This window comes from Paenibacillus mellifer (genome assembly GCF_023195895.1).
GTDB classification, from domain to species: domain Bacteria; phylum Bacillota; class Bacilli; order Paenibacillales; family Paenibacillaceae; genus Fontibacillus; species Fontibacillus mellifer.
Window position 1 is genome coordinate 1 of sequence record NZ_JALPRK010000030.1, and the last position, 53,915, is coordinate 53,915.

Annotated in this window: 51 protein-coding genes; 22 read left to right on the forward strand and 29 right to left on the reverse strand. The window is 53.5% G+C overall.

What is annotated here, in order from left to right; translation table 11 throughout:
- Positions 1 to 50: 50 nt before the first annotated feature.
- A complete protein-coding gene (gene cshA / locus M0651_RS21790) occupies positions 51 to 1,628 on the reverse strand; it encodes a degradosome RNA helicase CshA (protein WP_248553792.1) in 1,578 nt (525 codons plus the stop codon).
- A gap of 270 nt (positions 1,629 to 1,898) precedes the next feature.
- Between cshA and M0651_RS21795 the strand changes: the two genes are divergently transcribed.
- The 4 genes from M0651_RS21795 (at position 1,899) to M0651_RS21810 (ending at position 5,941) form a co-directional block, all read left to right on the forward strand.
- Complete coding sequence (locus M0651_RS21795; protein ID WP_248553793.1) at positions 1,899 to 2,726, forward strand: YitT family protein; 828 nt, start codon at positions 1,899 to 1,901, stop codon at positions 2,724 to 2,726.
- Between the two features lie 183 nt (positions 2,727 to 2,909).
- Positions 2,910 to 3,104, forward strand: coding sequence for a hypothetical protein (locus M0651_RS21800; protein WP_155605250.1), 195 nt, complete (start codon positions 2,910 to 2,912; stop codon positions 3,102 to 3,104).
- Between the two features lie 180 nt (positions 3,105 to 3,284).
- Positions 3,285 to 4,472: a putative glycoside hydrolase gene (locus M0651_RS21805; RefSeq protein WP_248553794.1), complete on the forward strand. Its 1,188-nt coding sequence runs from the start codon at positions 3,285 to 3,287 to the stop codon at positions 4,470 to 4,472.
- 95 nt (positions 4,473 to 4,567) lie between these two features.
- Positions 4,568 to 5,941, forward strand: coding sequence for an MATE family efflux transporter (locus tag M0651_RS21810; RefSeq protein WP_248553795.1), 1,374 nt, complete (start codon positions 4,568 to 4,570; stop codon positions 5,939 to 5,941).
- A 59-nt stretch (positions 5,942 to 6,000) separates the two neighbouring features.
- Here the strand turns inward: M0651_RS21810 and M0651_RS21815 are convergent, their stop codons facing one another.
- The 4 genes from M0651_RS21815 to M0651_RS21830 form a co-directional block, all read right to left on the reverse strand.
- Positions 6,001 to 6,216: a DUF3906 family protein gene (locus M0651_RS21815; RefSeq protein ID WP_248553796.1), complete on the reverse strand. Its 216-nt coding sequence runs from the start codon at positions 6,214 to 6,216 to the stop codon at positions 6,001 to 6,003.
- 368 nt (positions 6,217 to 6,584) lie between these two features.
- Positions 6,585 to 7,556 (reverse strand): 6-phosphofructokinase, encoded by a 972-nt coding sequence (gene pfkA / locus M0651_RS21820; RefSeq protein ID WP_248553797.1) that lies wholly within the window; start codon positions 7,554 to 7,556, stop codon positions 6,585 to 6,587.
- 50 nt (positions 7,557 to 7,606) lie between these two features.
- Positions 7,607 to 8,686 carry a tetraprenyl-beta-curcumene synthase family protein gene (locus M0651_RS21825; RefSeq protein WP_248553798.1) on the reverse strand — a complete coding sequence of 360 codons (1,080 nt, stop codon included), beginning with the start codon at positions 8,684 to 8,686 and terminating at the stop codon, positions 7,607 to 7,609.
- 91 nt (positions 8,687 to 8,777) lie between these two features.
- Positions 8,778 to 9,095 carry a hypothetical protein gene (locus M0651_RS21830; RefSeq protein WP_248553799.1) on the reverse strand — a complete coding sequence of 106 codons (318 nt, stop codon included), beginning with the start codon at positions 9,093 to 9,095 and terminating at the stop codon, positions 8,778 to 8,780.
- Between the two features lie 137 nt (positions 9,096 to 9,232).
- Here M0651_RS21830 and M0651_RS21835 point away from each other — a divergent pair, with 137 nt between their 5' ends.
- Positions 9,233 to 10,426 (forward strand): MFS transporter, encoded by a 1,194-nt coding sequence (locus M0651_RS21835; RefSeq protein ID WP_248553800.1) that lies wholly within the window; start codon positions 9,233 to 9,235, stop codon positions 10,424 to 10,426.
- A 250-nt stretch (positions 10,427 to 10,676) separates the two neighbouring features.
- On the forward strand, positions 10,677 to 11,324 hold the full coding sequence (locus M0651_RS21840; RefSeq protein ID WP_248553801.1) for a nitroreductase family protein: 648 nt from the start codon (positions 10,677 to 10,679) through the stop codon (positions 11,322 to 11,324).
- Between the two features lie 63 nt (positions 11,325 to 11,387).
- Here the strand turns inward: M0651_RS21840 and M0651_RS21845 are convergent, their stop codons facing one another.
- The 4 genes from M0651_RS21845 to M0651_RS21860 all read right to left on the reverse strand — a co-directional run bounded on the left by M0651_RS21845 (position 11,388) and on the right by M0651_RS21860 (position 14,090).
- Positions 11,388 to 12,275, reverse strand: coding sequence for a hypothetical protein (locus tag M0651_RS21845; RefSeq protein WP_248553802.1), 888 nt, complete (start codon positions 12,273 to 12,275; stop codon positions 11,388 to 11,390).
- 21 nt (positions 12,276 to 12,296) lie between these two features.
- The gene (locus M0651_RS21850) at positions 12,297 to 12,719 is read right to left on the reverse strand and encodes a VOC family protein (protein WP_248553803.1); all 423 of its coding nucleotides are present in this window, start codon (positions 12,717 to 12,719) and stop codon (positions 12,297 to 12,299) included.
- The gene (locus tag M0651_RS21855; RefSeq protein WP_248553804.1) at positions 12,682 to 13,725 is read right to left on the reverse strand and encodes a helix-turn-helix transcriptional regulator; all 1,044 of its coding nucleotides are present in this window, start codon (positions 13,723 to 13,725) and stop codon (positions 12,682 to 12,684) included. The genes M0651_RS21850 and M0651_RS21855 overlap by 38 nt, the downstream gene beginning before the upstream one ends.
- A 167-nt stretch (positions 13,726 to 13,892) precedes the next feature.
- Entirely contained in the window at positions 13,893 to 14,090 is a 198-nt protein-coding gene (locus tag M0651_RS21860; RefSeq protein WP_018750471.1) for a cold shock domain-containing protein, read from the reverse strand.
- A 237-nt stretch (positions 14,091 to 14,327) separates the two neighbouring features.
- Between M0651_RS21860 and M0651_RS21865 the strand changes: the two genes are divergently transcribed.
- From M0651_RS21865 to M0651_RS21890, 6 genes are all read left to right on the forward strand, one after another.
- Positions 14,328 to 14,561, forward strand: a complete 234-nt coding sequence (locus M0651_RS21865; protein ID WP_248553805.1) for a hypothetical protein — start codon at positions 14,328 to 14,330, stop codon at positions 14,559 to 14,561.
- Positions 14,562 to 14,605: 44 nt separating this feature from the next.
- Positions 14,606 to 14,779 carry a hypothetical protein gene (locus tag M0651_RS21870; RefSeq protein ID WP_193415408.1) on the forward strand — a complete coding sequence of 58 codons (174 nt, stop codon included), beginning with the start codon at positions 14,606 to 14,608 and terminating at the stop codon, positions 14,777 to 14,779.
- Between the two features lie 249 nt (positions 14,780 to 15,028).
- Positions 15,029 to 16,819, forward strand: coding sequence for an oligoendopeptidase F (gene pepF / locus M0651_RS21875; protein ID WP_248553836.1), 1,791 nt, complete (start codon positions 15,029 to 15,031; stop codon positions 16,817 to 16,819).
- An 83-nt stretch (positions 16,820 to 16,902) separates the two neighbouring features.
- A complete protein-coding gene (locus M0651_RS21880; protein WP_248553806.1) occupies positions 16,903 to 17,292 on the forward strand; it encodes a LapA family protein in 390 nt (129 codons plus the stop codon).
- Entirely contained in the window at positions 17,273 to 18,310 is a 1,038-nt protein-coding gene (locus M0651_RS21885) for a M42 family metallopeptidase (protein ID WP_248553807.1), read from the forward strand. The genes M0651_RS21880 and M0651_RS21885 overlap by 20 nt, the downstream gene beginning before the upstream one ends.
- Positions 18,297 to 19,067: a phosphodiester glycosidase family protein gene (locus M0651_RS21890; RefSeq protein ID WP_248553808.1), complete on the forward strand. Its 771-nt coding sequence runs from the start codon at positions 18,297 to 18,299 to the stop codon at positions 19,065 to 19,067. Before M0651_RS21885 ends, M0651_RS21890 begins: the two co-directional genes overlap by 14 nt.
- Before the next feature lie 379 nt (positions 19,068 to 19,446).
- Here the strand turns inward: M0651_RS21890 and M0651_RS21895 are convergent, their stop codons facing one another.
- The 7 genes from M0651_RS21895 to M0651_RS21925 all read right to left on the reverse strand — a co-directional run bounded on the left by M0651_RS21895 (position 19,447) and on the right by M0651_RS21925 (position 24,072).
- Positions 19,447 to 20,775 (reverse strand): helix-turn-helix domain-containing protein, encoded by a 1,329-nt coding sequence (locus M0651_RS21895; RefSeq protein WP_248553809.1) that lies wholly within the window; start codon positions 20,773 to 20,775, stop codon positions 19,447 to 19,449.
- A gap of 209 nt (positions 20,776 to 20,984) precedes the next feature.
- Complete coding sequence (locus M0651_RS21900; RefSeq protein ID WP_248553810.1) at positions 20,985 to 21,734, reverse strand: ABC transporter permease; 750 nt, start codon at positions 21,732 to 21,734, stop codon at positions 20,985 to 20,987.
- Positions 21,735 to 22,496, reverse strand: a complete 762-nt coding sequence (locus M0651_RS21905; protein ID WP_248553811.1) for an ABC transporter ATP-binding protein — start codon at positions 22,494 to 22,496, stop codon at positions 21,735 to 21,737.
- Between the two features lie 152 nt (positions 22,497 to 22,648).
- The gene (locus tag M0651_RS21910; RefSeq protein ID WP_248553812.1) at positions 22,649 to 22,990 is read right to left on the reverse strand and encodes a DUF1048 domain-containing protein; all 342 of its coding nucleotides are present in this window, start codon (positions 22,988 to 22,990) and stop codon (positions 22,649 to 22,651) included.
- Between the two features lie 37 nt (positions 22,991 to 23,027).
- Positions 23,028 to 23,348, reverse strand: a complete 321-nt coding sequence (locus M0651_RS21915) for a PadR family transcriptional regulator (protein WP_248553813.1) — start codon at positions 23,346 to 23,348, stop codon at positions 23,028 to 23,030.
- Positions 23,349 to 23,363: 15 nt separating this feature from the next.
- Positions 23,364 to 23,714 (reverse strand): DUF1048 domain-containing protein, encoded by a 351-nt coding sequence (locus tag M0651_RS21920; protein ID WP_248553814.1) that lies wholly within the window; start codon positions 23,712 to 23,714, stop codon positions 23,364 to 23,366.
- Position 23,715: 1 nt separating this feature from the next.
- Positions 23,716 to 24,072, reverse strand: coding sequence for a DUF1048 domain-containing protein (locus tag M0651_RS21925; protein WP_248553815.1), 357 nt, complete (start codon positions 24,070 to 24,072; stop codon positions 23,716 to 23,718).
- Positions 24,073 to 24,409: 337 nt separating this feature from the next.
- Between M0651_RS21925 and M0651_RS21930 the strand changes: the two genes are divergently transcribed.
- Positions 24,410 to 24,883 (forward strand): MarR family winged helix-turn-helix transcriptional regulator, encoded by a 474-nt coding sequence (locus M0651_RS21930; protein ID WP_248553816.1) that lies wholly within the window; start codon positions 24,410 to 24,412, stop codon positions 24,881 to 24,883.
- On the forward strand, positions 24,861 to 29,075 hold the full coding sequence (locus M0651_RS21935) for a 2-hydroxyacyl-CoA dehydratase (RefSeq protein ID WP_248553817.1): 4,215 nt from the start codon (positions 24,861 to 24,863) through the stop codon (positions 29,073 to 29,075). Before M0651_RS21930 ends, M0651_RS21935 begins: the two co-directional genes overlap by 23 nt.
- A 240-nt stretch (positions 29,076 to 29,315) precedes the next feature.
- Here the strand turns inward: M0651_RS21935 and M0651_RS21940 are convergent, their stop codons facing one another.
- The 9 genes from M0651_RS21940 to hemE form a co-directional block, all read right to left on the reverse strand.
- Positions 29,316 to 30,644, reverse strand: coding sequence for an MATE family efflux transporter (locus M0651_RS21940; RefSeq protein ID WP_282578042.1), 1,329 nt, complete (start codon positions 30,642 to 30,644; stop codon positions 29,316 to 29,318).
- Between the two features lie 388 nt (positions 30,645 to 31,032).
- Positions 31,033 to 33,003 carry an ABC-F family ATP-binding cassette domain-containing protein gene (locus tag M0651_RS21945; protein WP_248553818.1) on the reverse strand — a complete coding sequence of 657 codons (1,971 nt, stop codon included), beginning with the start codon at positions 33,001 to 33,003 and terminating at the stop codon, positions 31,033 to 31,035.
- A gap of 15 nt (positions 33,004 to 33,018) precedes the next feature.
- Positions 33,019 to 33,846 (reverse strand): DUF92 domain-containing protein, encoded by an 828-nt coding sequence (locus tag M0651_RS21950; protein WP_248553838.1) that lies wholly within the window; start codon positions 33,844 to 33,846, stop codon positions 33,019 to 33,021.
- Between the two features lie 2 nt (positions 33,847 to 33,848).
- Positions 33,849 to 34,490, reverse strand: a complete 642-nt coding sequence (locus M0651_RS21955; RefSeq protein ID WP_248553819.1) for a fumarylacetoacetate hydrolase family protein — start codon at positions 34,488 to 34,490, stop codon at positions 33,849 to 33,851.
- On the reverse strand, positions 34,471 to 35,271 hold the full coding sequence (locus tag M0651_RS21960; protein WP_248553820.1) for a glycerophosphodiester phosphodiesterase: 801 nt from the start codon (positions 35,269 to 35,271) through the stop codon (positions 34,471 to 34,473). The genes M0651_RS21955 and M0651_RS21960 overlap by 20 nt, the downstream gene beginning before the upstream one ends.
- 36 nt (positions 35,272 to 35,307) lie before the next feature.
- Positions 35,308 to 36,723, reverse strand: a complete 1,416-nt coding sequence (locus M0651_RS21965; RefSeq protein ID WP_248553821.1) for a CapA family protein — start codon at positions 36,721 to 36,723, stop codon at positions 35,308 to 35,310.
- A gap of 216 nt (positions 36,724 to 36,939) precedes the next feature.
- Positions 36,940 to 38,364, reverse strand: a complete 1,425-nt coding sequence (gene hemG, locus M0651_RS21970; RefSeq protein ID WP_248553822.1) for a protoporphyrinogen oxidase — start codon at positions 38,362 to 38,364, stop codon at positions 36,940 to 36,942.
- Positions 38,365 to 38,370: 6 nt separating this feature from the next.
- Positions 38,371 to 39,312 (reverse strand): ferrochelatase, encoded by a 942-nt coding sequence (gene hemH, locus M0651_RS21975; protein ID WP_248553823.1) that lies wholly within the window; start codon positions 39,310 to 39,312, stop codon positions 38,371 to 38,373.
- Between the two features lie 56 nt (positions 39,313 to 39,368).
- Positions 39,369 to 40,430, reverse strand: a complete 1,062-nt coding sequence (hemE, locus tag M0651_RS21980) for a uroporphyrinogen decarboxylase (protein WP_248553824.1) — start codon at positions 40,428 to 40,430, stop codon at positions 39,369 to 39,371.
- A gap of 156 nt (positions 40,431 to 40,586) precedes the next feature.
- On the opposite strand from hemE, the gene M0651_RS21985 reads away from it, so the two are divergent.
- The gene (locus M0651_RS21985) at positions 40,587 to 41,828 is read left to right on the forward strand and encodes an MFS transporter (RefSeq protein WP_248553825.1); all 1,242 of its coding nucleotides are present in this window, start codon (positions 40,587 to 40,589) and stop codon (positions 41,826 to 41,828) included.
- 111 nt (positions 41,829 to 41,939) lie between these two features.
- On the opposite strand, the gene M0651_RS21990 is transcribed toward M0651_RS21985, so the two are convergent.
- Positions 41,940 to 42,497, reverse strand: coding sequence for a TetR/AcrR family transcriptional regulator (locus M0651_RS21990; RefSeq protein ID WP_248553826.1), 558 nt, complete (start codon positions 42,495 to 42,497; stop codon positions 41,940 to 41,942).
- 229 nt (positions 42,498 to 42,726) lie between these two features.
- Here M0651_RS21990 and M0651_RS21995 point away from each other — a divergent pair, with 229 nt between their 5' ends.
- Positions 42,727 to 43,569, forward strand: a complete 843-nt coding sequence (locus tag M0651_RS21995) for an oxidoreductase (RefSeq protein WP_248553827.1) — start codon at positions 42,727 to 42,729, stop codon at positions 43,567 to 43,569.
- Positions 43,570 to 43,783: 214 nt separating this feature from the next.
- Here the strand turns inward: M0651_RS21995 and M0651_RS22000 are convergent, their stop codons facing one another.
- A complete protein-coding gene (locus M0651_RS22000; RefSeq protein WP_248553828.1) occupies positions 43,784 to 44,950 on the reverse strand; it encodes an alanyl-tRNA editing protein in 1,167 nt (388 codons plus the stop codon).
- 170 nt (positions 44,951 to 45,120) lie between these two features.
- Between M0651_RS22000 and shc the strand changes: the two genes are divergently transcribed.
- A complete protein-coding gene (gene shc / locus M0651_RS22005; protein WP_248553829.1) occupies positions 45,121 to 47,055 on the forward strand; it encodes a squalene--hopene cyclase in 1,935 nt (644 codons plus the stop codon).
- 30 nt (positions 47,056 to 47,085) lie between these two features.
- On the opposite strand, the gene M0651_RS22010 is transcribed toward shc, so the two are convergent.
- Positions 47,086 to 47,757, reverse strand: coding sequence for a TetR/AcrR family transcriptional regulator (locus tag M0651_RS22010; RefSeq protein WP_248553830.1), 672 nt, complete (start codon positions 47,755 to 47,757; stop codon positions 47,086 to 47,088).
- 162 nt (positions 47,758 to 47,919) lie between these two features.
- Between M0651_RS22010 and M0651_RS22015 the strand changes: the two genes are divergently transcribed.
- The 4 genes from M0651_RS22015 to M0651_RS22030 all read left to right on the forward strand — a co-directional run bounded on the left by M0651_RS22015 (position 47,920) and on the right by M0651_RS22030 (position 51,392).
- Positions 47,920 to 49,125, forward strand: a complete 1,206-nt coding sequence (locus M0651_RS22015; protein WP_248553831.1) for an MFS transporter — start codon at positions 47,920 to 47,922, stop codon at positions 49,123 to 49,125.
- 4 nt (positions 49,126 to 49,129) lie between these two features.
- Positions 49,130 to 49,966 carry an oxidoreductase gene (locus M0651_RS22020; protein WP_248553832.1) on the forward strand — a complete coding sequence of 279 codons (837 nt, stop codon included), beginning with the start codon at positions 49,130 to 49,132 and terminating at the stop codon, positions 49,964 to 49,966.
- A 177-nt stretch (positions 49,967 to 50,143) separates the two neighbouring features.
- A complete protein-coding gene (locus M0651_RS22025) occupies positions 50,144 to 50,818 on the forward strand; it encodes a PDDEXK family nuclease (protein ID WP_248553839.1) in 675 nt (224 codons plus the stop codon).
- Positions 50,819 to 50,891: 73 nt separating this feature from the next.
- A complete protein-coding gene (locus M0651_RS22030; protein WP_248553833.1) occupies positions 50,892 to 51,392 on the forward strand; it encodes a GNAT family N-acetyltransferase in 501 nt (166 codons plus the stop codon).
- Positions 51,393 to 51,436: 44 nt separating this feature from the next.
- Here M0651_RS22030 and M0651_RS22035 read toward each other — a convergent pair whose 3' ends face one another.
- Positions 51,437 to 52,759, reverse strand: coding sequence for an APC family permease (locus tag M0651_RS22035; protein WP_248553834.1), 1,323 nt, complete (start codon positions 52,757 to 52,759; stop codon positions 51,437 to 51,439).
- A gap of 233 nt (positions 52,760 to 52,992) precedes the next feature.
- On the opposite strand from M0651_RS22035, the gene M0651_RS22040 reads away from it, so the two are divergent.
- Complete coding sequence (locus M0651_RS22040) at positions 52,993 to 53,703, forward strand: cupin domain-containing protein (RefSeq protein ID WP_248553835.1); 711 nt, start codon at positions 52,993 to 52,995, stop codon at positions 53,701 to 53,703.
- Positions 53,704 to 53,915 lie beyond the last annotated feature (212 nt).

Sequence of the window (53,915 nt, forward strand, 5' to 3'; positions counted from 1 at the left end):
AGACGGAGATCTCTCCGTCTTCTTTTTTTTGACATTATGACAGACTCGCCTTAGTTGTCGAACGAAGGGTTGTCATTGAATTTGGAAGGTCTGCGTTCTCCTCCGCCCGAACCGGTGCGCGGCTTGCGGTCGGAAGAACGGTACGAATCACGTCCGCCCTCACGGTTGTAACCTCCGCCTTTGTTGTAACCGCCGCGGCTGCTGCCTTGGGAATCGCGGCGGTAGCCACCGCCTCCACCCGTGCGGTTGCCATAACCCGACGGCTTCCGTCCGCTGGAACGGATATCCGGATTGCGGCGTTTCACGCGAATTGGTTCCTCCGGCGTCAGCTCAATGCCGGATTTCTCGTTCTTGTCACCTGTGATCAGCTTAAATGCAGCTGCCAGCAAGTTTACCGAATCGTATTGCTCCAGCAATTGGATCGCGATGCCTTTGTTTTCGTTCAGTTCACCGTTCTCCACCAGTTCAATCAAACGCTCCGCGATAATGCGTTGTTTGCCTTCAATCGCCTCAGCAATGCTTGGCAGCGGTTTACGGGCGATTTTGTGGCGAGTAATCCGCTCGATGAATCGCAGATGATCAATTTCCCGCGGCGTCACAAAGGACCAGGCAGCCCCTTCTTTCCCGGCACGGCCGGTACGGCCAATCCGGTGCACATAACTTTCCGGATCTTGCGGCAGGTCAAAGTTCACGACATGAGTCACGCCGGAGACGTCCAAACCACGTGCAGCCACGTCGGTCGCTACCAGCACGTCGATACTGCCGTCGCGGAATTTACGCATGACGTTATCGCGTTGGTTCTGCGATAAGTCACCATGCAAACCGTCCGCGGAATAACCTTGCTTCTGCAGGGCTTCGGACAATTCGTCAACCCGGCGTTTCGTCCGGCCGAACACGATCGCAAGCTCTGGGGATTCCATATCGAGCAAACGGGTCAACGCGTCGAATTTCTGGCGTTCTTGAACCTCGATGTAAGCTTGGTCGATCAGCGGTGCGCTCACTTGTTTTGGAATCACGGACACATGCTCCGGATCCTTCAAGAACTGCTGAGCCAGCTTCTGGATATTCGTTGGCATCGTTGCGGAGAACAACATGGTTTGACGTTGTTCGGGAACCAGCTTCAGGATCGATTGAATATCGTCCATAAAGCCCATGTCAAGCATTTCATCGGCTTCGTCAAGAACAACAGTTTGCACATCATCAAGTTTGATCGTTTTCCGGTTGATATGGTCTAACAAACGGCCCGGTGTGCCGATAATAATCTGAGGTTTCTTCTTTAATGCGCGAATTTGGCGTACGATGTCTTGCCCGCCGTAGATGGGAAGTGACCGTGTGCCTTTAAACCGGGAGAGCTTGCCGATTTCTTCGGCGACCTGAATGGCCAACTCGCGGGTAGGCGTCATAATCAGTGCGACGATACGATCTTCTTCTTTAGGAATTTTGTTGATGAGCGGCAGGCCGAAGGCCGCAGTCTTACCAGTACCAGTTTGCGCTTGTCCGATCATATCGCGCCCTGCCATCGCAATCGGGATCGACTTGGCCTGAATCGGCGTCGCTTCTTCAAATCCAAGTTCCGTAATGGCTTGCAATACCTTAGGCTCTAGGCCGAAATCTGTAAATGTGTTCAATGTATCATACTCCTTCTATATAGTGGACATTCCACCAGCTTAACGGTATTCTTAAGTAGCGTTTAAAAGGTTGTTCAAAAGACATCTTTTGAACTTCAATTTAATCGTTTATAGGCTGTCCAATCCGCCTGTAAATTTTACATAGGTCTAGTCTGAAAACTGGAAAAGAGTACCTACTCAAGAACATCTCAAGTATTATAGCACAAAATATAAACGGAATACCAGCAAGCGGGTTGGGATACTTCCTTTATTTTCGTGAGGTGAAAGATTGTGTATAAGGAAATTAGGAATGCGTTAGTCATTGTGCTCGGGGCTGCCATGATCGCCGCGGGTTTTAATCTGTTCCTCGTACCGCTCCATTTGCTCAGCGGCGGAGTTTCGGGTTTGGCGATGTTGACCGCCTACTTCTCTCCACTCAGCATCAGTACCATGTATCTGGCGTATAACGTACCGCTCTTGATCGCCGGATTATTTCTGCTGGGGAGACGGTTTATCGGTTTAAGCATTTTATCGGTTGCGGCCACTACCTGGTTCATCGCCCTGATTCCAACACCGGACAAGCTGCTGTCGTCAGATACGCTGTTGTCTGCAGTATTTGGCGGCGTTCTGGTGGGCATCGGCAGCGGCATTTCGTTCCGTGTAGGCGGTTCGTCCGGCGGCTTCGATATCGTGGGTTCGATCATAACCCGCTTCCGTGACTTTCCGGTCGGCAATGTGATTGTCGGATTGAACGGCATCGTCATTCTCGCCATGGGTTACCTCGAAGGGAATTGGGATCTGGCTTTAGCCTCGATGGTATCCATTTATATTTCCGGCAAGGTCGTCGATCTAATCCATATCAGCCATATCAAAGTGACGTTGTTCATTATCACCGACAAAACCGAGGTGATGCTCGAACGGCTCTTGTCACTGCCACGCGGGGTCACGCTGATTAAGACACAGGGGGCCTTCTCCCATAAGGAAAAAGATATGTTGATGACCGTCACTACCCGATATGAACTGGCTGAACTGCGTGAAATCATCAAACAAACCGATTCCAGCGCCTTCGTCAATATCGTGGAAACGGTCGGAGTAATGGGCTCGTTTCGCCGCCGTTAAGCGTTTTCTTGAAAGAGGCAGCCGTTTCCAAACGGCTGCTTCTTTGTTATAATAATCACAGCGGTTCCTTTGTAACTTCAAAGGGTTCAGCTTTACCCCGTATTTCACAGGCTTTTTGCTTTTCCGATTTAGGATTGATTCCGCAGTGAATAATTCTGAAAGGAAAGGGTGATGGATGTGGAAATGGAAATGGAAACGGTAAAACTGGAACAGATCGTCAAGAAGTGGTTTCCGGATATGCTGCTATTTCTAAACCAAAGGGAACTGAATTCGACGATTCTCCTCCGGGATGGCATGACCATCTTGGAACCGCAGGACGCGCTGGAGATTATTCAATTCAGCATCTGCGAGCATCAAAACCCGGCGTTTCTTCATTAATATGCAACGCTTTCATGCAAGACGAGGTCGTTTCTTTTGCCCCGGCAAAGGAGACGACTTTTTTGCTTATTTTTCTTCTATGAAACTCTGAAACTTTTTACCAATTGTGACATTCCTGTTCTTTCTGAAGGCTGTTCTTCCGATATAATAAGTAGCGAGTGCAAACAAGGGAGAGATATCATGAACATCATCTGGACACTACTACTTCTGGCCTTGAGTACAGGCAGCGGGGCTGCGCCGCAGGAGCAAGCCGTGGGAAATGAACCGGCAAACTCTATGATGACATCGGTTACCCAAACCTTCTCGGTGAATCTAGCGGAAGGACGCCTGGACAATCCTATCAAACCCTCGGAATTGAAAGTAGACCCGCAGGTCGATGCCCCCAAAGTCAAAGGCATTTATGTTACAGCATATAGCGCCGGGGGATCACGAATGAGCCAGCTGGTCGACCTTCTCGACAAGACCGAGCTGAACTCCATGGTTATCGACATCAAGGACGATCTGGGTTATATCACGTACAAGACAGATAACGCCGAGTTGAACGAATGGGGGAAACCTCAGCCGTTCATCCGCGATATCGACGCCTTAATGGCTCGATTGCAAAAGCATGATATCTATCCGATCGCCCGGATCGTGGTGTTTAAGGATACGATTCTGGCCAAGAAACATCCGGAGCTCTCGTTCCGTCACAAGGATGGATCCGTGTGGAGCAACGGCAAGGGTGACAGCTTCGTGAATCCTTACAGTAAAGAGGTTTGGGACTATAATATCGCTATTGCCAAGGAAGCTGCTAAGCTGGGATTTAAGGAAATCCAATTTGACTACGTCCGGTTCCCCGAAGGCTTCGAGAAACGGGCGGACAGTCTGAGCTATACAAAAAGTGAGATGAGCCGCGTCGACGCCGTCTCCTCGTTCGTTAAGTACGCTAAGGAAGAGCTGGAACCGCTAGGCATCCGGGTCTCCGTAGATATCTTCGGATATGCGGCTTCGGTGCCTGCAGCCGAGGGCATTGGTCAAGACTTCGTGAAAATCTCTGACAATGTAGACGTCATTTGTCCGATGATCTATCCGAGTCATTATACCACCGGCTGGTTTAACGCCAAGGATCCTGATAAAGCCCCTTACCAGACGATTAAAGGTGCGGTGCAGGATACGCAAACGAAACTTACCGAGCTAGGCGATACGCAGCCGATCATTCGGCCATGGATTCAAGATTTTACCGCCAGCTGGCTGGGCAGCGGACATTATATTAAATACGGCAAACACGAAGTGGAAGAACAAATTCGAGCGTTGCAGGAAATGAATGTGGATGAGTTTCTGTTATGGAACGCCTCCAACCGTTATACTTCCGGCGTCGCTTATGAATAATAAAGTTACAAGCCATCAAACCCGGGCCTTCCTGCCCGGGTTTGGTTTGGCTTGAACGTAAAGTAACCTTTTGTGGATCGGAGTTATGTCAGCTTATGAATCAAACCTATACTTTAAAGCAAAAGTATGCGCAATTTTTACGCATTTTGATCCCCATCCTGGTCACCCAAGTGACAATGTCCCTGATGACCTTCTTCGATACGATGATGTCCGGCCATGCCAGCCCGGCTGATCTTGCGGGCACGGCCATCGGCTCAAGCCTTTGGATCCCCGTGCAAACCGGACTCAGCGGCATCCTGATGGGCATCACGCCCATCGTTTCGCAGCTCGTTGGGGCTGACCAAAGAGGCAAGGTGGGATATCACGTTATCCAAGCGGTGTGGCTGTCCGTGGCCGTAAGCTTGATCGTGCTGGTCGCCGGAGCATTCTCGGTCTCTCCCCTGCTGAACACGATGGATCTCGAACCCAAGGTGCATCATGTCGCTTTCTATTTCCTGGTTGCGATTTCCACAGGGATCGTCCCGTTGTTCGGTTATATCGTGCTGCGCTCGTTTATCGACGCGCTGGGACAAACTCGGATGTCGATGATGATTACGCTGATCTCGCTCCCGCTTAATGTAGGCGCTGGATACTTGCTTATTTTTGGACGCGGCGGCTTCCCTCGTCTCGGCGGCATCGGCTCCGGAATAGCCACAGCCTTTACATACTGGTGCATCTTTCTCATCGCCGTATGGATCGTACATCGGCATGAACCGTTCGCCTCGTATGGCGTCTTTCGCAAGCTGCATCGTATCTCGCTCGCCAAATGGCGCGAGCTGATGAATCTCGGCGTGCCGATTGGCTTCGCCATCTTCTTCGAAACGGCCGTCTTTGCCGGTGTGACACTGCTAATGAGCCGGTTCGACACATTAACGATCGCCGCCCATCAAGCGGCGAACAATTTCGCCTCGACGTTGTACATGATCCCGCTCAGCATCTGTCTGGCTCTGACGATTCTCGTTGGCTTCGAAACCGGCGCCGCCCGGTTGAAGGACGCTCGGCAATACGCGGCCCTTGGCATTGGAACTGCCGCGGCTTTGTCTTTGGCTACCGCCGTCCTGCTGATGTTGTTCCGTCAGGGCGTCGCGGAGCTTTATTCGAGCGAACCCGAAGTCGTCTCGCTGATTAAACACTTCCTGGTGTATGCGATCTTCTTCCAGATCTCGGATGCGATCGCCACGCCAACGCAAGGCGTATTACGCGGGTACAAAGACGTTAGCCCCGGCTTCTGGATCTCCCTGTTGGCGTATTGGGTCATCGGGCTGCCGCTCGGCTTCGTCCTAGCCAACTACACCCCGCAGGGTCCCTACGGCTACTGGGTTGGCCTCATTACCGGCCTGGCCGTAGCCGCGGTCCTGCTGCTATATCGCCTGGTCGTGATCCAGCGGCGGTTTAGCAGCCGCCTCATCCGTCCGGCGGATGCTCCATAAATGCTTAGAAGCCCGTGACCGCTGGAAGGTCATGGGCTTCTTCTATTAGCGCTGTACGTTTAGCACTGTGCGTTGCCGTTTGACACTACGTACCCGGCCCCAGGTGCAATCCGTTTCTTCTCCACGATGGTTAGCTCCGTAACCGCGGGTGCAGGCAACATCTGCCGCTGTAAGTGCCCTTCGGCCGCGCTAAACGCCTGCTCCTCCCCTTCGGCGGCGATGATAATTACGAACGGGCCGGCGGAGGTTTCCGCCTCCAATCGATACAGATACATACATGCCTTCTCCCTTCATCCGCTATGCGTTCGATTGTAGCAGATGCGGGAGGGTTCGCCTAGCATCTTCCCCTACACCTAAACCAAAAATGTTGCATCTTCTACAACATTTTCGGTGTGGAAGGCCAGGAGTTGTGAAGATTGTTGCCTTTAACGCAACAATATCAGGTTCATTTGGCTTCAAGCGGAAAAATTGTTGTCAATTTTGCAACATTTTGAGCTTTACCGTTCTGAATAAATTGATAATGTTGCCTAAAATGCAACATTCCCCCATGCTACGGGACACAAAGCAAAAAGCCGAGCCGGGATTACTCCCAACTCGGCTTACTTGACGATAGTTTTATTTATCTGATACTTAGGCTCGCAACTTATTGCGACAACCGCGACGCCAGCTCGTACAGCTCCATATTAAACGGCTTCTTCGTGCTGACAACCTTCTCGATGTCGGTCAAGATCATCTCGCCGCCAATCATGCCGCAGGCTTTGTTCGACTCGCCGGCGATCAGGCTGCGTACGGCGAAGTCGCCGAGGCGGCTGGCCAGGTTACGGTCGAACGGCGTTGGCGATCCGCCGCGTTGGATATGGCCCAACACGGTTGCGCGCGGCTCAACGGAAGGCTGACGTTGCTTGATCGCCTTTACCACGTCCTCGCCGCTGCCCACGCCTTCGGCTACGATCACGATGCTGTGGCGTTTGCCTTTCTCAAAGTTCTGCTTCATGCGGTCCGCTACTTCGTTCAGGTCAAACGGCACTTCGGGAACAAGGATCGTCTCCGCACCAGCGGCCAATCCGGCATGGAGTGCGATATCGCCGCAATGACGGCCCATAACTTCCACGACCGAAGCCCGTTCATGGGAGGACATCGTATCACGCAGCTTGTTCACCGCGTCCACCACGATGCTGACCGCTGTATCGAAACCGATGGTGTAATCCGTAAAGGAAATGTCATTGTCGATGGTCCCTGGCAACCCCATTGTTTTGATGCCCAACTTGCTCAGCTTCTCGGCCCCTTGATAAGAACCATCGCCACCGATGACGACCAGACCATCGATGCCATGCTCGCGCAGAATCTCCGCGCCCCGTTGTTGGCCTTCCGGTGTCTTAAACTCCAAGCAGCGTGCGGATTGGAGAATCGTCCCCCCGCGTTGAATGATATCACCGACGCTGCGAATGTCCATTTGGAAAATATCATTGTTGAGCAAACCCTGATAACCGCGTTGAATTCCGTACACTTCCAGACCGTAGAACAACCCGCTCCGTACAACGGCGCGCACGGCCGCGTTCATGCCTTGGGAGTCTCCTCCGCTTGTAAGGACTGCGATTTTTTTAACTGCTGACATGATAATTCCTCCTAATTCGGTTGTAAGTAAAGTTAGCATTACTCAAGTTTCTAAAGATGCTTGCGAATCCACAGGCTGTTAGCGAAGAAGAACAACCGCATAAGCGGGCTTCGCCGCATCAACCGTTTGGATACCTCGCGAATTTCGTCCTGCTGGCTGACCTTCGGGTCGGATAAATAGAGGGCCAGCAAGCCTTCAATGATCATCCTATGAAACGAGGAAGCCGGCAGCTTCCGAATATCCTGCCGCGCTCCCTCGACGATCAACGTGATTCGGCCCAACATCGTTTCCTTGTTATCGTAGTAACTGCAGAAGTTCAAATCCCCGCCAAGCTCATCCTCCGCTTGATCGATCAGGTAATCCAACATAATATGTAGCCCGCAAACATGCGGAAAATAAGCATCGTGGATCGTTTTGGCGCTTCTCTCGTCCAACCCGTCGTGGCTTGCCGCCAAAAACAGCATAAAGACACCCAGGGTTGAACCCGTCGCTGCCGCGAACTCGTTCCAGCGCAATTGCGGCGCACGATACTCGTGGTTCGCCCACCAGCTAAGCAGCTTGGCTTCGCGCTCCTGCGGGTCGATGTGCTTGTACACCTGCAAGTCGGTATAAAGTCCTACGAGATCAACAATATACGGCATCGCCGCCGGATATCCGCGAAGCTCAGCGATGTTCGCTTGGCAAGTCCCAACCAGTCGGTGCAGATAACCGCCGTCGTCTTGCTCCTCACGAAGGGCATAGTAGTTCTGCAGCGCCGCATCAGGGTCTACCGCATCCAGCATGCTTTGGTGCAAGAGCCGGAAATCCTCAGGATCTTTGGAAGTGCTTCGGTCACATAAATTGTCCAAATAATCGCTGATGGTTTGAAACGCAACGATGAGAGGGATCAAAACGTGGCGCATCCGCAGGTTTGCGGCCGCATAAACGGCGCCGCCCTGGCAATGGAACTCCTTCGTGGCGATGCTGGCCAAAGCTTGCCGCCGCAGCTCAGGATCGGGAATCTCCTCGGCATCCTGCCTCCAACGATCCAGTTCCTGACGGACATCCGGCAAAATAAACTTATAGACCCGACTCATCAGCCGGATCGGCTCCTTCGGGAATTGGTTTCGGCTTTGTTCAAGTTCAATCAATGGCCTGCCTCCACTGCGTTGTTAAATACGGCCTATCTGAAAACCATTCTATATTATAATATGATCCAACTTTCAGCACAAATAAACAAAATCACAAATGCCTTTTGACGGAGGGCTCATCCTGGGTCGTGCGGTACCAAATATGCAGATCATTGATTCGGCTGGCCAACTCGGCGATTTCACCGTTGAGGCGACAGCTGCGCTCGAAATCGGACTCATTATTCATTTCGCCCAGCATGTGCTCAATCGACCGTTCCAGCACCATGACTTTGCTTGGAATCCGTCCGCGAATCTCCTCCCAATAGGCGATCATCGCCAGCCGTTCCTCCCGCCCGTATTCATCGAAGGGACGCTCCAGCACCGGCACGTGAATGTCTAGGCGCTCATCGTAAACAAAACAATCCTTCATGGCGATAACCTCCTTAGATCAGTATAAAGATTTTACATCAACGGAGCGTAAATTTTATTGCCGCTGAACCCTTTGTTTTCTGGTATACTTGCAAGCATACTGACAAATATAGCTGCAGAAACGGAGCACGGAACCGCATGAACCGGAAAACTACGTCCAGCCCCGATATCGGATGGCTGCGCGCCTTTACCTTTACAATATACGGAACAAGTGTCCTTGTTTCCTCCTATTTCCCACTATTTTACGCCCAGCTTGGATTTTCGACCAGCCAAATCGGTTTGCTGTACGCCCTAGGCCCCATGATTTCGCTGGTCTCCAATTTACTGTGGAGTATAGCCAGCGACCGTTACCAAACGATCAAGAAGGTCTTACTGATCTTGCTGGTCGGCCAAATTGCATTGACGTTTATCCTATCCGCCTCCACCTCGTTTTCTATCATCATGGCGGTCATTACGGTATTCTATTTCTTCTTCTATCCAGTCTTCCCGCTGTCAGACACCATCGTGATCTCGACGGCCAAGCAGCACGGCATCCACTTCATTTCTATTCGTCTGTTCGGTTCGTTTGGATACGCCTTCTTTGCTTTACTTATCGGTTACGTACTGACCCAGGTCGGTTCCTCAAATACGATGTGGGTATCGATTGCGATTGCCGGACTCGCTCTGGGGTTCATCCTGTTCGTGAAGGACCAGCCTACATCCGTAGCCAAGATGGACCTATCAGGCATTTGGGCGATCCTGCGGCAAAAAGAGCTTCTCTGGTTCTTCGGCTGCGTCTTCTGCTTGGCCATCGGCATGCGGATGAACGAAGCTTTTATCTCGATTAGCCTGAAGGAGCTTGGTGCGAGCGAAAATCTCATCGGTTGGGCGATGCTCGCCTCGTCGTTGTCGGAAATTCCCGTGTTCATCTACCTTAGCTTCCATGGGGAAAAATTTAAGGAACTGCCGCTCCTGCTGCTGGCCAGCCTGCTGTTCGCCGTCCGGTTCCTGCTGATGGGGGTAACCGAATCCGCTTACGGCATCCTTGCCATCCAGGCGATGCACGGCGTAACGTTTGGCATCTTCTATGTCACAGCCATCCGCATGCTCACCCGGCTGATCCCCGACGAGTTCCGGGCGACCGGCATGGCCTTGTACACCATCGTTTGGTCCAGCTTAGCCGGGCTTCTTAGCGGCACCTTCGGCGGTGTGATGTTCGAACAACTTGGGCGGCATCCGTTCTACCTGACGGCGATGGGCGCGGCGCTGGTCGCGTTTATTGGGTTCGCGAGCCGATATTTTCAGAAAGGGCCGGGAGCGAACAGCCCCTCGAAATTCGAACATAAGGCTTAACTTTAAAAATAGAAAATTCAATACGACGTTAATTATATTCGATTTTTCATATACATTACTCACTTGAGCTTGTTCGGTACCTTGGATTGGGTCAACTGAGTCCATCGCTATGCGGATCTCCCTCCCAAATATGGCCTTCGCATCCACCAGGCCTTACGCGATCCCTGTTCAAAGGACAAGTCTTCCTATATAATAGTTATTATCAGATGATAGTACCTGGTATTAAATATGAAGAAGCAGGTGAAAACGCATGGATTTCGCTTTGTTCCGGGACATCTTAAAAACCCGCCGCAGTATCCGGGAATTTACCGAAGAACCCGTCAGTATTGCCGATATTGAGGATCTCATCGATTGCGCCCGTTATGCGCCCAGCGATACGAATTCGCAAACCTGGGAGTTCATCGTCGTTATGAACGCCGATAAAATTAAACAAATTGAGGACTTCACCTGGGAGAGCCTGCATGAAACCGCAGCACGCGCCGCGGATCAAGGGCTGGAACGGGAAGCCAAACTATTGGTGAAGTCATTTGGCCCTTACGCTACCGCTTTTTCCGGCGCACCGGCGTTAATCGTTTGCTTATCCACCCCGTACACGTCCAAGTTCCGGGAGAGAATTTTTGACCCGATTGCCTTCGTGGCTTCTGAGGTCTGGGAAGAGGAAGGGTTGAAGAGTAGCTGTCTAGCCGCCCAGAACCTGATGCTCGCCGCCCATGCCAAAGGCCTGGCCACCTGCCCTATGACCGGACCGGTGCTGCTGGCGGAAGAGAAGCTGCGCGAGTTCCTCGACATTCCCGCCGACCGTGGAGTGAACATGGTGATTGCGCTGGGTCATCCGGCGATTTCACCAAAGCCGGTGCCACGAAAGGAAGTCACTGATATTTTGCGGATCGTTGATTAAGCGTTAACCCCAAGAGGCTCCTTTCAGCACACAGCTGGAAGGAGCCTCTTTATCCGTCGTATTTTAAGACAAACGACCGTAAGCCTTCAATATTTTCAAATTCTCCACGGTAAGCCAGCCGCGCCATTCCTGCTCGGCAGCCGGACTCGTCCCCGGGAACGTAAGCGCCCAGCCGCCATCTTCCTGTTGTGTGCTCAGCATCCAATCTAAATGCCCCTGCACCTCCTGATCCGAGACAAGCTTGGCCGCATAACTGCTCGGTGTTGGCGCGTAGTCCAGCACTTTGTGGACGTACCCTTCGGCAAGGGGATCGGTTTCGATTCCGCTTGGACCTGTCAGCCATTCATCCAACCTTGAGAGATGCATGGACGCCCGCTCGCGGTCGGGAACATGCTGCAAGAAGGAGATCCATTGGGCAGCATCGTGATAATCTCCGGGGAGTCCCTGTTCGACGTGGTTCCACAAGAAGTCGATATGACTTTGAAACCAATCCTCACGAATGAGTACCGTGCGTTCCTGCTGTTCCAGCAACATGCCCACGATACTTCCGGTTGGGTTGATCGAAGGAACTCCGTCCTGTTCAGTGATCCACCAAGGCGCATGTGGATATCGGTTCACTTCCGTCGTGGCCCGCGGGAGGCCGCCACCCGGAAGCGTGATGCTCCGCAAATAGCGGATGACGCTTTCCAGCAGATCCGATCCGAATCCCCCGACCTCACGAATCACCAGCAACGCCGTTTCAGTGGCTACCGGCTGGCTGTGCGGGCCGCGCAGATCCGCCTCAAGCGCATGGCCGAAGCCGCCATCCCCGTTCTGGTACGGGCGAAGCGCACCCAGCACCTCTTCCGCAGTCCCTCCGTCAAAATGGTAAGCAAACCGTTTGCGATCCAACAACCGGGCATTCGAATAAATAAAGGTACCGGCCCGTTCCAACACTTCCCGTTTACTCATAACTCTCTTCCTCCTCGCCAATTAAGTTTCGAATACCCACTCGGGATTCCAGACAACCTCCCACAAATGTCCGTCCGGATCTTGAAAATACCCCGAGTACCCGCCCCAGAACGTATCATGGGGAGGAACGGTAATCTGGGCCCCTGCCGCTTCAGCTTGCTCCATGACCTGATCTACTTCCGATTTGCTCGCCACATTGTGGCCTAGCGTAAACTCTGTTGAACTTGGAGCGTTCACTTTCAGACCGGTATCATGCGCAATGTTTTCCCGTTTCCACAGCGCCAGCCTCAGTCCCGCCTGCAAATCGAAAAAGGCGACGGCCCCGTGCTCGAACTCCTGGCCCACAATTCCGTCGGTCGCCCAGCCGAGCCCATCCCGATAAAATCGCAGCGCTCTTTCTAAATCCTCAACACCAATCGTCAATACCGTCATTCTGGGTTTCATCCCTACTCCCTCCAGTCTTCTCATATCCTACATCTGTCTCACGGGCGGGAGTGTCCCGGCCAGTCCGATACAGCTCGGCCAGCTTCACCGCCCGCTGATGAAGCTCCTCGCGCAAAGCCCAAGGCTCAAGCACTTCCGCATCATGTCCTAAACTGAAGAAATGCGATACGGCCCAATCCCATTCCGAGCCGGGCAGGGTGCAATCGAGCCGCCACTCATCCTCCCCTGTTTGCTCTACCTGATGACCAAAATGAGGATCCTGCTCCGCCAGCAGCGAGCCCCGGTACGTTAGTTTCACGAGGAGGCGGAAGTCCTCCCTCGGGGCCCGCGTTAAGGCGTGTCTCTGCTTGGCGACCTCTCCCCTTCCCGCGCCAGCCTCCGGTGGGGGAGACGTCTCGTCGACCTCCACGAACCGGTCGACGCGGAACGTTCGCTTCTCGCCGTGCGTAAGCGACTCGGCTTCGCAATACCAGAACCCGTGCGCGGCGTACACACGCAAGGGCTTTAGCGTCAGCTGCCGGCGATGGTTCACCGAGCGGTACTCCGCTCGAATCCACTGCCCGCCGGCGGCATAACCCAACAAGGCGCTAAGGAACGGCGCCTGGGTCCCGCGCTCCGGCACCTCCATCTCCACGTGCCGGAGCAATGGAGCTATTTGCCCCAGCATCTGCTCGGGCAAAGCGGAGCGGATCTTGTCGGCGACGGTCCATTTCGCCTCGCGGAAGGGACTGCCGCCGTATTTGCCCATGCCGTCCAAGGCCAGCAGGACGGTCAAGGCCTCGCCAGCGTCAAGCTGCAGCGGCGGAAGCCGGAAGCCGTCCATGAGGCGGAAGCCGCCGCCAGGGCCTGATAGCGCATACAACGGAATACCGATTTCCGCCAGAGCCTGCATATCGCGAAGCACGGTCCGTTTGGACACCTCTAGCTTCTCCGCCAAGGACTGTGCTGTTTCCGGCCGCTGCTGCAGCGCCATCACGATCGCCATCATCCGATCCATCCGCTTCATTGCTGATGTCCCCTCCCATTAAGTCCACTATAACAATGTAATGGTGACAACATATTGTCACCCATTGTCCTATGTATACAAAAAAACACAGCCCTATAAAGAGCTGTGCCTTTCATTATCGCGCTTGGAACCAAACTTTATAAGTGATCCGTTAAACGGAAGTGATCTTATAATTTGATTACGTTAGCAGCTTGAGGACCACGGTTACCGTCAGTGATTTCGAACTCAACGGCTTGGCCTTCTTCTAGAGTTTTGAATCCATCGCCTTGAATCGCGGAGAAGTGTACAAATACGTCTTCGCCACCTTCAACTTGGATAAAGCCATAACCTTTTTCTGCGTTAAACCATTTAACTGTACCTTTCAAATGAACAACCTCCTAAAAATAATCGTCATCTTTGACGAATACCCATATTATACTCTATGCCCAACGACAATGCAACGTGTCAGTTCGCCCAAACTTTGCGGTCCTAAACCCGCGTCGGAACGTACGGTTTCATTTGCTTTCCTCGGGGGCGTGAGTTATCATTTTACATAAAATATTACCACTAAATTGCGGGTTTCATACCTGCGATTCGAAGCCAAAGATTGGAGAACGCCTGAGATGATCAAAAAACACGAAATATACAAAAAAGACAAATGGAATATGATGACAGTAGAGGTGCAAGGCAAATACATCATACTCCGTGAAATTTCTGACCAGTGGGGGGAAGAGTCTCATACATTCCTAAGCCGTCCCGCGCTCATGGATTGGGTGAAACGCCGGTTCCCCAAAGAGGAATATGCCGGTAACGAAGCGGAATGGGACGATATCATGAACGCTTTCAAGCAGGTTTAACCCGTCCATCCGGACCATTCCAGTACGAAACGGAGTAATGAATCATGATGGATAGTTCCAACCTTCTTATTTTTATCATCTGCGCGTTTGCGCTTGGCGTCGTGGTTGTCCTGAACAAGGATCGCCTGCAGCCTCGTCTAAGGCGTGGTCTGGCCCTAGCCTCCGTTATTATGATCGCGGTGGCGTTTGGGTTGATGATTTACAGCTTCCTTGCCTGACATTTCCCTATATTTCCTACAGCAGACGGCCATACTAGGAAAATGCCCAAAGCCAACTGGATCATGAAATCCAGCTTAACCTAGGGCTCCCGACATGAATTAGGGAGGTTTTCCGGTATGAGACACAAGCGCACCCCACGTGTGATTCCCCTGCTGTTGACCGGTTGCCTTCTGGCAGCCGCATTCCCGGGCAGCGCCGCGATTGGTCAGCCTGCCTCATCATCTTACCCAACCCAAAGGAGGATTCCGATGAGCACCGTATTGAAACGTTCCGAAGTCTCACAGGAGAATACGTGGAAGCTGCAAGATTTGTTCACCGACCAAGCCGCATGGGACAAATCGTACAATGAACTTAAGGCGCTGAAAGACAAAGCCGCCGAATTCGAAGGCAAGCTGGACAGCGCAGGTCAGATCAAAGCCGTATTCGAATTGGAAGACGAGTTATCCTTGGAAATTGAGCGGCTTTACGTTTACGCCCATCTCAATCACGACGAGGATACGACGAACCCTACATATCAGGCACTTGTGCAAAAAGCTAAAAAATTAAGCGTTGAAGTCAGCGAGGCCTTGTCTTTTATTACCCCGGAAATTCTGGCTCTGCCAGAGCAGGATCTCGACAAGCTGATTCAAGATCCTGTCCTTGTGGACTACAAGTTCACTTTGCAGGAGATCAAACGCGAGAAAGCGCATGTGCTGAGCAAAACCGAAGAAGCGCTGCTCGCCCAGGTCGGCAATTTGTCGCAAGCGCCGCAGCAAATTTTCGGCATGATCAACAACGCCGATATGAAATTCCCGAAAATTAAGGACGAAAACGGGAACGAAGTGGATTTAACTCACGGGAGCTACATCCAGTTCCTGGAGAACCCTAATCGCGAAGTACGCGAACGGGCGTTCAAGGCTGTCTACGAAACCTATCGTAAGCAGAAAAATACCATCGCCTCCACGCTGAGTGCGAATGTGAATAAGAACATGTTCTATTCGCGGGTCCGTAAATACCCTTCCGTGCTGGAGATGTCCCTCTACGGCGACAACATTCCGAAGGAAGTGTATACGAACTTGATCGACGCCGTGCATGAGAGCCTGCCGCTCCTGCAGCGTTACATGAAGCTCCGCAAGAAGCTGCTGGGCGTTGACGAGCTGCATATGTACGATCTGTTCGCCCCGCTCGTAGAGGAATACAAGTGGGATATCTCTTATGATGAAGCGAAGAACATGGTCGAAGAAGGGCTGCAGCCGCTGGGCGAGGATTATCTGAAGGTTCTCCATGAAGGCTTCGAGAACCGCTGGATCGACGTGTACGAGAACGAAGGCAAACGTACCGGCGCTTACAGCTGGGGCGCTTACGGCACCCATCCTTACGTGTTGCTGAACCACAAGGATAATCTGAACAGCATGTTCACGCTCGCCCATGAGATGGGCCACGCGCTGCATTCGTATTTTTCGGACGAAGCCTTGAAATATCGGGACGCTCAATACACCATTTTCCTGGCCGAAGTCGCCTCGACGACCAATGAAGCGCTGCTGATGGATTACCTGCTCAAGAAATCAACCGATCCGAAGCAGAAGCTGTACCTGCTGACTTACTATGCCGATCAGTTCCGGACGACGTTATTCCGGCAAACGATGTTCGCCGAATTCGAGAAGCTCATCCACGAGCGTGCCGAAGCCGGGGAGTCGCTTACGCCTCAGGAGCTGTCGGAGATTTATTACGATTTGAACGTGAAATACCACGGCAAAGACATGGTCGTCGACCAGGATATCGAAATGGAATGGGCCCGGATCCCTCATTTCTACACGAGCTTTTATGTGTACAAATACGCAACGGGCTTCTCCGCGGCTACGAGCTTCTCGAAGCAAATTCTCGAGGAAGGCAAACCGGCCGTCGATCGGTACCTCGGGTTCCTGAAGAGCGGCGGCAGCGACTATTCGATCAATATCCTGAAAAAAGCCGGGGTCGACATGTCCTCGCCGGAGCCGATCCGCGAAGCGATGAGCGTGTTCGAGAACGTCATCGCGCAAATGGAACAATTGACGATGTAACTTAGGCCAACGGCTGCCACAAAATCCCTTGCCCCAAGCGGACAAGGGATTTTATACTGTTCTAGAAGGAGGTGTACCCTCGCATGAGAATTCAATGGTCCCTGATTTTAGCACTGATCTTCGCCTTGATTACCGCTGTGTTTGCCGTGATCAATGTCGACCCCGTCCAAGTGAATCTGCTGTTCGGCTCGGTCAGCTTCCCGCTGATTTTGCTGATTCTCGGCAGTACGCTGCTCGGCGGTATCATCGTCGGGTCGTTTGGCATTTACCGCGGTTACCGGCTGCAACGCGAAGTCAAAGGCTTGCATGCCAAGCTTGTACATATCCAAGAAGCAACCGGCTATATCTTCCCGGAACCGGATAAACCAGAACGTGGCAAGAAGAAGAGAACTGCCGAAACCGAAGCCGAGACTGAAACTGGAAATAGTACCGAAGCGTCGAAGGAGGATTTCCATGAACATTCAACCAAATGAAGCCTATATGTTAAATATACTGAAAACTTTGCTGGATACGCCAAGCCCAAGCGGATTCACGCGTGGGATCATGTCGCTGATTGCGCGTGAATCCGAAGCGTTGGGTGTGCCTTGCAGTTTTAATGAAAAAGGCGGCGCGCTCTTGACTCTGCCCGGCCGTGATTCCTCCCGGCGTATCGCCCTCAGCGCCCACGTTGATACGCTCGGCGCCATGGTGCGCGCCGTTCGCCCGAACGGGACGCTGGCGATCACATCCGTTGGCGGATTTACTATGCACAGTATCGAGAACGAATATTGCCAGATCCACACCCGCAGCGGCCAGGTCTTTACCGGCACGATCCTGTCAACTCACCCTTCCGTTCACGTATACAGCGATGCGCGTGACTTCAAACGTGAGGAGAAGAACATGGAAGTACGGATCGACGAGCTCGTAGAGAACAAGGACGATGTGTTGAAGCTTGGCATTGCCGTTGGCGATTTCATTTCATTTGACGCCCGTGCTGTCGTAACGCCAAGCGGGTACATCAAGTCCCGCCATCTGGACGACAAAGCCAGCGTGGCCGCTCTGTTTGGTCTGCTGGAATCGAGCCGCCGAGAAGGCTGGACACCGCGGCATGACCTGGTCTTCCTTATCTCCAACTATGAGGAAGTTGGGCATGGCGCCTCCTGGATCCCGGACGGCGTGAACGAGATGATCGCCGTCGACATGGGCGCCATGGGCGATGATTTAAGCTGCAAAGAGACCGATGTCTCCATTTGCGCCAAGGACTCCACCGGCCCGTACGACTATGACATGACCAGCCGGTTGATCGAGCTCGCCCGAGGCCTTGGCATCCCGCATGCGGTCGATATTTATCCGCACTACGGCTCCGATGCCTCGGCAGCGCTGCACGGCGGTCACAATATTCGCGCTGCGTTGATCGGGCCGGGCGTGCATGCTTCGCACGCCATGGAACGGACCCATAAACAGGCGGTCATCAATACTACCCGCCTGTTGGCCGCTTATGTTGCCGATTAATTGGCGGCGCTGGGGGATCGCCACGGCTTCGGCTGCGGCGATTTTTCTTGGCATCCTGCTGATGATCGGCTGGGGCAGCCGCTACCTGCTCCCCCATAATTATGAATATCATGAGCTCACCGCGATGAACGGCGTCAAGCTGTATGCCTTGGTCGTCGATCCTGAACGGATTGAGCTGCGATCGGCGGACCAACCGCTGGGGCGTTATCGCGTGTATGGCATTAACGGCGGTTTCTTCTACAACGACGCCGTATTGTCGATCGCGGTGAACAACGATCAGCCGATTCAAGGCACGGCTGGCACTTACGGCTCCGGCTGGTTCAACGCCAAATACGCTCGAGGCACGCTCGTATGGGACGGCGCTGCGGACGGCTTTTCGGTCCAGGTGGCTTCCTCCGCAGACGAGCTTACCGTTACGGACCGCTCTCGCTATTTTGCCCAAGGCGGCGTCAGCATGATGCTGCAGGATGATGCCCGGTGGAGGGCGGCGGTAGAATCCGAGCACCTTCCGAATCCCGACGAGAACCGGCTTCGCTCCGGCCTCGCTTATGACGCAGACGGCCAGCTGTGGCTGGTCGTCACGCCTACGCGCTGCACGGCCGAAGCGTTCCGCAGCGCCGTCAAGGCGTCGCTCGCCGGCGGCCAGCTTGTCGACGGCATCTTCCTCGACGGCGATGGCTCGGCGCAGCTCAACACTGCCGAAACCAAGCTGAACGGTGATTCCCGCGATTTGCGGCAGATTATTGTGATAAGGTGAACGAAAAAGACGCCGGGTGGCGGTGTCCTCGGTAGGGATCCTTGATGTCCCCCACATGCTGCTTTTACGCGATTATCCCTTTTATTCAGGGGGGCCAATGACCCGGAGTGAAGCAACTCATTTCCAGTTCTTGACGATCTGATCAAAGGGGATAATCATGAAAAGACTCGACATCATGTACTTCTGACACCTTAATAAAAAACGCCTATTCGTGAATTTTTAACGAATAGGCGTTTTCACTTATGTTCTCTTACGCAGTTTTCTTATGCGCCACCATTTTGACCAAAGGCAGTGAAGGTAGGTTGATCAACATGCATCGTACCTGGAGTAGTAAAGATTAATGAAAAAAGAACCGCTAAAACAACAACGACTTTAGATTTCATAAACTTCGTTTCACCTCACTTACAATTTTCTTATACTTCTCACATATAACTATTGCAGCCATGTGCCTATGATGTTCAAATAGTATCATAAAATCTAGAAGTGCTTCCTTCTTATTCATTTTAACTGAATTCTCAAGTCCCTGCATCAAATAATTAAAACCCATTGTATATTCCTTTTTATGTAGATAGTAATAGGTCAAATCGTACAAAAATTGATTGTACTTATCAAGTAGAACCTGGTCTTTATACAAGTCATTCGTTTGTTTACGGTTTATATATACTTCAATCTCCGACTTAAATTGAAGTAGGATATGGTCTACATCAATATGGTGTCGGTTAGCTGCTGACATAACGTTCGCAATCGACGATATTACTTCATCAGGGTTTTCTATCATAAACGCTACGTAATCGGAAAGATATTCGATTTCACCGCTCATAAGTCGATTGACATAGATGTTGGCACTCGACCATTTTTGAAATAACCTTAACCAATGTATGGAGTCCTCGTCCTTTTCCTGTACCCAACTTAAATCGGTATATTGATAAGTACATTCCAAAGCTTTTGCATAGTCTTCTCTACCCTCATATACTTCTGCGCACAATAGTTTGGCATAAACAATGTATACAAACATAGGTCTGCTAAGGCGATGTTGCATTTCGTAAAATTGTTTATCCGAGCGTCGGGTACTGAAATAGAGGAGGCGCGCCTTGCGTTCCATCTCGATAGCTAAAACCTCAAGCCGATCCCAATCACGAAGTGAACGGAATAGGTTGGCCAAATCCTTGAGCGCATCCAGCTGCAGAACTTCATCCAACCGATCAACATAGGGTTCGAACTGATAGGCGATTTTGAGGTTATGGGCCTGGTCCGTTCCGATTCGGATCTTGAACAGTCGATACTGACATACCGCCAGCCGCTCGGAATATTGCCTGGTTTCGCTCATCGCCACATTCTCATACAGGATTTCTGCGGCAGCGTGTAGGCCTTTCTCATAAAACTCCTCCGCCAGTTCAAATAACGAGGTGGAGTACATCAGATTGTCCAACAGTAAGCTGATCGTTCTTCGTATACATTCCAGCTTGTCCAGTTCAGCGCATTTGCGAAGAAAGGGTCCCACTCTCCGCCAGTCGGGATTCCTCTCCTGAAGATAATCATGAATGTAATTCTCGTAATAATGTCCTATGGGTACGCCCATGATCTCTGAAATCCGGTCCAAGTGATCCATGGTTAAAATTCGGTTCCCGTTCAGCAAATAACTCAGCGTTCCTACGTTAATATTTAACCTCATCGAGAATTGACTCAGATTCAACTCTTTTTCTTTCATAAAGGAGTGAACTTCCTCCAGGATCGTCAATGTACGCATTGGATCATCACCACACATTCCTATGATAATTACGTCTGGAATTATATGTATGAAATTAATATATCTTCTTTTTATACTGCGGTCAATTAACATTCTAAAGACGGTGAAGTTAAAAAAGCCCTTGCCCCACCCCATTCGGGGTAACGGCAAGGGTTGACAAACTGGATAACCTACCCTAATTGGCGTCTAAACGCTTTGCTGGCGAAGAAGTAGGCAATGATCATAATGCCGACGCACCAGGCAAGTGCAGTCCAGATTTCGTTGCCAACAGATCCTCCATACAGGAGGGCACGAATCGCATTCACGATGGAAGTCACGGGCTGGTTCTCGGCGAACACACGAACAATTTTAGGCATGGTTTCGGTAGGGACAAAGGCCGAACTGATAAACGGCAAGAATATCAACGGGTACGAGAAGGCCGTTGCCCCTTCCATTGTCTTTGCTGTCAAGCCGGGAATGACCGCCAGCCAGCTCAGCGCCAGCGTAAACAACCCGAGGATCCCGGCTACCGCGAGCCATTCCAGGATACCGGCGCTTGAACGAAAGCCCATCAAAAGCGCGACGAGGAAAACTACCACGACAGTGAGCGCATTGGAAACTAGCGATGTCAATACATGAGCCCATAATACCGACGAGCGCTTGATCGGCATGGTTATGAAACGCGCCATCAACCCGCTCTTTATATCCCCAAACAGCCGGAAGGCCGTGTAAGAGATGCCGGATGCAATAGCCATCAGCAAGATTCCCGGCAATAAATAATTGACGTAATTGTTCGTACCTGACTCTATGGCGCCGCCAAAGACGTAGACAAATAACAGCATCATCGCAATTGGCGTAATCGCTACCGTGATAATCGTATCCGGGCTGCGCATGATGTTGCGCATTAAACGTCCTAATAATACCCCTGTTTTGCTTTTCATTTACTTCTCCTCCTTTTTGCCGATGATCGCGAGGAAGATTTCCTCCAACGTCGGCTGCTTCTCGATGTACTCCACTTTCGCCGGCGGGAACATCTCTTTGAGTTCGGTAAGGGTGCCGGTCGTGATGATCTTTCCGCCATGCAGGATGGCGATCCGGTCGGCCAGTTGCTCGGCTTCCTCCAGGTACTGGGTCGTCAGCAAGATGGTCGTGCCGCTGCCGGCGAGCTCCTTGACGGTATTCCACACTTCAATCCGTGCTTCGGGATCCAGCCCTGTCGTCGGTTCGTCGAGAAAAATGACGGCAGGCGCACCGATCAAGCTCATGGCGATGTCCAGCCGGCGTTTCATCCCGCCGGAATACTGATCCGCCCGACGGTTCGCCGCATCGGTCAGGCTGAATTTGGCAAGCAGATTGTCGGCGACTTGAGCGGGACGGGAAACTCCCCGCAACTTGGCGATCATCATCAGGTTTTCCCTTCCTGTATGCATGCCGTCTATAGCTGCAAACTGTCCGGTCAGGCTGATGCTCTGACGAACATGATCCGGTTGACGCTGGACGTCAGAGCCGCAAACCCTTGCTTCGCCGCCATCAGGTTTCATCAGCGTCGAGAGGATGTTGACCGTCGTCGTCTTGCCCGCTCCATTGGAGCCCAGCAGCGCGAAAATTTCGCCGCGCCGCACCTCAAAATCCACCCCCTTTAAAACTTCCTTGTCTTTAAATGATTTTTTAAGTCCTTTTACGGAAATCGCTGCATCGTTCATCCTTTTTTCCTCCTCTAATCAACTATTTAGTAACACTGGTAACACGTATCACTTACTACCCGGCAAAAATGAAACTGAATAGCACAGGCGGAAGTATCCATTCGGAACCAGCCATTCAGTCGGTATGATCTACGGTATGATCCGGCGTGTTTTTATTTTTTTCTTAATCGCTCCAGAATACTTTGATTCAAATCTTCCCGATATTTTGCGAAGTAGGTTTTCGCATTGGCCACGAGGCCATCGGCAAACGACGCCACGTCTTCCCCGGTGATCTCCAGCACTGGTCTTCCTTCCGCCGCGCCGGCTTCAAACAAATCGATTAATTCGTATTGCATGTGCAGCATATCCATCCCGTTGCCTGCCGAGAAATTCCACATATAGGTTTGGATTTTCTTAAACACATACTGGTAGTCCTCCGGCAAAGCATCCACCCTTGCCATCATCATCTTGTATTCTTTCTTATCGCCGATTAATTTTTTGAACATTTCCATCATGTAACTTCTCCTCCTCTTTTAGATTTATCTTATGACGTTAATTGGACTTCAAAGCGTTGATTTTAGACGAAACGAAATCCCATTTTTCCCAAAACGAGGCGAGTTCTTGACGGCCAGCCTCATTCAGGGTGTAGAACTTGCGAGGCGGCCCCATATCCGACGGTTTCTTTTCGATGTTGACCCATTTTTTCTTTTCCAACCGCACGAGGATGGTATACACCGTTCCTTCCACTACTTCGGAGAACCCCAGCTCGTTCAGGCGGCGGGTAATCTCGTAACCATACGTTTCACGGCGGCTGATGATTTCCAGCACGCAACCTTCCAGCGAACCCTTCAGCATTTCAGTTAGATTTTCCATGTTTTTTGCACCCTTTTACTTGATTTTATCTGTAACCTTTTTCATCGCCTTGTTCATTGCTTGGTTAACGGATTCTTGATAGTTGTCGGTGTAAGTTTTTGAATCTTTGATCAGATCGTCACAGAATGCCGCCACGTCATTGCCCGTGACTTCAAGAACGCCTTTCCCCAAGGCCGCGCCTTCCTCAAAAAGGTCAACTATCCCCGAAAGCAAGCCGATCCCGTCCATGAGTTCAGCAGGGCCAACCTTAAACAGATACTTCTGAATCTCGTGATAAACGATTTGATAATCCTGCGGGAGTGTTTTCACACGCGCGACGTGGGCCCGCCATTCTTTTTTGCCTTGGAGCATTTGTTGAATATTCATGTTATCCCTCCAATTTTCCTAATTTTCTTGCGACATTTCGATTGAGTTGCTCGCGCCATTTGTCGCGAAGCGACTTTGCTCCTTCTTCGCCGGCTAGCGATGAACAGAAGCCTTGGATATCGTCACCCAGCACCTCTTGAACGCGCTGACCGTCTGCCGCCGTTTCTTCGAGCCAGCTAAGCGCTCCGTCAAGAATGGGCATGAGGTTGCGGCCGGTGAAATCGGAGTGCGCCCAAAGATTCGTTTTAATCTCCTCCCATGCCCCTTGATAATCGGCCGGCAGCTTGTGGGCACGCGCCTCAAATCCTTTCATTTCCCTTGTCATGTCGTTGCCCGTAATTTTGTCCCAAAAGTTCATGACGCTCTTCTCCTTTAACTCGAAAGTTCGGGGCAATGAAAGCCCACTATTCTGTCTGACTAATATTCTGTATAACTTAGTACCTGGGGTAAAAGGAACCGAATAGCTTGCGAAGTACCTCACTCCCGCTATTCAGTATTGCTTACTACAGGTACATTGTAGCACCGAGTAGCAGGGGTGTCAACCGGTTTTTCAAAACATTTTTTTCGCGGCTAGCGTACCCCGATCTCCTTGTTCCTATTATATTTTTAATATTCCGGCGCGCCCGCTTGGTGTAAGGTTTGAATATAAAGCTTTACCGTAAAACTTTTTTCGTCATGGGAGGGCCGGAAACACGATGAAAGAGCCTCAGGAAATGTGCATCGGAATCTGTGAGACGACATTGGATATCGCCCACAGCATGGGACGGTTGTTCTTTAACGATGGGGAGCAGATCTTGCCAAGCAAGTTTTTTATCTTACTGGCGGTTTACCGGAACGGAAAATCGACGGTAACTCAGATCGCCGAGCAGGTTGGTTTATCGTCAAGTGCCAATACGATCGCCATTAACAAAATGGCCAAGGAAGGCCTGCTGGACCGGGTTCGGGATACCGTGGATAAGCGCATCTGCTGGATCGATCTTACGGGGAAAGGCCGAACGGTTCTTGAAGAGATGATTGCCAAACGCAACCAACTGTTTCAAACGATTCTCGGCGATTTTCCAGAGGAACAACTGCAGGTGTTCCTGCAGTCGTTGCTGATGATTCGGGATAAATTTGCCTTGGGAAGTACGGGGATGGAGGAACATCATGTTGCTGCAGATCGGGCTTGATATTGGATCCACCACGGCTAAAATCGTAGCGCTACATGAAGGGATCATCGTGCACCGGGCATATATCCGCCACTATTCGGATATCCGTACCGCAGTACCGGCCCTATGGCGGGAGGTCATGGACCGGTTCCCCGGTGCGGAGGCCAACCTTTGTATCAGCGGCTCGTCCGGGCTAAGGCTGGCCGAGTTGACCGGCATTCCGTTTCTGCAGGAGGTTGTCGCCTGTACGAAGGCGATTCAACGGCTGGCGCCGGAAACGGACACCGCAATTGAACTCGGCGGCGAGGATGCCAAGATCATCTATTTGCGCGGCGGTATTGAACAGCGCATGAACAACGCCTGCGCCGGCGGGACCGGCGCGTTTATCGACCAGATGGCCGCGCTGCTGGAGACCGATCCGGCGGGGCTGGACGAATGGGCGGCGCGCTGCGAAACGATCTACCCGATCGCTTCGCGCTGCGGGGTGTTCGCCAAGACGGACGTGCAGCCGCTCCTGAACGAGGGAGCGCGTCGCGAAGATATCGCCGCCTCCATCTTCCAGAGCATCGTCACGCAGACGATCAGCGGGCTGGCCTGCGGGCGGCCGATCCGCGGCAAGGTGGCTTTTCTCGGCGGGCCGCTTAAGTTCTTGCCGCAATTGCGGGTGCGATTCGTGGAGACGCTTCAGCTCGCACCGGAGGATGTCGTGTTCCCGGAAGATGCCCAGTATTTTGTGGCGATCGGCGCCAGCCTACAAGGCACGAATGGACCTGCGCTTCCGATCGGCGATTGGCTGAAGCGCATGGAGAACGCCGAATGGACAGCCGCTCCTGGTGATGGAGAACATGGACTGGAGCCCCTGTTCGCGGATGAACCGGAATACGCAGCCTTCCGGAAACGTCACGAGGCGGCGACTGCGCCGAGGGCGGACCTTGCAAGTTATCGCGGTCCCTGTTTCCTTGGCATCGATGCCGGGTCGACCACAACCAAGCTAGTGCTGACCAGTGCCGATGACCACATTTTACATACGTTCTATCGCGGTAATAAAGGTAACCCGCTCGCTTCCCTTGCGGAAGCATTGCAGGAGATGTACGCACGACTGCCGGAGAAGGTGTATATCGCTCGCGCCTGTGTTACAGGTTACGGCGAAAGCTTGATGAAAGCCGCGTTCCGCGTGGACTCCGGCGAAGTGGAGACGGTGGCTCACTATAAAGCTGCTGCCCGATTTATGCCGGACGTCGACTTTATTCTCGATATCGGTGGCCAGGATATGAAGTGCATTAAGATCCGCGGCGGTGCGATCGATAGCTTGCTGCTGAATGAAGCCTGTTCTGCAGGGTGTGGTTCATTTCTCGAGAGCTTTGCCGGAGCGCTGGGGCTAGGTATCGAAGCGTTAACCTCCGCCGCCCTGAAATCGGTCCATCCGGTGGATCTCGGGTCACGGTGCACGGTGTTCATGAACTCCAAAGTGAAGCAAGTTCAGAAGGAAGGCGCGTCACTGCCCGATCTTTCGGCCGGTCTGGCTTATTCCGTCGTGAAGAACGCGCTGCAAAAGGTGATCAAAATCCGCAATCCCGAGGAGCTTGGACGGCGTATCGTTGTACAAGGCGGTACCTTCTACAATGATGCCGTGCTGCGTGCCTTCGAGCAGCTTACCGGCCGAGAGGCGGTTCGTCCCGACATCGCCGGCATGATGGGCGCTTATGGTTGCGCGCTGTTGGCCCGCGAGCAATATGACGGGATCGGTCGCAGCAGCTTGCTGCCTTGCAAAGAACTGCACTCGTTCACCTATGAGGTCTCGCATGCCCGCTGCTCGTTATGCAGCAACAACTGCGCTATGACGATTAGCCGGTTTCCCGATAAAAGCTTCCACGTCAGCGGGAATCGCTGCGAGCGCGGCGCGACAAAGAAGAAACATAAAAGCACGCTCCCCAATCTCGTCGACTACAAATACGAGCGGATGTTCAGCTACGACCCGCTCCCTACGGAGCAGGCGGTGCGAGGGACGGTGGGCTTGCCGCGGGTGTTAAATCTGTTCGAGAACTACCCGTTTTGGCATACGTTTTTTACAAAGCTGGGGTACCGGGTTGTCCTATCGCCTAAATCCTCAAAAAAGCTGTATGAAACCGGCATGGAGACGATTCCTTCGGAGTCCGTTTGTTATCCCGCCAAACTGGTACACGGTCACATCGAAAGCCTGATTCGCAGCAAAGTCGACTTCATCTTCTATCCTGCCGTCATCTACGAGAAGAAGGAAGACGCTTCGGCTGACAATCATTTCAACTGTCCGGTCGTAGCCTCGTATCCCGAGGTCATTCGAACCAATATGGATCGCTTGAAGGAGCAAGGCATTCCGCTGGTGAGTCCGTTCTTGAACATCGATCATGTGCCGGCCTTGAAAAAAACACTGCAAGCCACGTTCCCGCACGTTCCGGCCGAGGAACTGGAGACGGCGATTGAAGCGGGGCTGCAGGAGTCCGAGCGGGCTCGATGCGACATCCGCACTCAAGGCGAAGCGACGCTTAGGCTGTTGGAGGAGACCGGAGCCAAAGGCGTCGTTCTCTGCGGTCACCCTTACCACAGCGATCCCGAGATCAATCACGGCATCGCCGATCTGATTGCCGGGATGGGGCTGGCGGTGTTGACGGAGGATGCGGTGTGCCATCTGGGCAGCGTCAAGCATCCCCTGCCCGTCGTCAATCAATGGACGTACCATGGGCGGATGTACCGCGCGGCTTATTTCGTGAGCAGCCGGGACGACCTGGAGTTGGTGCAGCTCACCTCGTTTGGCTGCGGGATCGATGCGATCACCGCGGATACGATCCAGGAGATCCTGGAGCGCCACCATAAGACGTTCACCCTGATTAAGGTGGATGAGATCAGCAACCTGGGAGCGGCACGGATCCGCCTGCGCTCGCTGCTGGCGGCGATGAAGGAGCGGGAAGCGGCGCAGGGTGCGGCGCGGACGGTGGTCGTTCCCGTCACGCCGGTTTCTTTTACCAAGGAAATGAAGAACGAATACACCATTCTTGCTCCGCAGCTCTCGCCCATTCACTTCGAAATGTTTGAGACGGTGTTCCGCGGGGCCGGTTACCGGCTGAAGGTGCTGGAGAAAGCCAGTAAGCACTCGACGGAGGAAGGCCTGAAATTCGTAAACAACGACGCCTGTTATCCAGCGATCATGACGATTGGGCAAATCATGGCGGCACTGCGCGGCGGCGATTACGACCCGGACCGGACGGCGGTCATTCTGACCCAAACCGGCGGCGGCTGCCGGGCGACAAACTATATCGCTTTGCTGCGTAAGGCACTGAAGGAAGCGGGAATGGCGCAAATTCCGGTTATTTCGCTAAACGCGACGGGGATTGAAAGCCAGCCGGGCTTCAAGCTGAACTTGAAGCTAATCAACCGGCTGATCGCGGTGGCCTGTTACGGCGACTTGCTGATGCGCTTGCTGTACCGATTCCGTCCGTACGAGCGCAACGCCGGCGATACCGAGCTGCTGTTCCGCAAATGGATGGTGCTGTGCAAGCACTCCCTGCGGGAGTTCTCTTCTCAGGAATATAAGGGGAATATCCGAAGCATGGTTGCGGAGTTCGAAGCACTTCCGCAAACGGGGGCTATCAAACCACGGGTTGGTATCGTCGGCGAAATTCTGATCAAGTTCCACCCTGACGCCAACAACCGGATCGTGGAGGTCATCGAAGCCGAGGGCGGGGAGGCGGTGGTGCCCGATTTTCTCGATTTCATGTTCTATTGCTTATACAACCCGATTTATAAGGCGGATCACTTGGGGAAGAGCAAAATGCTGGGTTTCCTGAACCCGATGGTGATTCGATACATCGAAATGTACCGAAAACCAGTGAAGCAGGCGCTGGAATCCAGTCGCTGCCTCACCCCGCCGGAGAGCATCTACAAGCTGGCGGAGAAAGCCGGACGCCTGCTGTCGGTCGGCAACCAGATGGGCGAAGGCTGGTTCCTCACGGCGGAGATGATGGAGCTGTTGGATCACGGGGTGAACAACATCGTTTGCATCCAGCCGTTCGCTTGCCTGCCCAATCACATCACCGGCCGCGGGATGATCAAAGGGCTGAAGGAGATGTATCCGGATGCCAACATCGCGGCGATCGATTACGACGCCGGCGCCAGCGAGGTGAACCAGATCAACCGAATCAAGCTAATGATGTCGGTAGCCAACGGCGTGTTGTGCTAAGCATGTAAAAAACCTTTAAGCCAAAACCTGCCCAACTGGACCGGTGTGAGGCTTAAAGGTTTTTTTATGCGATAAATCGAAAAGAAATCGCCGATTGGGGTGTTTTTGACGACATATATATGAAATTTCGAACAGATTAGGCTCCTGAGAGACCAAGTGCCATTTTCTATATGAAAAATCGAATAGAATCCGAAACTCACGGCGCAATTGAAAAGTTATATGCGAAAAATCGAATACAAGTTAGTCCTCCACCAGCCTATGCCGGTACCACTTCGTTCCGCGGAAGCGGCGCAGGAAGATGAGACCACGGATTCCCCATTCAATGTCCATTGCCAGCCAGACGCCAACGACGCCAAATGGCAGCACCACGCCTAAAATATAGCCAAGCACGACGCGGAACAGCCACATCGACAGCATCGAGACGACAGACGTATATTTCGCATCCCCGGCGGCCCGCAGCGCCGACGGCGTGATGAAGCTGATCGCCCACAACGGAATTTGCGCGATCGTATTGATCAGCACAATCGTGAAGATCTCATCCACGATCTCCGCCGGGGGGTGAAACAGCGACACTAGCGGGTGGAACAGCGGCAGGATGAGCAGCCCCATAACGACGAAGGTCGCCGAGGAGAGCCACAGAAATGAACGCGTCAGCTTCCGTGCGTCCTCGATCTCTCGGCGGCCGATACACTGACCGACCACGGTCACGATGGCAATCGACAACGCGTTGGCCGGAATCTGAATCACCATCGCCAACGATGCGCTGATCGCATTGGCAGCAATGGCATAGGTGCCCAGGCTGACGATAAAAATTTGCGTCAGTATTTTGCCGCCGTTAAAGAACATCTGCTCTGCGGCAAACGGCATACCGATGGAAAGGATTTTTTTGAGCATGGTCCAGTTGACCTGAAGCATATCCCGCAAACGTACCCTCAGCGATTCGTCCATCTTGACTAGATAATAAATGGCGCAGGCCGCGGCTAAATATCGGGAGACATTCACTGAGATGTTCATCCCCATGATGCCCATATCCGCCAAGTTAATGAGGACAAAGTTCAGCGCCACATAGGTTAGGTTCATGATCAGCGACAGCATCAAGGAGGCTCGTGACTTCCCGATCCCCCGCAGCACCCCGCATACCGCTTCGACGATCGCAATCCCGCAAAACGACAGACTGCTGCCGATCAGATACGATTTGGCGTTCTGAAAGACATCGGCCTCCGCCGAACCGAACAACAGATTAAGCGTGGGGATGTGGAACGCAATGATGAGTAGGCTGATCGCAAGCGCCAATAGTACCACCGAAGATACGGAACCGGAGGATGCCTTGGACACCATCGCATCATTGCGGCTGCCCTTGTACTGTGCGACCACAACGGTCCCGCCAGTGGCCACTGCTACAAATACGTTGATCAGGAAAATATTCAGAGAATCGACCATATTCACAGCGCTCACCGCCGCCACGCCGGAGGAACTGATCATCGCGGTGTTCACCAGGTTCAGGCCAATGATAAACGCTTGGTCGATCAAAATCGGGATAATAAGTGCGATAATTTGCCGGTAATCCATCGATTGACCGGAGAAATGCCGATCCAAAAAGCGATGCGTTGTTGCTCTTATTGCTGCACTTGCCACGTTATCAACTTCTTTTTCATCAATTTTATGCAAAAGAAAGACTCTTCGACGGGCGAAGAGTTTGCAGGACTCGATTATATCATAGATTTATAGAGTGGAGCGCTGAACCCTAAAAAGTTGTATTTTGTGCAACATTTTGGAGGGGATCAGGCGTAGCTGGGCAAAAATGCTGCATGTGGTGCAACATTTTCGATCGATGAAGCGGAAATCGAGGTAAAATGTTGCACTTTTTACAACAATATTAGGTTCAAACCCATTTTTCCGGCCAAAATGTTGTAGGATTTGCAACATTTCATCCAGCGACAGAGAAAAAATTCAACCCTCACGCGTTCCGCTGGGCTTCGATCTTCTCCGCCAGCTCGTTCAGATACGTCCAGCGCTCCATCAGGCGTTCCAGCTCGGCTTCCGCTTCCTGCTGCTGCTGCATTAGCTCCTGCAGGCGGACGGCGTCGCTCGCGGCGGACTCCATTTCCTCGGAAATCGTCGCAAGACGTAGCTCGGCCGCTTCGATGGTCGCATCGATCGTTTCGTACTCCCGCTGTTCGTTATAGCTAAACTTCATTTTCTCGCCGCGTCCCGGATCCCGACTGCCGGATGGGGTTGGGGCTCCGCCATCGCTCTGGCTAGCCCGGTCGTTGCCTTGTTTCCGAGAATCCGAAGCGGTTTGACCGCCTGCATCCCCTTTCCCACCGCCGCTGGCTTGCATCCGTTCCTCATAATCACTGTAATCGCCCACATGCACAGCGACCACCCCGTCGCCCTCAAACGCCATGATCTTGTCTACTGTCCGGTCCAGGAAATAGCGGTCATGGGAGACAACAAACACCGCGCCGGGGAACTCATCCAAATACGCTTCCAGCACCGTCAACGTCTGGATATCGAGATCGTTCGTCGGTTCGTCGAGCAGCAGCACGTTCGGAGAACCCATCAGTACGCGCAACAGATACAGCCGCCGCTTCTCACCCCCCGACAGCTTGCCGATTGGCGTCCATTGCATGTCCGGGGAAAACAGGAACCGCTCCAGCATTTGCGCCGCGGTAATCCGTGAGCCGTCCGCCGTCGTGACAACCTCCGCCTCTTCCTTGATATATTCAATTACTCGCTGCTGGCTGTCCATTTCCTGATGTTCTTGAGTAAAATACCCCAGCTTCACCGTCTGGCCCAGCACGATTTCGCCGCCATCCGGCTCAATCTGTCCGGCAATCATGTTTAGCAGCGTCGATTTCCCACTGCCGTTAGGGCCTACAATGCCGACGCGGTCCCCCGGCACCGCGGTATAGGTCAGCTCTCCAATCAGCAACCGCCCTTCGATCGACTTGCGCAGCCCGTCGATTTCAAGGATTTTGCGGCCCAGCCGCGTCGAAGCAACCGAGATATCGAGACTGTCGCTTTTATATTCCGGTTTCGCTGCCTGTAACTGCTCGAATCGTTCGATCCGCGCCTTCTGCTTCGTCGAACGCGCTTTGGCTCCGCGACGGATCCAGGCGAGCTCGGTCCGCAGCAGATTTTGCCTTTTCTGCTCAGACGCAGCTTCGCGCTCCTCGCGTTCGCTCTTCAGCTCCAGGAAACGGCTGTAATTCGCTTCATAACGGAACAGCCGGCCGTGATCCAGCTCCAGCATGACGTTGCAGACACGATCCAGAAAATATCGATCATGCGTAATGAGCAGGAGCGCCCCGCGCCGTTTCTGGAGATACATCTCCAGCCAAGCGACGGAATCATTATCAATATGGTTAGTGGGCTCGTCCATGATCAACAGCTCCGAGGGAAGGATTAAAGCTGAAGCTAGCGCCACGCGCTTGCGTTGGCCCCCGGACAAGCTGCCCATGTTCTGGGCGAAGTCAGTGATACCGAGCTTGGACAGAACGCTCTTGGCCTCGCTGACCAGCGTCCACGTTTGCAGCCGGTCCATTTCCTGCGACAACCGCGCCAGCTCCGCTTGCCGCGCCGCATCCCCCGGCTCCTGTTCCAGTGCCTCCTCGGCTTCCATATAGGCCGACACGACCTGTAGCTCGGACCCGCCGCCCTGGAAGACGCCGCGCAGCACGGAAATATCCGGAGCAAACTCCGGATTTTGCGCCAGGAACGTCACGCGGACATCCCGATTGATCGCAACCTTCCCGGAATCAGCTTGTGTAAGGCCGGCAATCACTTTAAGAAACGTAGATTTCCCTGTTCCATTGACGCCGATCACGCCGATTTTATCGTTTTCATCCATGCCGAAGGAAGCGTCTTGAAACAACACTTTCTCCCCATAGGTTTTCGTCAGATGTTCCACCGTCAGTATGTTCATTCGTTAACCCCTACTTTATCCTATCATCCCGATTCCCCACGCCGTTAACCCGGCTGCCAGAGAACTGAGTAAATTCACCATATCATTGTCCATCCAACGGTAACCCCGCAAATGGACGGTAGCTTGATTACAATGCACCGCCACCTCGACCTCTTTGCCACACACGGTACAGCGCTGCATGTCCTGAACGGTCGCGCCCAGCCAGGAATCGGCGAAGGCCCCAACCAATCCGGAAATACCGCCGACCAGCCCCCATTTCACCAACGCGAACAGCGCGGGAGCGACCTCGGAATAGGCGTCGTCCCCCGTCCACATCCTAAGTAGCCACGCGGCTCCTCCGATACACACCGCACCCGCTAAGGCCGCAGCGCTGCCCAGCAGCGTCACCCCGCCCGACGTTCCCGGAGGAACCCGGCGGCCGTTTAGGATTGAACGCGGCTCACGTTTGCTGAGCCCGCCCCATTCCGTCGCCCACGTGTCCGCGGTCACCGCGGCCATCGTCCCAACGAAGATATACGCCCACGCCGCATCCGGCCAGAACAGATTGCCGAGACAGGCCAACATGCCCAGCCCGCCGTTCGCCAGCACCTGTCCGGCGTCTCTGCGTCCGCTCTTGGCATAGGATTTCTCCAGCTCCGCCTTACGGTCCCCGCGGAAATGCGAGAAGATCGATGAGCTAACGAAAAACAACAGCAAAATACCAAACCAGAACAAATTTCCGGCCCCATAGTAGACGGTTCCCATAACGAAGGCGGCCAGCATGCCGGAGAGGGATAACGATTTCTTCTTGTAAGCCGCTCCAGACACGATTAGGGCGCAAAGCGCCCCAATGATCCAATCGATATTCATTTTGCCGCCGGGCCGGAAGCCACCGTGCAGCTTCCCAGCACTTGGGAGCCATAGGACAACTCCAGCTTATCTCCTTGAACAACCGGGCCAACCCCTTCAGGTGTTCCGGTAAAAATCAAATCCCCTTCGCCCAGACCGTAATGCTCGGCGATATAATCAACGATTTGCTGCAGCGGGAAGATCATCCGGCTGATGTTGCCGCGTTGCACAACCTCTCCGTTCTTGCGCAGTACAAAATCTTCATTTGCCGTTTCCGCCGCGCCCGGGAAAGCGATGTAAGGCGTGATCGGAGCCGACTGGAGGAAACCTTTGGCCGGTGTCCATGGATTGCCCTTGTCTTTGACGATGTTCTGCACGTCGCGAAGCGTGAAGTCGATTCCAAACGCGATCACGTCCACCAATTCGTCGACCGTCATCCCCGGCTTATAATCACGGGCGATACGCAACACTAACTCGGCTTCATAATGTACCGAACCGCGGTCCGCCGGAAGCTCCAGGCCTCGTCCGTCCATCGCTGTCACCGCATGCGACGGTTTCAGGAAGATCATCGGCTCGGTTGGCACCTCATTCCCGAGCTCCTCGGCGTGTGCCCGGTAATTCCGCCCAACACAGTACACATTAGCGATCAATTTGTTCATCGTCATCTTCTCCTCCAGGGGATTGTGGTTTCACAATCGCATATTTAGTATTTCCGCGGCCGATCGCCTGACGCCATACATCCGGCCGGTTTGTGCAGAGCAGAATGTCGGGGTGCAGCGCCGCCGTTTTCCGCAGCGACCTCACATCGTCCATGGTCCATGCCATCACTTCGATGCCATGCTTGAACGCTTTCTCGGCTAGCTCTGCGGTTAATGCACGATAATGTATCGATAAAAAAGAGCAATGCAACAGCTTCAATCTTAGCAACAAATCCTTCGGCTGGCGGTCGATGATCAGGCCCGTGCGGATGCCGCGGCCGATTTCCTTGATCTTCGCCAGGATCCGCGGCTCAAACGAAGTCAACACGACCTCATGCTCCATATGCCGCCGTTTGACGGCGGAGATCACTTTCTCTTCCAAGCCCGGGTACATATTCCCTTCCGTCTTGATTTCCAGATTGACACGCAGCCGTCCGGCGATCGCGTCCAGAAATTCATCCAGGCTGGGCAGACGTTCCCCGCGGTACGTCTTGGACTTCCAGCTGCCGGCATCCAACGATTGCAGCTCCGCCCAAGTCTTGTCCTTGACCGCTCCCCGGCCGTTTGTTGTACGGTTTAATGTGAAATCATGAATCAACAAAGGCACGCCGTCCTTTGAACATTGTACATCAACTTCGATCCAGCGGACATCCTCCTGCTCCATCGCGAGCTGGACCGCAGCCATCGTGTTCTCCGGGGCGATCCCGGAGAAGCCGCGATGGGCAACGCATGGATTACGCAATCTCTCGCCTCCTTCCTTACGGAAACGATCCTTTCCTTACGTACGATCTTCCGCCAGCAGCGGTGCATCCGGCTCCTCAAGCATTCCGGTCTTGGAGGCGCTCACTTCCCCATCCTCCGAAATCCGCACTCCCGGCGAGAAGCTCTGGATTTCCTTCAGCAACTGGCTTCCGTCTTCGGGGCTCATCGGCACAGGCTGCCCTAACTCGGTGTGATACGGAATCAGCTTGAGCGTACAATCCCCGCTGAGTGTGCAGGAAGCCGCAAATACCGCGGTCTCCCACGTCTTCGGGTCCTTCGACTTCGTAAAAATAAAGTTGCCCGTACTGTAGGCAATCCACTTGCCTTTGTATTGCTCCAGCCCTTGCATCACATGCGGATGGCCGCCGATGACCAAGTCAGCGCCGGCATCGATGAACGCATGGGCCAATCCTTGCTGATGTTCTTCCAGCTTGGTGGTCCGCTCCTTGCCCCAATGCGTCATGACGAGCACCAGGTCGGCGTTCTTGCGCGCCGCCTTAATGGCGTTCAGGGCGGGTTCTGGCGCGTACGCCGAGGCGACCCCCGGTTTGTTCTTTCCGGCAACCCATCCCGGCTCAGGCACCACGCGGCTGAAGCCGAACAAGGCAATCTTAATTCCTTTGCGTTCAACATACACCGGGGCGTAAGCTTCTTTGCTGTTCTTGCCGGCGCCAACGTACAGCACATGATGCTGCCGGAGCGCCTTCATCGTATCCTGCAGTCCCGATACGCCTTGATCCAAGACATGGTTGTTAGCCAAATTTACCGCATCCACGCCGGCTTGAGCCATCGGTCCGATCGCCTTCGGCGGTGACTTGAATACAAAGGTTTTACCTTCAGCCGGGTCCCCGCCGGTCGTCACAGGCGTTTCCAGATTTAATACGCTCAAATCGTCATTCTGAAACAATCCGCGCACGTATTGGTACGGAAACTCGTATCCCATTTTCTTTAGCCGTTCCTCAACTTTACCCGAGAAAATCGTGTCCCCTGCAAAATGAATCAGCAGTTGCTCCGCATCGCCGCCATCCCTCTTGCCTGAACCCGTGCCGGAAGACGGATCGGCTAAACCAACCTCGCCTCCGTCAGCCGCATCCCCTTCTCCTGGAGAGTTGTCTCCCGCAGCGGTCTCATCCGGTCCATTCCCTTTCTCCGTCCCCGATGGCGCAGCATCGTTGCCTTCCGGCTGCGTGATTGGCGTATCCCCGGCCGTTGAGTCGCCTTCGTCCGGTACAGTCTCTCCCGAAACACCGGGCAACTGCTCCGTTCCCACTTCCGATCCAGCTTGCCCTGTTCGTTCGTCCATATAAAAGTAAGCTCCCAGCACAAAGATCAAAGTGATGAGAGTCATGTTAAGCAGGAGCCACATCCGATTTTGACGCCGCCTTTTTTCCTGCTGTTTCTTTTTGTTTTTTTCCGACCTTGGTGGATACATGACGAACTCCTTTTTACTTCGATCTATCTTTCCGATGAAACTTCGATGTCAGGTCTTGAGAACCGCCGAATCCGCCACTCTGAATACGCTTCGCGGTCAAAAGCTGACCGTTTGATTTTATTATATCAGGTATCCGGAAATAAATAGAACCCCTCACCTATTTTGCAGGCAAGGGGTCAAGAAGTCCTATGTCGGGTCTTAGCGTCGGCATGCGCTTTAAGCTTGGGCGACCTTCAATTGATCCGCCATTTGCTCCGCCAGTTCCTTCGCCTGTTTGATGCAGTCAGGTAGGCCGACGCCGTAAAATGCCGCCCCGGTCGCATAAACCCCGGGCATGGATTCCTGCAATTGGCGGCTTAACTCCGCGACCTGCTGCAGATGTCCTACCGGATACTGAGGCATCGATTTCGGCAGCCGAGTAATTTCCGTGAACAACGGCCGGGCCGTAATGTTCATCAGCCGTTTTAAGTCTCCAAGCACGAGTTCCGTCAGCTCCTCTTCGGGGAGGAACGGCTTCTCCTCGTCACCGGAGCGGCCAACGTAACAGCGCAGCAGCATTTTGTCGTCCGGGCTTGTATGAAGCCACTTGATCCCGGTCCACGTGCAGGCGGTGATATTCAGCCCCTCCTTACGAGGCACCAGGAATCCTGAGCCGTCGAACAACCCGGTAACGTCTTTGCGGTCAAACGCCATGACGACATTGGCAACGGACACATAGTTGATCGCATCCAGCGCGGTTACATCGACATGCGGCCGGAGCAGCTCCGCGGCGGCGAACGCTGGAACGGTGACGATCACATCGTCTGCCGCCAACACTTCACCTGACGCAAGTACAACCTCATACGTCTCCGGTCCTGTGCGACGGATTTCCACCGCTTCGGTCTCCAAGCGGCAATCTACATCGGACAGTGAGGCTACCAGTCCGTTCACCAACGTCTGCAAGCCCTTGCGGAACGTCAGGAACGCGCTGCGCTTCGTGCCCGTGTGCGTTTCCACCGGTTTCTTGCCGGTCATCATCCCTTTGATCAAGCTGCCGTAGGCCCGTTCCACCTCTCCGAATTGCGGGAAGGTCGACTGTAAGCTGAGCTTGTAGGTATCGCCCGCATAAATCCCCGCGAGCAGCGGCTCGGTTACGTTCTGCAGCACCTCGGATCCCAGTCGGCGTTCGATGAACATGCCAAGTGACTCGTCTTCCTCACTGTGCCGCGGCGGCATCACCAGGTCGAGCATGGCCCGGGCTTTGCCGCTCCAGGAGACGAGTCCGCTGCGTAGAAATGGGCCAAGCTCGGTCGGGATGCCTAACACCAGCCCCGAAGGCATCGGATGCAGCTTGCCGCCGCTGACGATGTACGTCTTCTTGGCGTCCGGGTTCATCGACACAAGCTCGTCTTCCAGCCCCAGCTCCTTCGCCAAATCGGTCATGGCCGTCTTGCGGGCTAGGAAAGAATCCGGACCTTTCTCAATAACGAAGTTGTCCTTCTCGAGCGTTTCGATTTTGCCGCCAAGCGTGTTGCCCTTTTCCAGCACCGTAATTTGCGGGATCAGGCCCCGCTCCGAATAGAATTTGCGAACGTAAAAGGCCGCGGACAGGCCGGTCAGCCCTCCGCCGATAATGACAACCTGACGTGAAGAATCACGCATGCCCTCTCATCTCTTTTCCCACGATTTGATAATGACGTCGCCGAGCGCCTCCATATACAAAGGTTCGGTGTTCAGCGATTCGATCCGCTCCAGCCGCATATCCAGCTCTTTGGCGATCGTTTTGGCTTCGATGTCCAGATCGTACAGCACTTCCAGATGGTCTGATACGAACCCAACCGGAGCGACCAGCACGTCTTCCACCTGCTCCTCGCTTAAGTCTTTCAGCGTGTCTAGAATATCCGGTCCCAGCCACGGATCCGCCGTACGCCCCGCACTTTGCCAGGTGAACTGCCAGTTAATTACGCCAACTTTGTCCGCCACGGCCTGGGACGTCTCCAGCAATTGGTCCCGGTAGGGATCGCCCATTTGCAGAATTTTCTCCGGTAAGCTGTGGGCGCTGAAGAGTACCCGGACTTGATCGCGCAACGCGCCGGCCTCCTCGAATTGGTCGAGCTTGGCGGACACACGTGCGGCTAAAGCTTCAATCAGCTTCGGATGCAGGTGATAGCTCTCCACAAAGCGCATCGTAACCCCTAGCTCCTGCGCCTTCGCCTCCGCCCGTTTGATGTAACCGCCGATGCTCATGACGGAATAATGCGGCGCAAGCACGATGCCAACCGCTTCGCGGATCCCGTCCTCCGCCATTTGCGCCACGCCGTCCTCAATAAACGGATGGGCATGCTTCAATCCTTGATAACAAACAAACTCCACGTCTTGGTCCGCGGTCATTCCGTGTAACGTGTCCTGCAATGCGGCCACTTGCTTGTCGGTATTGGCGCGCAGCGGGAACACCCCGCCTACAATCGCTTCATAACGGCCAACTAGCTCCTGGAGCTGCTCCGCGGTTGGAGGATGACCCCGCCGGATATGCGTATAATACGCTTCGACCTGGTCCAGACTTTGCGGCGTGCCGTAAGACATCACCAACACTCCGATCTTCGATTTCATGATTCCAGTTCACCTCTAGTCGATAATTAAGTTGCTCTCATGTATGTGGTATAGCATTACGCTCGCGACGTTGGTTGATGCAAAATCGCCTCGGCGGAATATTCATGCACGAACTCCGTCAGCTCCCGCAGCTTATCGAGGGAAGCCTCGGGGAACAAGCCGTGTCCCAGGTTAAACACAAATCCCGGGGCCGATATTCCATCGTCGATAATCTCTTTCGCCCGCTGTTTGATAACCTCCATCGGTGCGGTGAGGATATAAGGATCCAAGTTGCCTTGCATGGCGAACTTTCCGCCCGTCCGACGCCGGCCTTCCGTAATGGATACACGCCAGTCGAGCCCAACGGCCTCAGCAGTTATATCAGTCAACGTCGGAAGCAGCTCCCCAGAGCTCACGCCGGGAAAATAAATTTTCGGTACATCCAAATCCCGAAGTTCGGCAAAAATACGGGTGATCGTCGGGAGTACATACCGCTGAAAATCGCTGGGAGCGAGTGCGCCTACCCAACTGTCAAACAACTGGAACGCCTTGCCTCCGTTCTCGACATGGGTCCGCAGGTAAGCGATGACCATATCGCCCAGCTTGTCCATCAGCTTGAACCAGGCTTCCGGTTCGCCGTACATCATCGCTTTCGTGTGGATATAACTCTTGGACGGCCGTCCTTCGATCAAGTAGCTGGCGATCGTAAACGGTGCTCCGGCAAAGGTAATAAGCGGAACGTCAAGCTCCTTATCCAGAATTGCAATCGTCTCTAAAATATGTGATAAATCCTTGTGAACGTCGATGGGCTTCAGTCGCTCGATATCCGCCAGTGTACGGATCGGCTGTTCGATGACCGGACCGATATTTTTGACAATATCAAACTCCACGCCAAGGGAAGCAACCGGATTCATGATATCGGAATACAAAATAGCCGCATCCACGCCAAGCTTGCGGACGGGCATCATGGTGATTTCCGCCGCCAGTTCCGGCTGCCGGCATATCTCTAATAAGCTGTATTTTTCTTTGATTTTCCGGTAATCGGGATCATATCTGCCCGCCTGGCGCATGTACCAGACCGGAAGGCGATCCACCTCCTGCTTCCGCAGGGCCCGGATCAAACGATCGTTGTAAACCAAACTACACGCCTCCAATACTCGTAGAAACCATGTTATAGAAAAATGATAGCCACACTATAAACATTCTAATTTACATTATGCCCTACTTAAAAGTAAGTAACAACTGTCACAACGGCCAAACGCATGGCGAACCTATGACAATCGGATGAAGATGCCATGAAGAAAGGAAGTGAACGTCCGTTGAACACCTGGAAGGTCAATCTCATTGTGCTTTGGTTCGGACAGTTTCTGGTCAATGCCGGGATGACGATGATCACGCCGTTTCTCTCGCTGTATCTGGCGCGGGATTTGCACGTGCAGGGGGAGCGGGCAATCGGACTTTGGGCCGGGATGATTTTTGCCGCGAATTTCGCGACTTCATTTGTTTTTCAGCCCATATGGGGGAAGCTCGCCGATAAATACGGCCGAAAAATTATGCTTCTGCGCTCCGGCTTTGGCATGGCCATCGTCATTACCTTAATGGGCTTCGCCACGCAGCCTTGGCATCTGCTTGGCTTGCGTCTGCTGAACGGAACGATCTCCGGCTTCAACCCGGCTTCCGTAGCGCTGATATCGGGCACTGCGCCGAAGAAGCAAATGGGCTTCGCGATGGGCACGATCCAATCCGGTACCGTGGCCGGTACCATTCTGGGTCCTTTGATCGGCGGAATAATGGCGGAGTGGATTGGGTTTCGGCCGATTTTTTACATTACCGGGGTGCTGTTATTTATCGCCTCCTTGCTGGCACTTCTGTTCGTGCGCGAGAAGTTCGACCGCGAGGAGGCGTCGCATACGCCGCAGCCTTCCGTGCTGCAGGGCTTCCTGGAACTGAACAAAACGCCGCAGTTAACCGCGTTGTTCGCCGTGACGTTCCTGTTGCAATTCGCCATGCTCAGCCCGATGTCGCTGCTGCCTTTATATGTAGAGAAGCTGCACGGCCAGACTGCCGATGTGGCGTTCTGGGCTGGTTTCGTTAGCGCCGTGACGGGGATCTCCAATATGATCACTTCGCCGTTCCTCGGCAAGGTTAGTGACAAGCTGGGGGCGCACCGCATTCTGACATTTTGTCTCATCGGGGCAGCAGCCACGCTAATCCCGCAGGCGTTCGTGCATACGATAGGACAGCTGATTGCCGTCCGGTTCCTGATGGGTGTATTTATGGGCGGGTTACTGCCCAGCGTCAATGCGCTCATCCGCTACTACACGCCGGACGGCATGGAGAGCCGGGCGTTTGGTTTCAACAGCAGCACGCTGGCCCTCGGCAACATGATGGGCTCGCTGATCGGCGGTTTTCTCGCCGGGTATATCGGCATTGAAGGGCTGTTCGTCATCTCCGGCATTCTGCTATTGATCAATACGCTCTGGGTGCGCCTGAAGCTGTACGCCAGGCCGAGGCCAAGGATGACGGCCGCAAGGTAGGCGGGAGATCGTGAAGGAATTGCCCAAAGCGCTTCGTTCCCTGCCTATCACAAAGAGGCTGTCCCCCTGTCTCCCAGTGGGCAGCCCCTATGTGATTGCGCAATGTACTGCTTATATTCTCACTGCTTTCCAGCAGGCTTCGATTGTTTGTTGAACGTGGATTTCATCAAGTGGATATTTCCCAACCAAGTAACCCTTGATCACCGAAGCGATCATGCCGTGTAGGAGTTGGTAACAAAACTGCGGATCCATCTCCTTCAGCAATCCCTGCTTCTGGCCTTCCATGATGATGCTCAACGCCTCCCGTGTACTATTGTCATCCATATGACGCAACTCGGGGGTAATATAAGGTGAATACGAATAACTGTCGATAAACAAAAACTCCTTCGAACAATCAACCGCAAACCGTATCCGATTCAGTTGAATACACTTGTATCTTTCATATAAGCTGGCCTGTGAATCGTAACCGACCAGTAAGTGTTCCGCCAGGTGGAGGCGAGCTTGCCGGTATACCTCGTTCACCAATTCTTCCTTACTTGAGAAATAGTTAAACAGTGTTCCGGAACCTACCTTCGCCCGTTTGAAAATTTTCGCAAAGGTTACGGACTGCAGGCCTTCCTCATCGATCAAATCCAGTGTTGCCTTTAAGATATCTTCACGTTTGCTCATCTTAAGCACCTCATGTAGTTCACTTTATCGTGGACATTCGATTTCGTCAATTAATCGGAATTAATATTCCACTTATGAGTAGAATTTCGCTTTTAGCATGGATAAAGACCATATTTTCCTGCATTACTAGAATATTTATTCCAAATTCCCTTGACCATGTCCTCTACAAGAGTTATGATGAACCCCGTTGGAACATTCATTCCACACGCCAAAAAGGGGAGAAATCATCATGTCAAAAGTATGGCTAATTACCGGGAGTTCACGAGGTTTTGGACGCAGCTTGGCCGAGGCGGTATTGGCAACCGGCGATCGCTTAATTGCTACAGCACGTAAACCGGAACAGCTGGCAGCGCTGACCGAGTGTTACGGAGACCAGGTTCGTACTGTCGCCCTTGATGTTACAGACCAAGAGCAGGTGAAGGCCGCTATCGAAGCAGCGATCCAATCGTTTGGTCGGCTTGACGTATTGGTAAACAATGCAGGGTACGGAAATCTAGCATCGATCGAGGAAACTTCCCCGGAAGATTTCCGCTCTCAATTTGAAACAAACTTCTGGGGAGTGGTACACGTGACGAAAGCTGCGCTCCCATTCCTCCGAGAGCAAGGTTCAGGACATATCCTTCAGTTCTCGTCAGTCGGAGGGCGCATCGGCTCGCCCGGGCTGGGCCCATACCAGGCAGCCAAATGGGCTGTTGAGGGTTTCTCCGAGGTTCTGGCGAAAGAAGTCGCCCCCTTGGGTATTAAAGTGACGATCATCGAACCGGGCGGTTTTCGCACCGATTGGGCTGGAGCGTCAATGAGTCATATCGAACCCCGGGAGGAATACCGTGATACGGTAGGTCTTATGCTGGAGCGCGTTCGTCAAAGTTCTGGGAAGCAGAAGGGGGATCCAAACAAAGCCGCTCAGGCGATCATCGCAATTGTAGCAGAGAAGAACCCGCCGCTCCGTTTACTGCTCGGCAGCGATGCGGTGCAAGTGGCTCGTGAGGCCGACCGGCAGCGTCTGGCGGAAACGGAACGTTGGGCCGAATTAAGTGTTTCAGCTGATTTCGATGAGATTGAGGAACAGTAACCAATACTCAAGAACCGCCGGACGAACCATCACAAGGGGCAGGACCCGAACTCTCTCGGTTCCTGCCCCTCGTTTGTCTGTAAAAAACGCCAGTCCGCACCAAGCGGATTTGAGGCTATGATCTCTTGTTTTCCTACTTCCTTCCCTTCATCGCGCCTCTATCTCAACCTCCAAGAATCCCCACGCGGACTAAGCTTGCGCACCTCCGACACCCCTAGGACAACGCCTGTTTGGCGAATTCATAAAAGCTCAGCGCCTCATGCCAGGAACCGAAGGCGGCCTGCGCCAGCTTGTCGTTGCCGCCGCCTTTTCCGCCGTAAGCAGCAAGATGCTCCTTGAAGAAAACGCCGCAGGACACCGAATGGCTGCCGTTCTGAGCCAGCACCATCTTGTGCTCAGATTCGGTCGCCAGCAGCACTGCTGCGTCACATTGCGCGGTGAGCTTCTGCGCCAGATTCTGCAGCTCCTTTAACGGCTTGTCCGCAAAAATGCTGGCGATCCGTCCGCCCTCCTGCTCGGCCAGCAGCTGGCCTACCGTAATTTCGTCCATGGCTTCTTTTAGTGCGTCCATTTCAGATTGAAGCTGTTTCTGCTCAACCTCCCATTTGTCCAGACGCTCCAAAATGCCTTCCCGGCTCGTCTTCAACCTGGAGGTCACCGAGGCAAGCACCTGTTGCTGCGCCTGAAATTCTCTCAGTGCCCGGTACCCGCATTTGAAGAGAATCCGCACATTTCCTTTCTGCTTCTCAGTCTTCAACAGCTTTATCATCCCGATTGCACCGGTTGCCCCAACATGCGTCCCCCCGCAACCGTTATACTCCACGCCCTCCATCTCGACGATGCGAATGCGTTCGACCGCCTTCGGCGACTTCACCAGCGGCAGCCGTGACGCTTCCTCCTCGGTGACGAAATAGCCGGAGATCTTATGGTTCATATAGATATGCTGGTTCGCCTCGTGCTCAATGGCGGTAAGCTGTTCTGTCGATATCTCCGTCAGATCTACGTCAATCGTGCAGTAGTCCTCGCCAAGATGGAAGCTGAGTGTCATTGCCCCGTGCTTCAGGCATACGGCGGAGAGCAAATGCTGCCCGCTATGCTGCTGCATATGATCGAATCGGCGGTTCCAATCGAGTTCGCAAGCGACCTTGTTGGCCTCCGGGAATCGCTCCACCTTATGCAGCACCTCTTCTCCTTCGCTGATTACGTCCAGTACGGGGATGCCGTTAATTCGCCCCGTATCGTTCGGCTGACCCCCGCCATGCGGATAGAAGGCACTCTTATCCAAAATGACATATCGGCCGTCCTCCCGCTCCAACCTGTTCATGACGCGTGTCGTCCAGTGGGTCAAATAAGCATCCTCATAATATAGCCTTGTCGTCATATCTAACTTTCCTCTCTTTGCATCGTTCCTTGATTTCAGTAGAAATCCATTTCCTCCCTCTACTATACCGGAACTCAGGTGTGCTTCGCACCCTTCGCTGCTGAGGTGCCGCACATGGCCCTCTTCCTCCCCTCATATAATGGGATGACGAGAACAAGGAGGGAGCAAGGATGGCCGTAAACCTTACCGACATCCAGCGGGAGATTCGCCGATTCTCCGAGGAACTCATTCAGCGGCAGGAACCGGATGGCACCTGGCGGTTCTGCTTCGAGAACGGCATCACGCTCGATGCGTGCATCATTATCCTGCTTCGTACGTTAAACCAAGACCGGGAGGAGTTGATTCGACAGCTGCACGACCGGATTTTGGCTGCCCAGCAACCGGAAGGCTGCTGGCGATGGTATCACGATGACGGAGAAGGCCATCTGTCCGCAACGGTGGAGGCGTATTACGCCCTATTATTCTCCGGGTACAGCCGGCCAGAAGACGAACCGCTGCAACGGGCGAAGCGGTACATTCTGGAACGGGGCGGCATCAGTCAGGCGAGCAGTCTGCTGACCAAAGCGATCCTGGCGGCCACCGGACAGCGGGCATGGCCGTCGTCCTTATCGCTAATCCCGATTGAAATCCTATTGTTGCCCGAGTCGTTTCCGCTGAACCTCTACGATTTCTCCGGGTATTCGCGAGTTCATCTCGTTCCGCTGCTGATCCTGGCGGAGCGGAACTTTCGCGCCAGATCGACGCGGACGCCCGACTTAAGCGAGCTGTTCGTCGAGTCCCAGAGTGTAGACGATGATCGTCTCATTCCATCCCGAGAGAGCCGGGAACCTCTCGAACAGATCCAATCCGCGCTGGGCCATTTGATTGGCACGCCGCGTCGAATCCGGCAAGCGGCGGTCAACAAAGCAGAGCACTATTTACTTGAGCGGATCGAAAGCGACGGGACTCTGTACACCTACGCCAGCTGCACGGTGCTAATGGTATTTGCTTTGCTCGCGTTAGGTTATGAACCACAGCATCCCGTAATCCAGCACGCCGTTGAAGGCTTATCCAACATGAAGTTTACGGTAGACGGCAGCGGCTTTGGCGAAAGCGGCTTTGACTATGTCACGATCCAGAACTCCCCTTCCACCGTCTGGGATACCGCACTAATCTCTTATGCCCTGCAGGAAGCAGGAGTTCCCTCTTCCCATTCGGCTGTTCGACGTGCCGCCGCCTATCTGCGGGACCGACAGCACCAGCGGCCCGGGGATTGGCAGATTCATAACCCGGGCATCCTACCGGGTGGTTGGGGGTTCTCGGAAACCAATACGTTCGTCCCCGATGTTGATGACACCACGGCCGCCCTGCGGGCTCTTTATCCCATGCACGCCGACGATCCCGCAACCCTTGATGCGTGGAACCGCGGACTCAATTGGGTCTGGTCGATGCAGAATAACAACGGCGGTTGGCCCGCCTTTGAAAAAAACACCAACAAGGAGATGCTCACCTGGTTGGCGATCGAAGGAGCTAAATCCGCCGCCACCGATCCGTCCGAAGCGGACCTGACCGGCCGAACGCTAGAGTACTTAGGCAATTTCGCCAAGCTGGGCGTACGGCATGATTGGGTCGCACGCGGGGCTGACTGGCTGCTTAGCCACCAGCAGGAGGATGGGTCCTGGTACGGACGCTGGGGAATCTGCTACATTTACGGCACCTGGGCGGCGTTGACGGGGTTCATGGCGGTGGGTATGCCGGCGGATCACCCGGCCATCGTCAAAGGCGCCGACTGGCTGGGCAGCATCCAAAACGCGGACGGCGGCTGGGGAGAATCCTGCCGCAGCGATCAAGTGAGGCGGTACGTGCCGCTTCGCGCCAGCACCTCTTCGCAAACGGCCTGGGCGCTGGATGCGCTGATTGCGGTGCATGCTCAGCCCACGCCCGAGATCGAGCGGGGCGTCGCCCGTTTGCTCGATCTGCTGCACGAGAAGGGCTGGCCCAGCACCTATCCGACCGGGGCCGGGTTGCCGGGTTATTTTTACACCCATTATCACAGCTACCGCTACATCTGGCCGCTTCTGGCGCTCGCGCATTATGTGAATAAATATGGGGACGGTGCGCCTTAACGGCGTTCCCGTCCCCTGTTTGATTTACGATCATACAACGTTCTGTTTATATTTCTGCAAGATATGCTCCATAATCGGCTCAAGTTCCGTATCATTGACTAGCGCCAGCTTCTCTGCTTTAAATAACTGAACCTTCTTGAAATCGTAATAGTCCCGCAACACCTGCTCCAACGTTGTTTCATTGAACATGATATATTTCGCCGTCAGAATTTCCCGCAGCATGACATCGTCTTGGAGCAGCAGGAACTTGACGTTAACTTGGTTAAACACGCCTCGCTTCATCCCATCCTGGTAGAACTCGACCATTTTCCGTTCCCGTCGATGCATCGCTTCTTTAATATGCCCAAACAATTCTGGATAAGCTAACTGAAGATCGCGTAGAAACACATCCGTCACCGATTCAATCAGCATGATCGATTGCTCGAATAGCCGCTGGAATCGGGTCCCGAATGAGGATTCCTCCCCTTGTGTCGTTTCCAGTACCAGACCATCAATGTAGTCCTCATAGGTCCCGACTAAGGCCTCCACTACTTCGTCCTTCGAAGAGAAATATTTGTACATCGTCGCCCGGCTGACGTCCATGGCTTTAGCGATATCGTCCATTCTCAGTGACTGAAAACCTTCTTTTTTAGTGACGCCCGCCAATTTCTTCAGCATCTTGCTTTTCGATTTATTGGGCGACTGATCGGTTAATCGTTCCATCCCGTACTTCGACCTCCTTACAATACCATCTATTATACACAAATCACACCTTGCGGTCATACTCATTATACATTATAGACATTTTATATATTTTTTGTTTACTTTGTATCGAAATCGTGATATCCTTCTCTCGTAGTCAAATTACAGAAAGAAGGAGAAACCATGACTCGAAGTTTTAAGATCGGCGTGTTGTTCTGTGCCGTCATTGTTACGTTTGGCAACATGCTCGCTGCACCTGCAGTAAAACTGCTGCAAGCGGATTTTCCACATGTGAGCGGCTTACTGCTGCAATGGGTAGTTACTTTATCGTCCCTGTTTATATTGCCAACCTTATTCCTGACCGGGTATTTATCCAAAAGGATTTCTAAGAAAAGCATCCTGATTCTGGGCCTGGTCATTTATCTGATCGGAGGGATCGGCCCGGCCTTCGTGAATTCCATCACCTGGATCCTCGTCTTCAGGGCGATCCTGGGCCTAGGCATCGGCTTTGTGGCTCCGACTTACAACGCCGTGATCGCCGAGAACACCCAAGGTACCGAGCGTTCGCACATGAATGGGCTGGTCACGGCCGTTAATGGGATCGGCGGAGCAATCTTCCTGTCGGTTGGCGGATTTATCGCAGCTTATGGGTGGCGTAGTGTCTTCTTATGTTACGCCTACGCCCTTGTGATTCTGCTCATGGTCATCTTCCTGATCCCTAAGAACAAAACGCTACCGTTGCAAAAACCATCTGAACCTGCCGCCGGTTCAGGCATTGCGGCCCCTCTCCCTCGTTCCTTCTTCGGACTGGTGTTAGGAAGCGGGCTGCACGTCATGCTGTACTATGTGCTGCCTACTACATTATCGTTATATCTGGCGGAAACCCATCTGGGAGGTACGTCTACAGTAGGCTTATTGATGGCATTATCCCTCTTGAGCGTGTTTGCCGCCGGGCTTTCCGTCACCGGATTGACCCAAAGAATGCCAAATGCGGTTGTCCCACTGGCTTTGGCCTTATACGCTGCAGGCTTCCTCTTGGAAAGTATGGCGACGAATCTCGTGGTTGCTGCACTCTCCATTCTGATGATCGGGTTTGCTCAAGGGCTTCTCTTTCCGGTGTCATTGAATAAAACGGCCGAATCGGTGCCGAAGGAACGGATCACTACCGCCTTCTCCTTGTTGCTGGCCAGCCTTTACCTGTTCCAATTCCTTGCTCCGCTGTTCGTTAATGGTGTGCAATCGTTGCTGCACCTATCGACCTATCGCGAAACCTATTTATTTCTTTCTGCTGCTGCTGGCTTGTCCTTCTTGGTAGCCCTGGCGCTAAAGGTGAGAAGCAAGACTGGAAAGAAATTATACCCACAAAATAACGAAGTGAAAGGAAGTTAAAATGATGTCAAAAGTATGGTTGATTACCGGAAGCTCCCGAGGATTTGGGAGAGAACTTGTCAAAGCGGCGTTAAAAAACGGAGACCGGGTGGTTGCTACCGCCCGCCGTCCGGAGCAACTGGACGATCTCGCCCAAAGCTACGGGGAACGCATCCGCACGTTTGCGCTGGACGTTACGGACGCCGCAGCGGCACGCGCAGCCGTTCAATTCGCCTTGGACGAATTCGGCACGCTCGACGTCGTCGTCAATAACGCCGGCTACGCCGACAGCGCGCCGATCGAGGAGATGAGCGACGAGATGTTCCGCGCACAAATCGAAGCCAACCTGTTCGGCGTCGTGAACGTGACGAAAGCGGCACTGCCGGTTCTGCGCAAGCAACGGTCGGGCCATATCATCCAGTTTTCTTCCATCGGCGGCCGCGTCGGAGGAACGCCCGGCATGGGCGGATATCAAACGGCGAAGTACGCCGTGGAAGGCTTCTCGGAGGTGCTGAACAACGAGGTTAAACCGCTTGGCATCAAGGTGATCATCGTTGAGCCGGGCGCGTTCCGGACGGACTGGAACGGCGCCTCCATGCGCAAGCTGGCGGTCGGCGCCGATTACGAAGAAACCGTCGGCAAGATGAACCGATTCCGCGATTCATTTGAAGGCCATCAGCCAGGGGACCCGGTGAGGGGGGCGAAAATCATCGCCGACCTCGCCCGGCTGGAGGAACCGCCGCTGCGACTGCTGCTCGGCTCCGACGCGGTCGATACGGCCGCCAAAGCGTCCAGGGAACGCGCCGAGGAAGCCGAATCTTGGGCGGAACTCAGCCGGTCGGCCGATTATCCGATCAACTGAAGCGCCCCCGCCTAACAAAAAAACGTCTCGCCGCTCCTGTAGTCTTGCGGAGCAGCGGGGCGTTTTCGTTTTTTTATGGGAGCGCTTTGCCTTTGGCGATTTCGGCTAGGCTGACGTAAGGGTTGACGTACCTCGCGTTTTCTTATTTTTCGGGAGGGATGGTCCAAGGTTTCAGTGATGGCGTTTGAACAAGCCCATGCCGCATTTCTACAGGGGCATCTACAGTCGAGGACGGGAGAGCGCAGAGGGCGACTGGAGCGCGGGCACCGGGAGGCGGAGAAGTTATTCTGCCAGAAGGTTTGGTGGGAGGTGCAAGGAAATTTCGATCGTTTGCATGGACCCGTGAAGCTGGTCATCGAGATCAAAGGGTTTGGTCCGCACGTCAGGGACAAGGACAGGCAAAAATACTGCAACGAGCTGAATCGGGAAACCTTTCTGACCGCGATGGGGTTTCAGGTGATTTGTTTCGCCTACGATGCCGTCGCGAACCGGCCGGAGTTATGCATCACCTTGCTGCGCATGGTGCTCAATCGGTATTTGCCGGCGAATTCCCCAGCGGACGCCCTCTCGATCCAAGAACGGGAGATCTTACGGCTTGCTTGCATACTGGCCCGGCCGCTGCGTCCAGTGGACGTGGAGACACACCTGTCCCTTAATCATCGGACCGCCGTTCGTACGCTGCAATCCATGTGCGGCAAGGGTTTCCTAAAACCTGCCTTCGGCTTTGAGGGAAAGCGTTACGTTAAGTATGACTCAAATAACATCATGTTCATCAGCACGACGACTGCCTCCATACTCGCAGACCTGACCTGTATAAAGGTAATTGTTACTCAACTGATGCCGGTGATATGATGGTCTCGGGACGAGATAAAGGAATGTCCTTGCAACCGATAGGGTTCGATGTTAACCGGGGGAGGAGAAAAATGTGATCAAAATCAGAGAAGCGGTAGCGGGGGATTTGCCGGACCTGCTGGCCATTTATAACGAGTCGGTGCTGAACTCCGCGGCCACGTTTGACTTGGAAGAGCAGACGCTAAAACAACGGAGGGTCTGGTTCAACAACCACGGCGGGCGGTTTCCGCTGATCGTGGCGACGGTGCAAGGGGAAGTGGCCGGCTATTGCAGCCTGAGCCCGTTCCGGGCGAAACCGGCTTATGCCCATTCGGCCGAGCTGTCGGTGTACCTCGCGGCCAAATTCCGCGGCCAAGGCATCGGATCCGCTCTGACCGCCGAAATTTTGCGCCGTGCCGAAGCGCTGGGGTTCCACACCGTCATCAGTTGCGTGGTTAGCGGCAACGAAACCAGCCGCAAGCTGCACGAGAAGATTGGCTTTGAGCACATCGGTTGTTTCAAGGAAGTGGGGCGCAAATTCGGGAAATGGTGGGACGTCCATTTCTATCAATATTTTACGGGCGCCGGCCATTAAGCCGACGCCCGATCGATAAGCCCTATTCCCGGCCGGCTAACGGCCTATTTTCGCTGCATATAGTAGTAGATCGGCAGTCCGATCAGCGTGATCCCGATCCCGATCAAGGATTGGAGCGGGCTGCTGATGATGGTGCTTCCCAGAATGTATACCCCGCCTACGATACCGACCAGCGGCGTCAAAGGGAACAGCGGCACGCGATACTGCCCTTTTGGAGAGGTTGCGTTTCTTCGCAGCAGAAACACGCCAAACACGCCCATGGTGAAAAAGATCCACAACACGAAAATCAACAAGTCGGTTAACGTATCAAACGTCCCCGAGAAGATATAAATGACCGCCAACGTCCCTTGGAAAATCAGCGCATTGGCCGGCGTCTGAAACTTCGGATGGATTTTGCGGAATAGTGCGGAAAAAGGAATTTCTCCTTTCTCGCCCATGGCCTGCGGAACCCGCGCCGCCGTCATCAGGTAACCGTTCAGCGCGCCAAGCACGGAGACGATAATCCCCGCGGTGATGAACATTCCTCCGCCGCCGCCGAACAGCGCTTCGGCCGCATCCGCGCCGGGAGCTTTGGAGCTGACGATCGCATCATAAGGCAAGATTTGAAATATCGCCAGGTTGACCAAAACATACACGCAGATGACGAAAATCACGCCGATGGAGATTACTTTAGGCAGCGTTTTTGCCGGATTTTTGATTTCGCCGGCCATGTTGGTCACGCCGATCCAGCCGTCATACGCCCACAGCGTCCCCAGCACCGCTACGCCGAAGCCCGCGCCGGTGGCTGCCCCATGGATTCCCGAGAATCCAGGTGCCGAGCCGGTGAACAGGCCAAAGCCGATGATGCCGACGATCGGGATCAATTTGCCGACCGTAGCCAGCGTTTGAATGACGCCGCCGTATTTGGTGGAAACAACGTTCATCGCCAAGATAAAAGCAAGGATCGCTACGGCGAGCAGCTTTTGCTCGAACCCGTCCATCGGGATAAAATACCCGGAATACGAAGCGAACGCGATGGCTAAAGCCGCCACGGACGCAGGATAGGAAATCACCGTTTGCACCCATCCCAGCAAAAAGCCCACCGTATTACCGTATAGCTCGCCAAGATACGTATACAAACCGCCGGATTTGGGAATCGCGGAGGCGATTTCCGCCACAGACAATGCCGAAGCCAACGTGATGATGCCCCCCGTCACCCATGCCAGCAGACTCATCCAGGGAGAACCGGCATGGTTTAGCACGATCCCTGGTTTCAGGAAGATCCCCGATCCGATAATGACGCCGACTACAATGGCGAGGGCTTCGACGAAATTCACCGTTTTTCGGATGGGCCGGTGTTCTTGCTGTCCTTGCTCGATTGATTTCATAAGTCGTTCTCAATTCCTTCTGGTTGTCTTATTTTCGTAACTGGGAAGCTGGTCCGCAAATTACCGCATCATTATACTGTACCGGCTTTTCTTAAGCAATCGATTTTTTGTGAAAAAAAGAACAAATCGGTTTGCAATCCCCCGCTTTTTCCCGTACATATAAACTCGAAGTCGAACATAGATATCCAGTAGAAGTGATAGCGCCTATACGTAGGAAAGGCAGGGAAATAACCATGGCGGTTTCTTACATGGATTTCGCGTCACCCAACGCACAGTTCTCGTTCGACGTCAATCGGAACACGACGGTAATGAAGGATCAACGCAACTTCATTAACGAATTGTCCATCCATCAGTTAAATACGCTCGGGAATATGTCGTTTCTGGATACTTACCTGGACAAAGGCAATGTCATCGAAATGCATATTCACCAAAACGCCTCCGAGCTTGTGTACTGCCTGTCGGGGGAAGTCGTCGTCTCCATCATCAACCCGTTCACCAAAGAGCTGCGGCATTATCCGAACCGCCCCGGCCAGGCGACAAGCGTACCGCAGGGGTGGTGGCACTACGATACCGCGACCATGGACGGAACGCGTTTCCTGGCAATTTTTGATCAGCCGATTCCGGAGATCATCCCCGCATCCGATATGCTCCGATTGACTCCGCCCGAAGCGTTCGCGCATACCTATTGCCTGGATGTCGACAAGGTTCGGGAAGCGTTCGCTCCGCTCAATCAAACGGTGATCATTGGTCCGCCGCGGGGCTGTCATCAGGAAAACCAACAAGCCCCTTACCCTAATCCGCAGCAGGCTTATTCCCCGCATTCCAGCCATCCGCCCTATAACCAGGGATACGGGCTGCGGGCCTACCAGCAGAGCGACGGCAACCCCCGCCGCCCTCAGGTCATCGGAAACGGTTGGGCCCATTTATACCACGATGGACCATAAGTTCAGATAACGGCGCGAAGAATCAAAAGAGGCTGTCCCAAAAGGTAGTTAATTTACCTACTAAGGGATTGAGAAGTGCCTTTGATTGAAAAAAATTGACCAGGTGAGTTCATACCTGGTCGATTTTTTTTGTTTTTTGGCTTAGTTGCCCAACTTTCAGTAGATTGTGGGCAAGGGAAAGCCACCCGACCTCAAGGCTTACTTTGGATAAT

Coding starts and splice junctions, on each gene's coding strand:
- M0651_RS21920 (WP_248553814.1), bottom strand. CDS start 23,714: ATGAATATTCAACAAATGCTCCAAGGCAAAAAAGAATGGCGGGCCCAC.
- M0651_RS21815 (WP_248553796.1), bottom strand. CDS start 6,216: ATGTATCTGTATCGATTGGAGGCGGAAACCTCCGCCGGCCCGTTCGTA.
- M0651_RS21925 (WP_248553815.1), bottom strand. CDS start 24,072: ATGAACTTTTGGGACAAAATTACGGGCAACGACATGACAAGGGAAATG.
- M0651_RS21865 (WP_248553805.1), top strand. CDS start 14,328: ATGATCAAAAAACACGAAATATACAAAAAAGACAAATGGAATATGATG.
- M0651_RS21965 (WP_248553821.1), bottom strand. CDS start 36,723: ATGTATCCACCAAGGTCGGAAAAAAACAAAAAGAAACAGCAGGAAAAA.
- M0651_RS21830 (WP_248553799.1), bottom strand. CDS start 9,095: ATGAAGGATTGTTTTGTTTACGATGAGCGCCTAGACATTCACGTGCCG.
- M0651_RS22040 (WP_248553835.1), top strand. CDS start 52,993: ATGGCGGTTTCTTACATGGATTTCGCGTCACCCAACGCACAGTTCTCG.
- M0651_RS21880 (WP_248553806.1), top strand. CDS start 16,903: ATGAGAATTCAATGGTCCCTGATTTTAGCACTGATCTTCGCCTTGATT.
- M0651_RS21945 (WP_248553818.1), bottom strand. CDS start 33,003: ATGAACATACTGACGGTGGAACATCTGACGAAAACCTATGGGGAGAAA.
- M0651_RS21905 (WP_248553811.1), bottom strand. CDS start 22,496: ATGAACGATGCAGCGATTTCCGTAAAAGGACTTAAAAAATCATTTAAA.
- M0651_RS21940 (WP_282578042.1), bottom strand. CDS start 30,644: ATGGATTACCGGCAAATTATCGCACTTATTATCCCGATTTTGATCGAC.
- M0651_RS21800 (WP_155605250.1), top strand. CDS start 2,910: ATGGAAATGGAAACGGTAAAACTGGAACAGATCGTCAAGAAGTGGTTT.
- M0651_RS21805 (WP_248553794.1), top strand. CDS start 3,285: ATGAACATCATCTGGACACTACTACTTCTGGCCTTGAGTACAGGCAGC.
- M0651_RS22010 (WP_248553830.1), bottom strand. CDS start 47,757: ATGGAACGATTAACCGATCAGTCGCCCAATAAATCGAAAAGCAAGATG.
- M0651_RS21900 (WP_248553810.1), bottom strand. CDS start 21,734: ATGAAAAGCAAAACAGGGGTATTATTAGGACGTTTAATGCGCAACATC.
- pepF (WP_248553836.1), top strand. CDS start 15,029: ATGAGCACCGTATTGAAACGTTCCGAAGTCTCACAGGAGAATACGTGG.
- M0651_RS21930 (WP_248553816.1), top strand. CDS start 24,410: ATGAAAGAGCCTCAGGAAATGTGCATCGGAATCTGTGAGACGACATTG.
- M0651_RS21895 (WP_248553809.1), bottom strand. CDS start 20,775: ATGAAAGAAAAAGAGTTGAATCTGAGTCAATTCTCGATGAGGTTAAAT.
- M0651_RS21935 (WP_248553817.1), top strand. CDS start 24,861: ATGTTGCTGCAGATCGGGCTTGATATTGGATCCACCACGGCTAAAATC.
- M0651_RS21850 (WP_248553803.1), bottom strand. CDS start 12,719: ATGAAACCCAGAATGACGGTATTGACGATTGGTGTTGAGGATTTAGAA.
- M0651_RS21845 (WP_248553802.1), bottom strand. CDS start 12,275: ATGAGTAAACGGGAAGTGTTGGAACGGGCCGGTACCTTTATTTATTCG.
- hemH (WP_248553823.1), bottom strand. CDS start 39,312: ATGAAATCGAAGATCGGAGTGTTGGTGATGTCTTACGGCACGCCGCAA.
- M0651_RS21835 (WP_248553800.1), top strand. CDS start 9,233: ATGAACCGGAAAACTACGTCCAGCCCCGATATCGGATGGCTGCGCGCC.
- M0651_RS21915 (WP_248553813.1), bottom strand. CDS start 23,348: ATGGAAAATCTAACTGAAATGCTGAAGGGTTCGCTGGAAGGTTGCGTG.
- M0651_RS22025 (WP_248553839.1), top strand. CDS start 50,144: ATGGCGTTTGAACAAGCCCATGCCGCATTTCTACAGGGGCATCTACAG.
- M0651_RS21990 (WP_248553826.1), bottom strand. CDS start 42,497: ATGAGCAAACGTGAAGATATCTTAAAGGCAACACTGGATTTGATCGAT.
- M0651_RS21840 (WP_248553801.1), top strand. CDS start 10,677: ATGGATTTCGCTTTGTTCCGGGACATCTTAAAAACCCGCCGCAGTATC.
- M0651_RS22035 (WP_248553834.1), bottom strand. CDS start 52,759: ATGAAATCAATCGAGCAAGGACAGCAAGAACACCGGCCCATCCGAAAA.
- M0651_RS21955 (WP_248553819.1), bottom strand. CDS start 34,490: ATGAACAAATTGATCGCTAATGTGTACTGTGTTGGGCGGAATTACCGG.
- M0651_RS21885 (WP_248553807.1), top strand. CDS start 17,273: ATGAACATTCAACCAAATGAAGCCTATATGTTAAATATACTGAAAACT.
- M0651_RS22000 (WP_248553828.1), bottom strand. CDS start 44,950: ATGACGACAAGGCTATATTATGAGGATGCTTATTTGACCCACTGGACG.
- M0651_RS21870 (WP_193415408.1), top strand. CDS start 14,606: ATGATGGATAGTTCCAACCTTCTTATTTTTATCATCTGCGCGTTTGCG.
- M0651_RS21985 (WP_248553825.1), top strand. CDS start 40,587: ATGAAGAAAGGAAGTGAACGTCCGTTGAACACCTGGAAGGTCAATCTC.
- hemG (WP_248553822.1), bottom strand. CDS start 38,364: ATGCGTGATTCTTCACGTCAGGTTGTCATTATCGGCGGAGGGCTGACC.
- M0651_RS21855 (WP_248553804.1), bottom strand. CDS start 13,725: ATGAAGCGGATGGATCGGATGATGGCGATCGTGATGGCGCTGCAGCAG.
- M0651_RS22020 (WP_248553832.1), top strand. CDS start 49,130: ATGTCAAAAGTATGGTTGATTACCGGAAGCTCCCGAGGATTTGGGAGA.
- shc (WP_248553829.1), top strand. CDS start 45,121: ATGGCCGTAAACCTTACCGACATCCAGCGGGAGATTCGCCGATTCTCC.
- M0651_RS21890 (WP_248553808.1), top strand. CDS start 18,297: ATGTTGCCGATTAATTGGCGGCGCTGGGGGATCGCCACGGCTTCGGCT.
- M0651_RS21810 (WP_248553795.1), top strand. CDS start 4,568: ATGAATCAAACCTATACTTTAAAGCAAAAGTATGCGCAATTTTTACGC.
- M0651_RS21910 (WP_248553812.1), bottom strand. CDS start 22,990: ATGATGGAAATGTTCAAAAAATTAATCGGCGATAAGAAAGAATACAAG.
- M0651_RS22015 (WP_248553831.1), top strand. CDS start 47,920: ATGACTCGAAGTTTTAAGATCGGCGTGTTGTTCTGTGCCGTCATTGTT.
- pfkA (WP_248553797.1), bottom strand. CDS start 7,556: ATGTCAGCAGTTAAAAAAATCGCAGTCCTTACAAGCGGAGGAGACTCC.
- M0651_RS21995 (WP_248553827.1), top strand. CDS start 42,727: ATGTCAAAAGTATGGCTAATTACCGGGAGTTCACGAGGTTTTGGACGC.